Consider the following 57,311-nt stretch of genomic DNA (forward strand, 5'->3'; position numbering starts at 1 on the left):
TGAGCTTAGAAACCTTACCGAGTGAGCATCCGCTGGCGCGTCTACTGCCCTGTGATAATGTGTTTGCGATTGAAAGCCAATGGTATCGTGAAAATCCATTAGTGATCCGCGGACCGGGGGCGGGGCGGGATGTCACCGCTGGGGCGATACAATCTGATCTGAATCGCTTAATTGGGCGTCTTCACTAATGTCCTTTTAGTAAACGTGATCTTCGCAAACGTGAAAGCTGTCTTACTCCACATAAGACAGCTTTTTTTTATCTGAAGATCACGTTATATGACGCGCTTTTGGCTGCTGCTCTCGGTGGCTTCCTGCATGTTGACTATCTTCATAATACTATGAGTTCTTTTCATGGCTGAGATCGTTGACATTTCACCCAAATAACGACAACCTTTAGACATATGGACGTCTAAACGTATAAACCAAAAACGCACATCATCGCGAATAAAACCGGTTGCAGGGAGAGGGTATGAGCTATACGCACGCAGGCCACATTGATGCACTTAATCAGAATATTGCCGACTTAGACGGTGATATTAACGTCTCATTTGAGTTTTTTCCGCCCAGCACGCCCAGTATGGAAGAAACCCTCTGGAATTCCGTGCACCGCCTCAAAGGGCTTAAACCTAAGTTTATGTCAGTGACTTATGGCGCCAATTCTGGTGAGCGTGATCGCACCCATGACATCGTGAAAAGTATTCATGATCAAACGGGGGTCGCGGCGGCGCCCCATCTAACCTGTATCGATGCCACTGAAGATGAGCTGCGCCATATTGCCCGTGACTACTGGCAAAATGGTATTCGTGACATTGTGGCTTTGCGCGGAGACTTACCGTCGCCGGAGAAAAAGCCGACTATGTATGCGGCGGACTTGGTGCGGTTGCTCAAAGAAGAACATGACTTTGATATTTCTGTCGCCGCTTATCCTGAAGTGCACCCGGAAGCGAAAAGTGCGCAAGCGGATCTCATTAATCTGAAACGGAAAGTCGATGCCGGTGCCAGTCGTGCCATTACCCAGTTTTTCTTTGATGTGGAAAGCTACCTACGTTTTCGTGACCGCTGTGTGGCGGCGGGGATTGATGTCGAAATTGTGCCGGGGATTTTGCCCGTCTCCAACTTTAAGCAAGCTTCTCGGTTTGCGCAAATGACGCATGTGCGTGTCCCACAGTGGATGCACAAACAGTATCAAGGTCTTGAGGATGACCCTGTGACCCGGCAGATGGTCGGTGCTTCGATTGCTATCGATATGGTGCGCGTACTCAGCCGTGAAGGGGTAAAAGATTTTCATTTTTATACCCTCAATCGGGCCGAATTGACCTATGCACTTTGCCATACTTTGGGGGTTCGCCCATTGGCTGTCGCACCTTAGCTAAACCGCTAAACCGCTAAACCGCCAAACCGGTTTACCTTTAGCCAAAAAAAGCGCCCCGTTTCGTGGGGCGCCTAGGTTGCGAGTTGTGTTTATTGTTTTGATTAGGCGCTGGCCGCCAGCATCGTAAGCTCATCGCGCACTTCTTGCGCCCAGGCCATCCAAGCGCGACGTTGATGAATGCTGCGTCGTAATGCTAATCGCATGAGGCGTTGCTGTTGCGTTAATGATGTGGATTGACCGTAATCACGCTGCTCAAGCAGAGCATAATGATTAAGTAGTTGTTGTGATTCCGCAATCAAGTTATTGATATGCTCGAGCATCGGCGTGGGATCCAAGACCTCACAGCTGAGTAGGCGTGCGACGTACTCGTCGCGAGGCGGGGCCAGCTTAGGCGCTTGGATAAACCACGCCTCTAACACCTCGGTGCCGACAGGGGTGATGGCATAGACTTTTCTATCTGGTTTGCCGACTTGCGGCTCAAGTCGATAGGTCACAGCACCTCGCTCGGCGAGCTTAGTCAGTTCACGATATACCTGTTGATGGCTGGCTTTCCACACATTACTGATAGTGGTAGAAAACGCCTTGGTAATATCATAACCCGTGGCTTCGCAGTTGCTGAGTACCGTCAGTATGACATGGGGAAGTGACATCTTTTATATCCACATTTATTTATAACAATCGGTTCGCATGAGTCGCCTATCTCGGGCTATTTTACTGCACTCAATGCTTGTTCAAGGTCGGCAATGATGTCATCAATATGCTCAATGCCGACACAAAGACGGATCATTTCTGGGGTCACCCCGGCCTTCGCTTGCTCTTGCGCATTCAGTTGACGATGGGTGGTAGAGGCGGGATGGCAAGCAAGTGACTTAGCATCACCAATATTGACCAGGCGTTTAAATACATTCAGCGCATCATAAAACTGTACCCCCTCATCAAAGCCACCTTTTAAGCCGAAAGACAGCAGTGATGCGGGCAATCCGCCGCGGATAAGCGACTGGGCACGTTGGTAATGAGGATGAGTTTGTTGACCGGCATAGTTCACCCATGCCACCGCTGGATGACTGGCAAGGTAATCCGCCACCGCTTTGGCATTCTCGCAGTGACGCTCCATACGCAGGCTCAAGGTTTCGAGACCTTGCATCAACATAAAGGCGTTCATCGGCGATAAGGCGGCGCCGCTGTTACGCAAAGGCACGGTACGCGCGCGGGCAATAAATGCCGCCGGGCCAAAGGTATCGCTATAGACCACGCCGTGATACGCCGGCTCGGGCTGTGAAAATTGCGGGAAGCGGGCTTGATGTGCCACCCAATCAAAGGTGCCGCCATCAACGATCATACCGCCTAGGGTGGTGCCATGGCCGCCAATGTATTTGGTTAGCGAGTGCACCACGATATCGGCGCCATGTTCAATCGGTTTGCATAGCACGGGCGTGGCCACGGTATTGTCGACCACCAAAGGGACACCGTGCGCGTGGGCAACCTTGGCAAGACCGGGGATATCGGCAATATTGCCGGCCGGATTACCAACTGATTCGCAATACACCGCTTTGGTATTGGCATCAATCAGCGCTTCAATCGCACTGGCGTCGTCACTTTGGGCAAAACGTACTTCAATGCCTTGTTCGGGGAGCATATGAGCAAACAAGGTATAGGTGCCGCCGTAAAGCTGTGGTGTGGCGACGATGTTATCACCGGCCTTGGCTAGGGTTTGGATTGCATAGGTAATCGCGGCGGCGCCAGCACTGACGCATAGGCCTGCGATACCGCCCTCTAATGCCGCCACACGTTGTTCTAATACATCGTTGGTGGGATTCATGATCCGCGAATAGATATTGCCCGGCACATCGAGGTTAAACAGATCAGCACCATGTTGGGCGTTATCAAACTCATAGGCGACGGTTTGATAGATGGGGGTGGCGACTGATTTGGTGGTCGGATCGGTCTGATAACCGTGATGAATCGAGAGGGTTTCGTCTTTCATGGCAATTCCTTTGCGTTTTCCTTTGCGTTGTTAAATCGCGTCACCGCGACCTTCCATAGTAATAATACTATCAATGTAACAGCAAGCCTTAGACGTGGCTATGGATAAAAAATCTCGCGTGTGCGTCGGTTTCTATTCGCTCGCTTGATACAAAAAAAAGCCGCACCCGAGGGTACGGCTTGAGTCGATTAGCCAGTGTTACGCAGGCCTGCGGCAATGCCCGCGATGGAGATCATCAAGGCATCGTCAAGCGACTGATCGTCCTCTTCACATTGCCGTGTACGGTATAACAGCTCAGCTTGCAGCATATTCAGTGGCTCGACGTAAATATTACGTAAGCGAATCGCCTCAGCGCCCCATGGGTTTTGCTCCATCAGGTTATCGCTGTTTTCCACCGCCAAAATCACTTGAATGTCTTGGCGTAATTGATCGCGGAGTGATTCACCCAAAGGCCAGAGGCTTTCATCGACCAAACGCTGATCATAGTATTTGGCAATATCGAGGTTGGTTTTGGTAAACACCATCTCCAGCATGCCAAGCCGGGTGGAGAAGAATGGCCACTCACGACACATTTCTTCTAGCTGGGCTTTATGGCCTTTGGAAATGGCATGATCGATCGCTTGTCCAGCGCCCAGCCAAGCCGGAAGTAAGAGGCGATTTTGACTCCAGGCGAAAATCCAAGGAATTGCCCGTAAGCTTTCCACCCCGCCTTGCGGGTTGCGCTTAGAAGGGCGTGAGCCCAGTGGTAACTTACCGAGCTCAAGCTCTGGTGTGGTGGAGCGGAAGTAAGGCACAAATTGCTCATGGCCGCGAACCACATCGCGATAGGCTTGGCAAGAAATGTCACTCAAGGTATCCATCAGCGCACGCCACTCTTTTTTGGGCTCTGGTGGCGGTAGCAGGTTAGCTTCCAAAATGGCGCTGGTGTAGAGGTTCAAACTGTTGACCGCGACATCGGGCAGCCCCAGTTTAAAGCGGATCATCTCGCCTTGTTCGGTGACACGGAGGCCACCTTTTAAACTACGAGGGGGCTGTGACAACAAGGCGGCATGGGCGGGCGCACCGCCACGGCCTACGGTGCCGCCACGGCCATGGAAGAGGGTTAAATCAACCCCTTGGTCATCGCATAAGTTGACCAGTGCTTCCATGGCGCGATATTGCGCCCAACCGGCTGCCATCACCCCGGCATCTTTAGCTGAGTCCGAATAGCCTATCATCACCATTTGGAAGTTCTGAGTAAAGCCACGGTACCAATCAATCGCCATGAGCTCGCCAATGACTGATTCCGCGTTGTTCAGGTCGTCCAAGGTTTCGAATAACGGGCACACATCCATGCGGAATGGGCAGCCGGCTTCTTGGAGTATCAAATGTACCGCCAGCACGTCCGAGGCGGTCCTCGCCATTGAAATCACATAGGCACCCAGCGCTTCACGCGGCTGCTGGGCAATCACCCGGCAGGTGTCGATCACTTCTTTGACGTCATCCGACGGTGTCCAATCACGGGGTAATAGCGGCCGTTTCGAGGACAATTCACGGATCAAGAAGGCTTGTTTGTCTTGCTCGCTCCATTGCGCGTAATCGCCCATCCCCAAATAGCGGGTCACTTCTGAGAGCACATCGGCATGACGAGTGCTTTCTTGGCGAATATCGAGCTTGATTAAGTGAACGCCAAAACATTGCACGCAGCGAAGCAAATCAAGCAACTTGCCGTCGGCAATAATGCCCATGCCGCATTGGTGGAGTGACTGATAACACGCCAGTAATGGCTGCCACAGCTGCTGGGTGTCGGTCAGAATGCCCTGTGATGACGTGCGTTCGCCTTTCAGCTTGGCATCTAAATAACTTAATGTGTGATTGAGCTGACTGCGCAGCGTTTTCAAGATCGCGCGATACGGTTCGTGCGCCTCGCCGGCCATCTCGCGCACGGTGTCATCACACTGAGTCATCGACAGTTCGCTGATCAGATCTTGCACATCACGCAAATACAGGTCGGCGGCTTTCCAGCGTGAAAGCAGCATCACTTCACGGGTGACCTCGCTGGTGACATACGGGTTGCCGTCGCGATCGCCGCCCATCCACGAGGAGATTTGTACTGGCTTGGCATCAATGGGCAAGTTGATGTCTAAGTGGCTCTCAAGCTGCTGATCGAATTGGCGTAAAAATGCGGGCACTGCTTGCCATAATGAATTTTCAATCACCGCGAAGCCCCACTTGGCCTCGTCGAGCGGTGTCGGGCGCTCTTGGCGAATCACATCGGTATGCCAGGCTTGTGCAATCAACTGTTCAAGGCGTTTCTCGGTTTTGGCTCGCTCGTCGGCGCCTAAATAGTCGCTCAGCTCGAGTTTGGATAAGCATTTATTGATTTGCACCAAGTTATGAATGGTGGTGCGGCGCGCAATTTCAGTGGGGTGCGCGGTCAGGACTAACTCAATTTTTAAATCGGCGATCGCCTTCTGCGCGTCATTGGCATCAATCTCACCTTGGCTGACGCGTCGGAGCAGGTTATCAATCGCATCGGGGCTACACTCATGGGTGTCAGATTGGCGCGACACCGTATGGTATTGCTCAGCAATATTAGTCAGATTCAAAAATTGGCTAAAGGCGCGGGCGACCGGAAGCAGTTGGTCTGCGGGTAAGTTTTGCAGCACGGTTTTCAGCTTAGCATGATCATCCTGATTACCTGCTGCAGCCGATTTTGAGAGCTGACGAATTTCCTCAACTTTTTCTAAAAGTGCGGGGCCATGGGCATCTTCAATGGTGTTGCCCAGCAGATGGCCAAGCATACTGACGTTACTTTTTAAGGCAGAGTACTTTTCGTTCATAGCGTATCCATTCTGTAACAAAGTTACATCCTACTGTGACTGTAAAGACCCAATCTAGCGAATGTTGCGTGATCGGGTCAACTTAACCGCAAGTTAGCGCGAAAACTGGCTACCGGATTTGATGCTTATCATAGAGCCACCTCAAAAGATGAAAAAAAGTTTCAGCTTTCATGTTTGCTAGCTTCTAGAGGGTCTCTCCGCGCTCGTCATCGTGGGATTTTGTCGTAAGTGACGACCGTATTATTTGCATGGTTAGATAGAATTATTGCTCTAATATGAATGAATAGACATTAAAAGTGATTTTTTACGCTTTTTGGGGTTGACGGTTAAACGGGAATGCGATAAAAAAATAACCATTCACTATTTATGAATAAAAATATTTTCTAAGACGAGTCGACCATGATACTAGGTACCGCCAAACATAATATCCTTGCCCTTCGACGACGCTAGCCTGCTTTGCGTGGCTATCCGCTACGCCCTCGACACTCTGCTGCCCCGCAGCACGCCTTAAATATCCATAAAGAGAGACACCCATGACACTTAACACCATTATTGTCGGTGCCAGTGGCTACACAGGAGCCGAGCTTGTCGCCCTTGTCCATCGCCATCCGCAATTGCACTTGGCCGGTTTATATGTCTCGGCAGGCAGTGAAGACGCTAATCGTCCTGTGAGCGCGTTGCACGGGCAACTGCGTGGCGTGGTGGATATGCCACTGATGCCATTGTCCTCGCCACAGGATGTCGCCAAGCAAGCTGATGTGGTGTTTTTAGCCACCGCGCATGCGGTCAGTCATGAATTGGCGCCGGTTTTTCTGGCTCAAGGTTGCGTGGTGTTTGATTTGTCGGGGGCGTATCGGGTCAATCAAGCCGACTTTTATCCCGAACACTACGGTTTTGCGCACCAATCGCCAACATGGCTTGAGCAAGCCGTGTATGGCTTGGCCGAGTGGCAGGGGGAGGCATTGCAAGCAGCGCAGCTGGTCGCCGTACCTGGGTGTTACCCCACCGCCAGTCAATTAGCGCTCAAACCTGTGCTGGATGCAGGCTTGTTGGATAAACAAATGTGGCCGGTGATTAATGCTACCAGCGGCGTGACGGGCGCGGGGCGCAAAGCGAGTCTGACCAACAGTTTTTGCGAAGTGAGCCTGCATGCCTACGGGGTGTTTTCTCATCGTCATCAGCCAGAGATTGCCGCACACCTAGATACGCCGGTGATTTTCACCCCGCACCTTGGCAGCTACAAACGCGGCATTCTTGCCACCATTACCGCCAAATTAGCGCCAGGTGTTAGTGAGGCGGAGGTGGGGCAGGCACTCTCTCACGCCTATCAAAAGGCGCCTTTGGTACGGGTGCTTCCTGCCGGTGAGGTGGCCAAGCTACACGCGGTGCAACATACCAGCTTTTGCGATATTGGCTATCAGGCCGCGCATGGGCATCTGATCCTTACCAGTGCGATTGATAATTTACTGAAAGGCGCGGCCAGCCAAGCCGTGCAGTGTTTAAACCTGAAGTTTGGCTTTGCCGAAACTACTGCGATTGTCTAGGAGAAACGGATGAAAACGCCATTAGTGATTAAATTAGGCGGCGCGGCACTGAGCTGCAGCGAGACCCTCGCCAAGGTTTTCGGCGCGATCAATGCCTATCGCAGTGAGGCGGAGCGCCCGTTAGTGCTGGTGCATGGTGGCGGTTACTTGGTCGATGATCTGCTCAAAAAGCTCGCCCTCACTAGCGTGAAAAAACAAGGCTTACGGGTCACGCCCGCCGACCAGATTGATTATGTCACCGGTGCGTTGGCAGGGACAGCAAACAAGTTGCTGTTAGCCCAAGCACGTAAAGCAAACATTAAAAGCTGTGGCCTGAGCTTGGCCGACGGTGGCCTGTGTCAGGTCAGCCAGTTGGACCTTGAGCTGGGTGCGGTGGGAGAAGCCAGCGCCGGCGATCCTAGCCTGCTGCAGGCGGTACTGGCCGCAGATTGTGTCCCCATTATTAGCTCGATTGGCATCAGTGACCAAGGTGAGCTGATGAACGTTAATGCCGACCAAGCAGCGGTCGCGGTGGCGACCACTCTCGGGGCGGAGCTAGTGCTGCTGTCAGATGTCAGTGGTGTGTTGGATGGTAAAGGCCATCTGCTGCCCTGTTTGACCGAGCTGGATGCGCAACACCTGATAGAAAAAGGCGTGATCACCGATGGCATGGTGGTCAAGGTCAACGCGGCGTTTGCCGCCGCCCGCGAACTGGGTAAACCGGTGGAGATTGCCACTTGGCGTTACCCAGAAAAACTCACCCAATTATTCGATGGCCAGCAAATCGGCACCCGGTTTAGCGCCAGTTAATAAGACGTATAACGACGCTACTCAAACCGTCGCATCATGATTTAAGGAGAGCAAGATGAGCAAAGTCAACAAAGTGGTACTGGCCTATTCGGGTGGATTGGATACCTCGGCCATCATTCCCTGGCTAAAAGAAAACTATGACTGTGAAGTCGTCGCCTTTGTCGCCGACGTCGGTCAAGGCGAACAAGAGCTCGAAGGCATTGAGCAAAAAGCGCTCGCTTCGGGGGCATCACAGTGTTTTATCGCCGATCTAAAACACGAAATGGTAGCGGATTATATTTATCCCAGCCTGAAAACCGGTGCGGTGTATGAAGGCAAGTACCTACTTGGCACCTCGATGGCGCGTCCTATCATTGCCAAAGCGCAGGTCGCGTGCGCCCTCGAGGTCGGCGCGGATGCGCTTTGCCACGGCTGTACCGGAAAGGGGAACGATCAAGTCCGTTTTGAGAGCACCTTCTCCGCGCTGGCGCCGCAGCTGAAAGTGATTGCGCCTTGGCGTGAGTGGGATCTCACCAGTCGTGAAGCCCTGCTCGATTACTTGGCCGCCCGTGATATTCCGTGCACGGCGAGCCTTGAGAAAATCTATTCACGTGATGCCAATGCTTGGCACGTCTCAACCGAAGGCGGCGTGTTAGAAGATACCTGGACGGCGGCCAACCAAGATTGCTGGGTATGGACTGTCGCGCCGGAAGAGGCGCCCAATACGCCCGAGTTTGTCACCTTGGGAGTACAAAGCGGGGAAGTGGTCTCGGTCGATGGTGAATCCATGTCGCCTTATGACGTGCTAACGCTATTGAATGACAAAGGTGCCGAACATGGCGTGGGACGGATTGATATCGTTGAGAACCGTTTGGTGGGGATGAAATCCCGCGGCTGCTACGAAACCCCGGGTGGCACCATCATCATGGAAGCACTGCGCGGCGTTGAACAATTGGTGCTGGATAAAGAGAGTTATCAGTTCCGTGAGGAACTCGGTTTAAAAGCCTCTCACCTGATTTATGATGGGCGTTGGTTTACGCCACTTTGTCAGTCGATTGTTGCCGCGGCCAATTCTCTCGCCGCGCCGGTAACGGGCGAGGTGGTGATCAAACTCTATAAAGGGCAAGCGACGGTGGTACAAAAGCGCTCGACCAATAGCTTGTACTCGGAAGACTTTGCCACTTTTGGTGATGATGACGTCTACGATCACAGCCACGCCGAAGGCTTTATCCGTTTGTATTCGCTGTCGAGCCGGATTCGGACACTGAACAAACAAAAACAATCCTAATTAAAAAAGCATCGTGAGCAGTAAGGAGAGACAGCATGGCATTATGGGGCGGACGCTTTAGTCAAGCAGCAGACAAACGGTTTCAAGCGTTTAATGATTCGCTGCGCTTTGACTATCGCTTAGCAGAGCAAGACATTGTGGGCTCCATTGCTTGGTCGAAAGCCTTGCGTTCAGTGGGCGTGCTGAGTGATGACGAGCAACAGCAATTGGAGCTCGCGCTCAATGAGCTCAAGCTGTCGGTGATGGAAAACCCTGAGCAGATCTTAAACTCAGAGGCCGAAGATATTCACAGCTGGGTCGAGCAGCAACTGATCGATAAAGTCGGGGATTTGGGCAAAAAGCTGCATACCGGACGCTCGCGCAACGATCAGGTGGCCACGGATCTCAAGCTGTGGTGTCGCCAGCAAGGCCAGCAAATCTTGCTGTCTCTCGATAAGCTTCAGCAGCAGCTGGTGGATGTGGCGGGTCAGCACCATGGTACCGTGCTGCCTGGCTACACCCACTTGCAGCGTGCACAACCGGTGACCTTTGCCCATTGGTGTCTGGCCTATCTGGAGATGTTTGAGCGTGATACCACGCGTTTGCAAGATGCGCTTAGTCGCTTGGACACCTGCCCACTCGGATCGGGGGCGCTGGCAGGCACCGCGTACCCGATTGATCGCGATGCCTTGGCACAAAACCTGGGATTTAGACGGGCCACCCGTAATAGTTTGGATTCGGTCTCGGACCGCGATCATGTGATGGAGATGATGTCTGCTGCATCCATGTCGATGCTGCATCTGTCACGGATGGCCGAAGACATGATCTTCTATAACTCGGGCGAGTCCGGGTTTATCGAGCTGGCGGATACTGTCACCTCAGGCTCGTCGCTGATGCCACAAAAGAAAAACCCCGATGCGTTAGAACTGATACGTGGTCGAACGGGTCGGGTGTATGGTTCCTTGTCGGCAATGATGATGACGGTGAAAGCCTTGCCGCTGGCTTACAACAAGGACATGCAAGAAGACAAAGAAGGGCTATTCGATGCCATGGACACCTGGCATGACTGCTTAGACATGGCGGCCCTGTGCTTTGAAGGCATCACCATCCATAAAGACAAAACCTTGCAAGCGGCGCAGCAAGGTCATGCCAATGCGACCGAGCTGGCCGATTATTTGGTGAGCAAAGGGATCCCGTTCCGTGAAGCCCACCATATTGTTGGCGTGGCGGTGGTGTCAGCCATTGAGCAAGGGTGTGCGCTGGAAGCGCTGCCGCTAGAAACCTTGCAGCAATTCTCACCGGTGATTGAAGATGATGTGTATGCCATGCTCACGATTGAATCCTGCCTGGCCCAACGTCGGGCACTGGGAGGGGTGGCACCTGAGCAGGTCAGCTTTGCTATTCAAGAAGCGCAAAAGCGCTTGGATAAGCGCTTTACCCCCAAAGTCACGGTGCGCTCGGCGCGGCTCACCGATTTGGATACCATTGAAGGCATGGTGGTGTATTGGGCGAAATTGGGGGAGAACTTACCGCGCGACCGTCATGAATTAGTGCGTAATATTGGCCTGTTTGCGGTCTCTGAACATCAAGGGGATTTGACCGGCTGCGGATCGCTGTATATTTACGACTCAGGGCTGGCAGAAATTCGCTCCTTAGGGGTTGAAGCGGGCTGGCAGCGCCAAGGACACGGCACGGCGTTGATGATGCACTTGATTAAAAAAGCCAAGCAAATGGCGATYGAGCAAGTCTTTGTCCTCACCCGGGTGCCCGAGTTTTTCACCCARTTGGGCTTTACCTCAGTGTCGAAATCGCAATTGCCAGAGAAAGTGATGAAAGATTGTGAAATCTGTCCGCGCTTCCACGCCTGTGATGAAGTGGCTCTGACCTATAACATTGCGGGGCCGGCGACGATCTCGACCTTCTCACATGCAGAGATTGAGTAAAAAAGTGTGGGGCGGCTTTAGGGCCGCTTTCTGTTGCGCCGAAACGGATAAATCAGCAAATGAAGCAGCAGCAGCGCGCTGGCACTGCCAGCGGCGAACAGTAATGCGATCGATTCAACTTGCCGTGGCGTGTCGGCATAGGCCCACCACCAAAACGGCCACAGTATGGCAGAAATGACAGCAAGTTGGGTCATACAGCGCGTGCAGCGTCCTAACTTCTGCTTCCAAATGCCAGATTGACAATATTTACAAGCCATATGGGCTCTCTTGGTCAGTGAGGGCGATACGCCATTGTGGCGCAGTGAGTCGTTGGATACAAAAAAGCCCTCCGCGAAGGAGGGCAAAAGGTAAGCAAGTGCTTGGGGAAGCAACAGGCATTGCCTGTAAAGCGCCGAGCGTTCGGCGAAAAGGACAGTGAATTAGCAGCCTGGGCCGCAATCCATGCAGTGTTTGATCATCTCTGGCCCGAGTTTGAGTTTGGCGTTGACATCACGCAGTGCGGTACGTACCCCTTCTTCAATCACTGGGTGATAAAAGGGCATATCCAACATTTGCGAAATGGTCATTTGGTTTTGGTGAGCCCAGGCGAGTAAGTGTGCTAAGTGCTCGGCGTTCGGCCCAATCATTTCTGCGCCCAAGAAACGCCCTGTGCCATGCTCGGCATAAACATGCAATAAGCCTTTATTGCGTAGCATGACCCGTGAGCGACCTTGTCCCTCAAAGGAAACCACACCGATTTCAAAACAGCCACATGGGCCGAGACGATCGGTAATTGCTTTATAGCTTTCGCCCACCATCGCAATTTGTGGATCGGAGAAGACCGCGGATAGCTTGCTACGGCGCAGTCCCGCACGGATATCTTTGCCGCGCCCCGCGTTGTCACCGGCAATTCTGGCTTGGTCAGCCGCTTCGTGCAGCAGTGGAATTTGGTTGTTAGCATCACCGGCAATAAAAATGTGCGCTGCGGTGGTTTGCAGGGTGTAGCTATCGGCTACTGGGACACCGCGTGCGTCCACTTTGATGCTGGTCGCGTCAAGGTTAAGTTTGTCGACATTGGGGCGACGACCGGTGGCGGCAACCACGTAATCAACCCAACGCAACTGGCTTTCGCCGTTTTTGTCGCGGTAACGGATTTGGACCTTATCACCTTCACGGATCATCTCTTCAACCTTGGCATCGGCATCGAGATAAAACTCCTCGCTGAAGGTTTTATCCGCATATGCCATGATATCTGGGTCGGTGAGTGGACCCACTTGGCCGCCGACACCAAACATAGTCATTTCGACACCGAGGCGGTGTAACGCTTGGCCCAGTTCAAGGCCAATCACGCCCGGACCAAACACGGCAACCGATTCAGGTAAGTCATTCCATTCGAAAATATCATCGTTAACCACCAAACGATCACCGAGGTGATTCCAGGCCTCGGGCCAGCTCGGACGTGAGCCGGTCGCAATCACAATGCGGTCAGCATGGATAGTGGTGTGATCGTCAACCATCAAGGTATGATCATCGACAAAACGTGCATAGCCATCGATTTTGTCTTGGGTGGGGATGTCGTCGACACTTTCCAATACAAAGCCGACAAAGCGATCGCGCTCGCGTTTAACCCGATCCATTACCTCACGACCATTTATCTCGGTACTTCCGCCTGGGTAGACACCAAAACCGGGTGCTTTGTCGATATGATGCGCCGCTTCAGCCGCCGCAATTAACAGTTTGGATGGCATGCAGCCAACACGTGCACAGGTGGTGCCATAAGGGCCGCCTTCAATCATCACCACGCTATCTGTCTGTGCTTTGGCCGCGCGATAGGCACCGAGCCCGGCGGTCCCGCCACCAATCACAGCCACATCAACCGTTAATGTTTTCATTGCTTTCTCCTGGGAAAATAACGGGCGGCAAGGCTGCCGCCCAAACAGCGGATTACTGGTTTAGGTAAGTGTCGAGCTCTTCGCTGCCACCGATGTGACGGCCACCGATAAATACTTGTGGCACCGTGGCACGGCCGGTGACAGCGCGCAAAGAGACCGTGGTGGCATCTTTACCGAGGATAATTTCTTCGAACTGAAGTCCTTCATCGATCAGTGCTTGTTTTGCTTTGGCACAGAATGGGCAGCCTGGCTTGCTAAACACGGTGATCGAATCTTGCAGTTTATGCTCAGGAGCAATATAGCCCAGCATGGTGTCGGCATCAGAGACCTTGAACGGGTCACCTGGTTCGTTTGGCTCAACAAACATTTTTTCGACCACGCCGTTTTTTACCAGCATGCTGTAGCGCCATGAGCGTTTGCCAAAGCCAAGATCATTTTTGTCGACCAGCATGTCCATGCCATCGGTGAATTCACCGTTACCATCAGGTAGTACATGGATGTTGTCAGCATCTTGGTCGGCTTTCCAGGCGTTCATTACAAAGGTGTCATTGACCGAGACACAAACGATGTCATCAACGCCGTGTTGTTGAAAGACAGGGTACAGCTCGTTATAGCGTGGCAGATGCGAAGAAGAACACGTCGGGGTGAACGCGCCTGGCAGGCTGAACACAATGACGGTTTTGTTGGCAAAGATGTCATCGCTGGTCACGTCTTTCCACTGATCGCCTTCGCGAGTGCGGAAGGTTACTTGTGGTACTGGCTGGCCTTCTTTGGTTGCTGTCATGAATTGTTCCTTTTGTTTTCAATTAAAGTTGTTAAGCGAGAAGTGACTCGCTGTGTTTTGATGGGTCTAGTATTGCTAAATAAGATTGATAGCTCTAATCGCTTGATGCTATGGTTTTGATAGTTATCCCCTATAGAAGAGACAACGATGAACATTCGTGACTTGGAGTATTTGGTTGCGTTGGCTGAACACCGACATTTTCGTAAAGCCGCTGAGGCTTGCTTTGTCAGCCAGCCGACCTTGAGTGGCCAAATTCGTAAACTGGAGGATGAACTCGGCGTCAGTTTACTTGAGCGTACCAGTCGTCGGGTTCTGTTCACCGATGCCGGTATGAGGTTAGTACAGCAAGCACGTAACGTATTGCGGGAAGTCACAATTTTAACCGAATTGGCCAGTGAGCAAGGTGAAAGTATGACCGGCCCCCTACATATTGGCTTTATTCCCACCGTGGGGCCGTATCTATTACCCAAAATCATTCCGATGCTGCGAGATTGTTTCCCAGATTTAGAGCTGTTTATTCATGAGGGACAAACCCAGCAACTGGTTCAGCAGCTGGAAGAAGGCAAGCTCGATTGCGTTATCCTGGCCTCTGTCGAAGAAACACAGCACCTTAAAGAACTGCCACTCTATGATGAGCCGATGTTGCTTGCGGTCAACGAAAAGCATCGGTTGGCGGAATGTGCTGAAGTTGCGCTTGATGTGTTAGACGGGGAAACCTTGTTGATGCTGGGCGATGGCCACTGTTTACGCGATCAAGCCATGGGCTTTTGTTTTAAAGTTGGTGCGCAAGAGGATCAACGTTTTCGCGCGACCAGCCTAGAAACGTTACGCAACATGGTGGCCGCAGGAAGTGGGATTACCTTATTGCCTCAGCTGTCCGTGCCTGCCGATAAACGCGATGGTGTGGTGTATATCCCCATTACGTCACCGACGCCGTCGCGACAAATCACGCTCGATTATCGCCCTGGATCACCGTTACGAGGACGATATGAACAGCTTGCGGACGCCATTGGTGGCCAGATGACCGCGATAAGGAGCGGCTTAAATCACCGCTAACACAAGATACTGGCACTGAGGTGACAACGCCCACGGATGTGGGCGTTGTGGTTTAAGCGTTTATCGAGTTAAAACAAGGATTCCGTGTTGGACTCGTAAATGTTGCCATCAGGCTGAGCCGATACATATTCTGTCGGCTCGGTGCCTTTGATAAAGTACTCAAACATCGAGGTATGATCGGTTTTTCTTGTCAGCAGTCCGGTCTCGCGATCGATCCGTACTTTGACGATGCCGGACGGCACCACTTTATTTTGCTCTGGCACGTCAGCGAGAGCTTGTTGCATAAAGTCAATCCAAGCAGGTTCTGCGGTTTTCGCGCCAGATTCCGCCCCATAAATTGGTTGACGCTCGTCGCCTAAATTAGCATTACGAGTGGTACGACCGAGTTCACGCGAATGATCATCAAAGCCAACCCAAACCGTGGTGACGATACCTGGGCCATAACCAGTGTACCAAGTGTCTTTGGAGTCATTAGTGGTCCCGGTTTTACCGCCGATATCGCGACGTTTGAGCGCTTGAGCGCGCCAGCCCGTGCCGTTCCAACCGGTGCCATAACGCCAATCGCCGCCGCCCCAAATGTTGCTTTGCATCATTTCGCGCACCAAGAACGCATTTTGTTCATCAATCACTTGCTTAGCATTGCGCGGTGTTGGTTGGTCACTACCATTGTCCGTCAATAAGTTTTGCTCATTAAACGGGTCAGCCTTTTCTGGTTTGCGCTCACAGTGGTCGCATATAACCGGTGGGTTTGCGCGATAAATCTCTGCTCCAAAGGGGGTTTCGACCCGATCAATGATAAAGGGCTCCATAAAATAGCCGCCATTGGCAAACACGCTAAAGCCTTGTGCCATTTCGACGGGGGTTAAGCTGCCTGCCCCCAGAGCAATCGCTTCAGCGCGCGGTAGGTCGTCACGTTGGAAACCAAAACGCGTGAGGAAGTCCAGCGTATCGTCGAGCCCCACTCGGCGAAGCACTCGCACCGCCATGACGTTTTTAGACTGGGCTAATCCCAACCGTGCGCGCGTCGGGCCGGCATAGCGTGGCGGTGAGTTTTTAGGACGCCATGCTACCCCTTGGCTGCGATCCCAACGGTTAATGGGCGCGTCATTGATAAGGCTGGCTAGCGTCATTCCCTTATTGACTGCGGCGGAGTAAATAAATGGCTTGATACTTGAGCCCACTTGGCGAACTGACTGTGTGGCACGGTTAAACTTGGAGTGGACAAAGTTAAACCCACCGACTAAGGCTTTGATTGCCCCCGTTGACGGAGACATAGAAACTAAGGCCGTATTGGTGGTAGGCACTTGCGCCAAATGCCAGCTGTCATTGACGCGACGAATAAACACTTGCTGGCCACTGGCGAGGAACTCGTCAGCACGTTTGGGCGCTGGGCCTTGGCGACTATCAGTAATATAAGGTCGCGCCCAGTCTAGCCCTTTCCAAGGCAGTTCGATTTCACGGCCATTGGGCCCAATAACTTGTGCCGATTGCGCTTGGGCATCGATCACGACCGCAGGCTCCAAGGGGCCGTAACTGGGTTGCTTGGCAAGGTGATCAACAATACGTTGATGTTGCCAGCGTTCGCTAGGCGCCTGCCAAAGCGTGGCTACTGGGCCACGAAAACCATGGCGTTGGTCATAGGCGAGGATATTCTCTATGGCGGCGTTATTGGCCGCGCGCTGCATATCCGCATCCACACTGGTGAAAATACGTACCCCTGAGGTATAGGCGTCTTCGCCAAACTGCTCAATCGCCCAAGCCCTAGCCATTTCAGCAACATAGGGTGCTGAGAGTTCTATTTCGGCGCCATGGTAGCTGGCGACAATAGGCTCGTTTTTCGCTTGCTGGTATTCCGCATTAGAAATGTAGCCCTCATTCAACATCCGGCCGAGCACGACGTTCCGTCGCTCGGTTGAGCGTGAAAGCGAGTAAAGTGGGTTCATGGTGGAGGGCGCTTTGGGTAACCCCACGATCACGGCCATTTCGCTTAAGGTCAGTTGATCTAAGGTTTTGCCAAAATACACGTGTGCCGCTGCCCCTACGCCATAAGAGCGATACCCCAAGAAGACTTTGTTGAAATAGAGCTCAAGGATCTCTTCTTTACTGAGCAATTGTTCGATATGCACCGCGATAAAAATTTCTTTTATCTTGCGCATAATTCGCTTTTCGTTGGTCAGGAAGAAGTTTCGTGCCAGCTGTTGGGTGATGGTGCTGGCCCCTTGCTTGGCACTGCCAGACATGGCGACGACCGCCGCGGCACGAACAATACCAATAGGATCAATGCCTGGGTGTTGATAAAAGCGGCTATCTTCGGTGGCAATTAAGGCATCAATCATAGGTTGAGGTATATCCTCGAGTTTGACTGGAATACGCCGTTTTTCGCCGAATTGCGAGATTAACTCACCATCTGCGCTATAGACCTGCATCGGAGTTTGTAGCTCAACATCTTGCAATGTCGCCACATCGGGGAGGTCGGGTTTCACATAAAGGTAAAACCCAAAGATTGTTGTGACTCCAAGCACTGTGCAAACCAGTGCAAAGATAAGCAAACGCTTTATGAACTTCACCTGAGATTTCCCGTTTCGTTGCCGTTTAGCCGTTTAATAATCATACGTGAGTAGTATAAAGGCACCAGCATAAAAAATAACCCGTGATGAGGGCAGTTTTGTAAATACTGACCTTACTCTGACGTTGGAGCCTAACACGAAATGATTCCAAGTTCGGCAGTTTTAGGTATCGCTTTGGGCCAAACGGAAAGCCACGCGATTGCGCTATGCCCGTCCTCTTCATCCTTCAAGGTTTCCGGGCATCATATCTTGACCGCTGGTGATGAAGACACCCTGACAACCACAATGAAAACGCTCAAAGACACACTATTGAGCCGAGTATCCTGGTATCAACGTTTGTCACCGAGTGTGGTGGTAGGCGTTGAGGATGACACCGTGATCAGTAAGGCCCTTATGGCAGCCGATGTAGATGATCCTCTCGAGCAGGAAGCCGTGGTCGGACAAGCATTGGGCATGGCGCTCAATATGGAAATTAGTGGTCTTTTCTTCGATTTCACCAAACAGCATGCGTTGAACCATCAGCCAGGACAGGCGCAGTACCAGGTAGTAGCCTGTCGCCAACAGACACTCACGCCAATACTTTCGGCGTTGAAAGACGTGGGATTAAAGGTAAGTGTCGTCGATACGCAGCTGCATGGGCTGCAAGGAGTTTATGATGCGTTGATAGGTCACTACCAACCACAGACTTCACCGCTATGGCTACATCTTGATGCCGGCAAGTTGACGGCGATGCGCGCGTTATCCGATGGCGGGCTGTACCAACAATCTTTGACCGTCGCAATGCCGTTAAGAGGAGCTGGGGCAGAGGGCGAGGCAACGGCATCCTCTCGCGTTCTACAACAACATTTGGATCATGCCTATCAACGCGTGGAGAGCGAACACGCGGTGCCTGTCTCAACCCTATGGCTAAGCGGTCACTGGCCCAGCGACATTCTCTGCCCCTCATCTGCCCAACGTGTGTTTATTCAACCTGGCGAACCCTTTGGCGCGCCCTCTCTAAGCCCTCATGCTTGCTCGGCGCTGGGGCTTGCGCTCCGAGGAGCGAGCGGTTCATGAGGATTAACTTACTCCCCTGGCGCGCGCAAGTGCAACGTCGACAGGCACGCTATTTTATCCTGCAAACCCTTGCGGTTGCGGGGAGCGCACTGATCATCGGGATGGGATTCATCCAGTGGCAGCATTATCAGATAGCGGGGCAGCAACACCGTAATCAACAACTTGAACAAGGCATCACGCAGTTTAAACAAACCTTAATGCGCTTTGAGCAACAAGACACTAAACGTCGCGCCTTGCAATCACGGCTCGGGTTGGTCAATCAACTGCAAAGACAGCGTAATAATGTCACTGAGGTACTCAACTTTATACCGACGGTGATGCCTGCTGGTGCCTATTTAACCCGGTTGGCTCAACAAAAAGGCCATATCCGTTTAGAGGGGTGGGTGAATTCAAACGCAGAGCTCGCGCGTTTGCTGGCCGCGTTGGAAGCGCAGCAAGCGGTAGAGGCGCTCGATATCGATACCGTAGTGACGGGTGATCACACCGTCGGGCCCAATAAACGGTTTCGACTGAGCTTTTCACTGACACACTATGTTTCCCCCCAATTACCGGAGCGCGAGGAGGACGCACAGTGATGGATTCGATGGTATGGGAGTGGCGACGGCTACCGTTTGCGCCTTGGTCGGTAAAGCTGAGTTTATGGGGTGCTTTACTGATAGTAATGGGGTATGTCGGCTGGTTAGGCGCTGGACAGCCAAATCAAGCGACCTTGCTTGATGCTCACCGGCAAGAGTCTCACCTGAAAGCACGTTATCGACAGTTAGCGCATGAGGTGGCTGCGTTACCCAATGTCCAGGCGCAAATAGAGACGCTTAATCAACGCTACGCAAGACTGATTCAGCAATTGCCTGAGGAAGAAGAGCTCGCGGGCCTGTTGGCTGGTGTGAACGAGGTGGGGATGCGTCACCAGTTGCAGTTTGAAACGCTCGCATGGCAGCCGAGAAAGCAAGGAAGCTGGCTAGACGCCATTCCAATCAACATTGTGCTTGAAGGCCAGTATCGAGATATTGGCGCGTTCAGTGCCGATATTGCCGCGATGACTCGCTTAGTGTCATTGCAGGACTTTGTCCTCGCACGCGAGGCCGAACAGTCGCCGTCTGCAGCGCCATTGCAATTTTCGGTGTCTGCGACGACGTATCGCTATACCGGCCGCCCCGCGCTCAATCAACCCACAAACTAGGACGCGTCATGTTAAGAGCCAGTGTATTTTTGTTGATCGTGATCTTGAGTGGTTGTCAAAAAACGGATGATGACATGCATCAGTTTATGCGCCAGGTGCAAGCGCAAGCGACGGTTACCGCGACACGCATGCCACCGCCTAGTGTTTATCAACCTGTCCCCTTTGCAAAAGAAGCGCGCGATCCATTTGTTCTATCGATCGCATCGGACCCACAACGGATGTCTCCTGGTGATTGCTGGCAACCGGCCTTGCATTGGCGTGACAGTCCGCTTTCAACCTTACCTTTAGCACAACTTGAAATGAAAGGAAGCCTCACTAAAGGGGGGCAAAAACAGGCACTCATTGCTTTGCCGAATGGGATGGTCAAGCAAGTCGCACGTGGCGACCGGCTTGGTAAACACCACGGCCGAGTGATGGCGGTGACGCGTGATCATGTCGCGATAAACCAGGCACTACCTGATGGTTTAGGATGCTGGCAGCAACGGACCGTGACGCTTTCAATCGAACCTAACCTGTCGTAAAGGATAACTGTTATGATGATTTTCGCGGCGTATAACGCCCGATATACCCTTATACCGTGGTCGCTTGTGCGCGTGGCGCTGATCCTGGTGTGTTTTATGGGCGCGTCCGCTCAGGCTGCGGAGATGACAACCTTGAGCCAGTTGCAGTTAACCCGCTCTGGTCAGGGAGAGGCGCAACTGATTTTGGGCTTCGACAGCCCTGCGATCATGGCGGATTTTCGTCAGCCCAGCGCCGAACAACTCCATATCCGATTACCGCAGGTAACGATTAAACCGTCATTAATGAAGCGGATCGATACCCAAGACAGGGATTCGACAATTACGGCGATCGATGTGTCGCAATCCTCTGGACATGCAAAAATTCATCTGCAAGCGGCGCAAGCAATCGCCTTTGATTACCATCAACAAAAACAACAGTTAGTGGTAACCATACAAGCCACCGAACCGACGACACCTGCATCCTTTGATCCGAATGCACCGATATCGATCAACTTCCAAGACATTCCAGTTCGCGCTGTGCTTCAACTGATTGCCGAGCAAAATCAGTTTAATTTAGTCACCTCAGACAGTGTTCAGGGTAATATCACCATGCGGATTGACGGTGTGCCTTGGCAAGACGTGTTAGAGGTTATCTTAAGAGTGAAAGGGTTGGACAAGCGTCAACGTGGCGAGGTGATGCTTGTTGCCCCTCGTCGAGAGCTGATGGCGCAAGAAAAACAGGATTTGGAAATGGCACAGCAAGCAGAAACCTTGTTGCCGCTATCGTCGGCGGTTATCACGGTGAATTATGCCAAAGCCAGCGAGGTAGCCGCGTTAATTCGCGGTCAAACGCAAGGCGTGAGCTTGTTATCTCCAAGGGGGGCGGTGTCGCTGGATGAGCGGACCAATGCGATCATCATTCGCGATATTGATAAGAACATTGATCGTATCCGCACCTTGGTTCAGCACCTCGATGTGCCGGTTAAGCAGGTGGAAATCGAAGCGCGTATTGTCACGGTAGAGCAAGGTTCGGTCGACGAGCTTGGCGTACGTTGGGGGCTTTTGAATCGCAACGGCTCAACCACGGTGGGATCGTCGGTCGAAGGGAATATCATGTGGGATAGCGATTTGGCGCAGCAAGGCCCTGACAGCCTAAATGAAGCCGCCGGTGAGGGGAGCAGTATTGGTGATTTCCTCAATGTTAATTTAGCTGCAATCAATCCTTCTGCCTCGAGCATGGCCTTTCAAGTGGCTAAGTTAGGCAACGATTTACTGCTCGATTTGGAGCTTTCTGCGCTCGAGAGCGAACGAAAAGCCGAGGTGGTCTCGAGCCCAAGATTAATCACCACCAATAAAAAAGCCGCCTATATTGAACAAGGGACGGAGCTGCCCTATTTAGAAGCTTCTTCCAGTGGGGCGGTGGCCGTCTCTTTTAAGAAAGCGGTGTTGAGTTTGTCGGTCACGCCTCAGATCACGCCGGATAATACCTTGGTGCTGGATTTAAAGCTGACCCAAGATATGCCGGAAAAGTCGGTCGTGGCCGGAAAAGGTGAGGCGATGTCGATCAGTACCAAACGGATTAATACCCAAGTCTTGGCGCGAAATGGCGAAACCGTGGTCTTAGGTGGCATTTTTCAGCACACGATGATCAACAAAGAAACCAAAGTGCCTCTCCTTGGGGATATTCCCTTGCTCGGAGGTTTGTTTCGGCATCAGTTAAAAGACCACGCAAAACGCGAACTTCTGATCTTTGTGACCCCTAAAATCGTCACAGGGTAGGTTAGGTGTTGCCAAAGGGGTCACTGTCCTGAGATAATTTTTAATCTGATCACGAAATATCTGTGAGGAATTGGCGCCTCGGGCTTTTTACATTAAGCCTGCGGGCGGTGTTGTCTTATTTAACCGCGCGTAAAATTGCTTAAAATGGCTGAAAAACGAAACATCTTTTTGGTAGGCCCTATGGGGGCTGGTAAAAGCACAATTGGTCGTCATCTCGCTCAGCAACTTCACATGGAATTCTATGATTCTGATTCAGTGATTGAAGATCGTACTGGAGCAGACATTGCATGGGTCTTTGACGTTGAGGGTGAAGAAGGTTTCCGTAAACGCGAAGAAAACGTGATAAACGACCTCACTGAAGAGCAAGGTATCGTTCTCGCGACTGGCGGTGGCTCGATTATGAGCAAAGAAAGCCGTAATCGCCTCTCTGCTCGTGGGGTGGTGGTGTATTTGGAAACCACCATCGAAAAGCAGCTCGCACGTACCCAACGCGATAAGAAACGACCATTGTTGCAAACTGACCAACCACGTGAAGTGCTGGAGTCATTGGCAGAAGAGCGTAATCCTTTGTATCAAGAAATTGCGGATTACGTTGTACGAACTGATGATCAAAGCGCTAAAGTGGTGGCAAATCAAATCATGGCGCTCTTAGAGCAGCAATAACCGACCACAGGACCCGACCATGGAACGGATAGACGTTAACTTAGGGGCACGTAGCTACCCTATCTCGATTGGTGAAGGGCTTTTAGCCGATGCGAGCCTGTTTGAGGGCGTCCATTCCCGTCGGGTTGCTGTCATTAGCAATGAGACAGTGATGCCGCTTTATGGCGCCACTCTGGTCTCAACCCTTCAGCGGGCAGGCGCAACTGATGTAGCCTGCCTTAGCTTGCCTGATGGTGAAGCGTATAAATCGCTCGAAACGTTTAACACCATCAACACCTTTCTTTTAGAAAATAATTATAACCGTGATGTCGTGCTCGTCGCCCTCGGGGGCGGCGTGATTGGCGATATTGTTGGATTTGCCAGTGCTTGTTACCAGCGCGGCGTTGATTTTATTCAAGTTCCCACGACATTACTGTCGCAAGTCGATTCGTCCGTCGGTGGGAAAACAGCAATTAATCATCCTCTTGGCAAAAACATGATTGGCGCATTTTATCAACCCAAAGCGGTGGTGATTGATACGCAGGTGCTAAGCACCTTGCCCGGTCGTGAGTTTGCTGCGGGGATGGCCGAAGTGATCAAGTATGGTGTGATTGCCGATGCCCCTTTCTTTGATTGGCTTGACAGTGAAATGGTGGCGCTGACCGCGCTCTCTCCTGATGCATTGATTTACGCGATAAGGCGTTGTTGTCAAATCAAAGCCGATGTGGTGGCCGAAGATGAAACCGAAACAGGCGTACGCGCGCTGTTGAATTTGGGGCACACGTTTGGTCATGCGATTGAAGCCGAAATGGGCTATGGCAATTGGCTTCATGGTGAAGCGGTCTCGGCTGGAACCGTGTTGGCGGCAAAAACGGCGTGCCAGCATGGCTTGATTGATGAAAAAACGGTTACTCGCATCACGGTCCTGTTACAAAGTGCACATCTTCCCGTGCAGGCTCCCCGTGAAATGGACTACGATGCTTTTATTAAGCACATGATGCGTGATAAAAAAGTGCTTTCAGGACAGTTGCGTCTGGTTTTACCAACGGCGATAGGCCAGGCTCAAGTGGTTGCAGATGTTCCACACCAGCTAATCGCTGATGTGATTGATGCCGGTTAACCATTGAATGCATGACAGACACGTTTGATACGCTAGCTCTGGATCTGGAAAGCCAAACCCAGCTCCTTTCTCGACTGCAATTTATCACTCGATTTAGCGCGAATCTGATCCAAGTCACCGGGCCTGATGGGGCGGGTAAAACCTGGTTAAGTGAGCGCTACATGGAGCAGTGGGCGGATGCCCATGTTCATGCCTTACTCGCGTGCCATACGGCACAAAGCGATGACCAACGTCGCGCTATCTTGCTGCGACAAATTGTCAAAGACGGTGTTTTTAATCAAGCGGATCCGCTGTTAGATAGCTTGACGATGATGCTTGACGGGGCTGGGTGTGATGCACTCATTGTGATTGATGATGCGCATCGGCTGACTCCTGGATTACTGTCTGAGCTATGGGCGTTGGTGCAATATGCACAGCATCAAGCACACTGGCGGATTAATGTTGTACTCTTTGCCTTGCCAGGAAAGTTGAACAAGTGGCTACGTCAGGTGTCTTACGGGCACGACCAAAAGCCGCTGGAGCTCGAGATTTCGCCGCTTAATGACGGTGAAGAAGAGATGTTCATCGATGTGTTAGCCGTCACGCAACGTATTGATGCAGCGGGTAAAAAACAGTGGTTAGCTAAGCTTGCTAATCAAACCGTTTACCCCGGCACCATCATGGGAAAGGACAATCAGGAGATAGGCGCTGTGAGTAAAGACAATAAAAAGCCCGCGAAAAATAATAAACCCTTTTTAATGCTGCTGTTGGCCGTGGTGCTGATGATTGTAGGTGCCGGTGCGATCTGGTGGGCTTTTCCGAGTCAAGATGACGCCTCGTCGGCTGAGACAATGCTCCCTGACGGGTTAAAAAATTTGGATGATTTGCTCAACGAGCAGCAAGCGACCACTGACCCACAAACCCTTGATGGGCAAGTGACGGGCCAAGATAGCAACTCGGCAGTGGATCAAACCGACACCGTAGCGGGATCGAACGCAGCGGTGACCGATGATCAGGCGAATTTACCGCAGGAAGTCAACGGTGAGGGGTTAACCGTCGGTCGCAATGATGCGGGCCAGAGAGTGGTTTTACCTGATGATGTTGTCGACGCCATTATTAACGAACAAGATGCCGGTGGCGATGGCACCCAGGCGGTTGAGGAAGCACTTGCTAGCGAGATTAACCAAGCGATTCCTGCGCCCGCGACACCGGATAAGCCCTCAGATGTGGCGCAATCGCAAAATACCGCCGCCTCGTCGTCTACAGAGGCAGCATCTACAGAGACAGCGTCGACAGCGGACGCGGCCAGTGATGATCGCTTATCTTTTGACGCGCAAGCTTTGCTTGATGTTCCTGCCCAACGTTATGCCCTGCAGCTCGCAGCGTTGCGTTCGCGTCAAGATGCGACAGACTTTATCGCTAACTACCAACTGAGTGATCGGGTTCAGGTGTATCAAACCCAACGCAACAATGCTGACTGGTACATGGTGTTACTGGGTGATTATGCCAGCGTCACGGATGCGCGTCGTGCGGAACTGACATTGGCGGATAATCTACGGGCGCTGCAGCCGTTTGTGAAGTCTTTTAGTCAGGTTCACCGTGAAATCAACCGCGCAAATGGGCAGTAAAATCCGCTGATTGATGAGCCAAAATAGGGTACAATCCGCCCCTTTTCACACCGCAGAGATAGATCAGGGGCAATGAGAAAGCATCGCGCGTTTCTAAAGTGGGCTGGTGGTAAATACTCGCTAGTCGATGACATTCGTCGTCATCTTCCCGAAGGGAACACGCTTATCGAGCCCTTCGTCGGTGCTGGATCGGTATTTCTAAACACCGATTACGAACATTACATTCTGGCTGACATCAACCCAGATCTTATCAATCTATACAATATTATTAAGCAAACGCCGTTGCGTTTTGTGGCGGATGCGCGCGTCTTCTTTTGCCAAGAGTACAACCAAAAAGAGCGCTATCTAGATGTCCGCCGGGAGTTTAACCTTACCACAGACCCTTATTTACGTTCGCTGTACTTTTTGTATATGAATCGTCACGGCTTTAATGGCTTGTGTCGGTACAATAAAAAAGGCGGTTTCAATGTCCCATTTGGGTCGTACAAAAAGCCATATTTTCCGGAAAAAGAGCTCGCGATCTTTGCAGAAAAGGCCCAGCGTGCGGAATTTGTATGTGAAGGGTATGGGGAGAGTTTTGCTCGGGCGACGAAAGGGACAGTGATTTATTGCGACCCTCCTTACGCGCCTTTAACTGCTACGGCGAATTTTACCACCTACGCCACCAATGGTTTTACGCTGGATGATCAAGCCTTGCTGGCTGAGCATGCTGAGCAAGCGTCGTTGGCCCAAGGGGTGCCGGTATTAATCTCCAATCACGATACGCCCTATACACGCCGTTTATATCGTGGTGCGAGTTTTAATGTGGTGAAAGTTAAGCGTACCATCAGCCGTAATGGCAATGGTCGTAATAAGGTGGATGAGCTATTGGCACTTTTTTCCCCTCAGCCATCCACGCCTTAAGCGCTGTTGCCTCAAAGCGCTCACGTCAACCAGCTCACGATCACCAGCAGCGCGCCAATGACGAGTCCGATCATGATAACGCCGGTAATGATATAAATTGCCGGTGAATCATAGCCGAAATCTCGCTCGCGATTGCGTTGTGATTGCACCCCAAACAAAGCAGCGATGACACTTGTTACTACCTGTTTCAGTCTAGGTTTTTCGCCCATCCTGCCTCCATTTTCAGCCTCTGTTTTTACTCTAGTTAATTCTCTGGCACTTGCCAGTGTTCGCTAAGATTAAGCATGGTTAAGGTAAGACTTCATGGCCGATATCGGGTAGAATTACGGCGACTTTTTGGCAATTGAGGCGACCGCACTATGAAGGATTTTTTGATTGCGCCATCGATTTTATCTGCAGACTTTGCCCGATTGGGCGAAGAAGTTGAAAACGTATTGGCGGCGGGTGCAGATGTGATTCACTTTGATGTGATGGATAACCATTACGTTCCGAACCTGACATTTGGTGCCCCGGTTTGTCAGGCTTTACGTGACTATGGGATCACCGCACCGATTGATGTTCACTTGATGGTTAAGCCGGTCGACCGCATTATTCCTGATTTTGCTAAAGCGGGCGCGAACATGGTGACGTTTCATGCTGAAGCCAGTGAGCATATTGACCGCACGTTGCAGTTGATCAAAGAGCACGGCATGCAAGCGGGTTTGGTCTTTAACCCGGCAACGCCGCTCCACCACTTAGATTATGTGATGGATAAGCTCGATATAATCCTGCTGATGTCGGTCAATCCTGGTTTTGGCGGCCAGTCTTTTATTCCCACCACCTTAGATAAACTGCGTGAGGTCCGTCAGCGTATTGATGCCAGCGGGCGATATATTCGTCTGGAAATTGACGGCGGTGTAAAGGCCAATAACATTGCAGACGTTGCCCAAGCGGGCGCGGATATGTTTGTCGCAGGGTCGGCCATTTTTGGTCAACCGGATTATAAAGCCGCAATTGAAGAAATGCGTGCCGAACTGGCAAAAGTAGAAAGGTAATGAAGTCGTATGAGCCTGCGTTATATTGCATTTGATTTAGATGGCACCTTAGTTGATAGCGTGCCCGATTTGACCCAAGCGCTGCAGATGATGCTGGCGGATTTGGACCGGCCAACAGTGAGTGTAGCCGAGGTGACCGGTTGGATAGGGAATGGTGCGGATATTATGATTCGTCGCGCATTGTCCCGTGCGCATGATCATGATCCAGCGCTTGACCCTGAGCTGGTCGCAACTGCACGCACGCGTTTTAATTACCATTATGAGCACAATGGTCACGAAAAAACCGTGCTGTACCCTGGCGTGAAAGAGACCCTAACCGCATTGCACCAGCAGGGATATCAGCTGGGCGTCGTCACGAATAAACCGATCGCTTTCGTGCCCGCTATTTTAGAGGATTTAGGTTTAGCGCCCTTGTTCAGTGATGTGATTGGTGGTGATAGTCTGTCAACCAGCAAACCTGACCCAGAAGGCTTGCACCTGTTGCGCGATAAGCATGGGTTAACCAATGCCCAGATGTTGATGGTCGGTGACTCAAAAAATGATATCTTAGCAGCACACAATGCGGGAATGGCCTCCGTCGGCCTCACTTATGGCTACAACTACGGTGAGCCAATCAGTGACAGCCAACCCAGCTATGTGCTGGACCATTTTAGCCAACTAGAGGCAGTGGTGGCTAATTACTCCGCGTAACGCTTTCAACCAGCAAATAAGACCGCCCACACGGGCAACATGTAAAGGAACCGAATCATCATGAGTCAATCTTCGAAACCCATTGTATTGAGTGGTGTGCAGCCCTCAGGCGAGCTGAGTATTGGTAATTATCTGGGCGCGTTGCGTCAGTGGGAACAGATGCAAGATGATTATGATTGTCAGTACTGTGTGGTGGATTTGCATGCCATTACGGTTCACCAAGAGGCGGATGCCCTGCGCGAAGCGACTTTAGATGCGCTGGCGCTGTGTCTCGCGGTGGGAGTCAGTCCAGAAAAAAGCAACTTGTTTGTCCAGTCCCACGTGCCTGAGCATGCTCAACTCAGCTGGGTATTAAACTGCTACACCCAAATGGGTGAGTTGAATCGGATGACCCAGTTTAAAGATAAGTCGCAGCGCCATGCAGAGAACATTAACGCGGGATTGTTTAGTTATCCGGTATTGATGGCGGCAGACATTCTTTTGTATCAAACCAACCAAGTGCCGGTGGGTAACGATCAAAAGCAGCACCTTGAACTGGCGCGTGACGTGGCGACCCGTTTTAATAATCGCTATGGCGATGTGTTTGCTCTGCCTGAGCCTTACACGCCTGATGTCAATGCGCGGGTCATGAGCTTGCAAGATCCGACCAAAAAAATGTCGAAATCCGATGATAACCGTAACAATGTGATCGGGCTGCTCGAAGATCCAAAAGTGATTGCGAAAAAAATCAAACGTGCGGTCACGGACTCAGAAGAGCCGCCGCGTGTCCGTTTTGATAGTGCACAAAAACCGGGTGTTTCCAACTTGCTTGGGTTATTGTCTGGGGCGACGGGTGAGCCAATTGATACGCTAGAAAAAGCCTATGAAGGCAAGATGTATGGCCACCTGAAAAAAGACACGGCAGACGCCGTCGTCGCGATGCTAGAGCCGTTGCAAGCGCGCTATCATGCGTTTCGAGCTGATCGCGCAATGCTCGATAGTGTGATGCAAAAAGGGGCGGCGCATGCCTCTGCACGGGCACAAGACACCTTACGCAAAGTCTATGATGCGGTTGGTTTTGTGCCACGTGTGTAGCGCGAGTTTGTAATAGTACAAACCTGGTATAATCACAAAATAAGTAAGCAGCGGGCCAGCTTCGCTGCTTTTTTGAACACACCGGAACCCAACTCTCACTTCTTATAAGTCTGTCAATAGTAACTGTTTCTGATGCGATTCATATCACGTCATATTCTGTATCTATCATGAATAATGTCCCCAATTTTCGAGTAAACACTCAATTTACGTGAAGGAACAGGTATGAAAAAGCCATTGATGTGGTCGCCCCTTGCTTTGGTGCTGGCCGGCGTTGCACTGCCCGCGGCGGCAAAAGCCCCACCGACTGAAACTTATCAATGTGGTGTGACAGCCCCAACCCCCATCTACGTGATTCAAGGTGACGGCGCGCGTAGCCCATTGCTTCCAGACGGGCAGTACCGCTCAGACAAAACTTATGCGGTACAAGGCGTCGTCACTGCCGTTACCCAAGGCTTGTTTAAAGGAGTCTGGATACAAGATCCGCAAGGCGATGGTAATAGTGCCACTTCCGATGGCTTATTTGTTTACTTGCGAGGCGCTGATGACCTCAACTTGCAGCCCGGTGACACCTTATGTGCCAGTGGTTACATCAACGAGCATTACGGCCATACCCAGCTGAGTGTTACCGATGAACAAGTGGCTAAGGGGACACCTCAGAGGAAGATTGCACCGACGGCACTCCGTGTTCAACCCGATGAGACTTTGCACGAGGCACTTGAGCGCTACGAAGGGATGTACGTCACCATGGACGCGGATAGCGATCTGGTGATCACGCGTAACTTTGGCTTTGACTACGACGCCTTCCGTAACAACATGGTGTTATCGCATCAGGCTCCTTTGTATAAACCGACACAATTGTATCCAGCATTAACACCAGGCGTTGAGGCGTTGGCAGAGAAAAATGCCCAAAACCAGCTTTATATTGAAACCGACCAGAAAGCGAAAGATGGCGAGATTCCGTACTTCCCTGGCCTCGATGCTGAGCAAGGCTATTTGCGGATTGGCGATCGGGTCGAGCGTTTGAGCGGTGTTATGGGTTATAGCTACGACCAATACCGACTTGTTGCAACAAACACCATCTCTGCCGGTGATATTGTGCACCAGAATGATCGTCAACCGGCACCGAATAACGTGCCTGGCGCGGACATTAAGGTGGCGAGTTTTAACGTACTTAACTATTTCACCAGCGCCAGCGCGGTCGGTGGCCCACTCAACGTGACCTGTGATGATCGTGCCGATGCCGATGCGAATCGTGGCTGTAACCGTGGGGCGAAAACCGCGGCTGAGTTTGGGTTGCAACGCACTAAAATTGTCAATGCACTCACCGCGATGGACGCTGACATTGTCGGTTTGATGGAGATTGAGAATAATGGCTTTGAGGCTGGCAGTGCCATTGCTGATCTGGTGACCCATTTAAATGCGCAATTTGCTGACTCGCGTGATCATTACCAATTTGTCGAACCCAGTGACCAAGAGAAAAATCAGGGCGCCTATTTTGGCTCAGATGCGATTATGGTGGGCATGATTTATCGCCCCGCGAAGGTCAATCTCGCAGGTGAGGCGCAAGCGGTTCCCATGCCAGAGCAGCATATCAGCGGCGAAAGCCCAGACGGAGATACGAAAACACTAAATAAATATCAGCGTGATAGCCTAATTCAACGCTTTATGGTTAACGACCAGCCGCTCAGTGTGGTGGTGAACCACTTTAAATCGAAAGGCTCAGGCTGCTATGAAGACTGGATTGCGGGTGAGTTTGATACTGATACCGCGGATATGCAGGGACACTGCAATGCGTTTCGCGTATCTGCCGCAGTTGCATTACGTGACCATCTCAAAGCGATCGACGGTGACGTATTAATTTTGGGGGATCTCAATGCTTACGCGCAAGAAGATCCGGTGCGGGTGCTAACAGATTATCAGCGTACTGAGGGCCAGCGCGATATTATCACCGCGGCGGGCACTGAAATTCGTGGTGTGCCTATGCACCTAACGCCAAGCGTCGTTGAGCAAGGTCTTGGTTATATCAATCTCGCAACGCAGTGGTTAGGGGATAAAGCCTACTCTTACTCATTTTCTGGGGAACTGGGCGCGTTAGATCATGCACTCGCCAACGCCAGTTTGGCGAGCAAAGTGGTTGGGGTGGAAGAGTGGCATATTAACTCGGTAGAGAGCACCCTGTTTGAGTACAGCCGACAATATAGCGGAGAATTGGTGAAATCGAGTAATCCATTCTCGTCATCCGATCACGATCCGGTGCTGATCTCACTCGATTATCCTGAACCCGTGGTCCCCGTCTCGGTGACGATCAATAATCGCAGTTTCTTGCCTATTATCCCCTTACTTAATGGACAAAAAAGTCCGGATCATGCGTGGATGAAATGGCGCGCGACGCGCACCTTTGAGCAGGCTAGCCCTTTAGTTCAATCCTTGGCGCTGCAGCCGGATGACTCGATAAGGGTATCCGTGAAAGCGCTAGGGCTGATCCCTGTTTACTGCGGCCGTGCACCTGCAGATAGCGCGATGACGGTCAAATACACCGGATTTCGCTGTCAGCTCACCCAGCCGTAATCTTGTGGCGGGCAGCGAAGGTTGCTCGCACCTGGATGACGCCTATTCAGCACTGTGGTAGCATCATGCCGGTTTTCCATCGCATGGCGTAGCACAGTGCTTCTTATCATCGATAATTACGATTCCTTTACCTATAACCTTTATCAGTACTTTTGTGAGCTGGGCGCATCGGTCCATGTTGCGCGAAATGACGCCATTAGTGTGGCGGATATTGAGGTGATGGCTCCCTCGCACATCGTGATCTCTCCTGGCCCTTGTACCCCGGATGAAGCGGGGATTTCCTTAGCGGTGATTGCACACTTTGCTGGGAAAATTCCAATTTTAGGGGTCTGTCTTGGCTATCAGGCGCTGGCACAAGTATTTGGCGCGAACGTCGTGAGAGCTCGTACGGTAATGCATGGCAAAACGTCCCAAGTTACCCACCAAGGAGAAGGGGTCTTCGCTGGCCTGCCTAGCCCTGTCACTGTCACGCGTTATCATTCTTTATTAGTTGAACCTCAAAGCCTACCTCACTGTTTGGCCGTCACAGCGACCGCTATCGATAACGATGGCAGTGAGATTATAATGGGGCTCAAACATCGGCAGCTGGCGATTGAAGGAGTGCAATTTCATCCGGAAAGTATTCTGACGGAGCAGGGCCATGCCTTGTTAGCCAATTTTCTTCAACAATCTTAGGTAGCGGGGCGGGCAGATTAATATGTTCGGCTTTTGACGCTCTATCTGTGGCGGCCTCTATCGTGCAGCCTTTACCGTATGTCTTCCTTTCTTGAGTCTTTTTTTTCAGCAATGGTTGCAAAAAATAGCGATCTTTATCACTAATTTTACATTTCGCTGTTTTTAATCACTTTGTCAACGGCTGCAACCTTATGCAACTGTCGGTCTCTAGTCCGTTAATCTTGCCTTCTTAGCATCATAGCCTTACTCACTTTCATCTTCTCTTTGCTCACAGTTTATGCATAACTATCTCTTTAAACTGCATGAGCTTTGTTACCATGCTGAAAACAAAACATAATCTGCTATTGCTGCGGTTAAAATAATGTAAATACTATGCCTCATAGATAAAACATAGAAGGATTGAGTGATGACAATGGAGCACAAAGTAGAACGTAAACTCTTCGATGAAGTCATGGTGCCATGTTACAACCCAATGCCGATGATTCCTGATTACGGTAAAGGGTCGCGCATTTGGGACCAAGAAGGCCGAGAGTATATCGATTTTGCCGGTGGTATCGCGGTGAGCTGTTTAGGCCATTGTCATCCGGTCATGGTTGATGCGTTAACCGAGCAAGCCCAGAAACTGTGGCATTTGAGTAATGTCATGACCAATGCGCCCGCGTTGCGTCTGGCTAAACGCCTCACCGAACTCTCATTTGCCGACCGCGTGTTTTACGCTAACTCGGGCGCTGAAGCGAACGAAGCGGCCCTGAAACTGGCACGTCGTTGGGCAAAAGAAGAACATGGTGAGCATAAAAGTGAAATCATTGCCTTTACCAAAGGCTTCCATGGTCGCACCTTCTTTACTGTCACCGTAGGTGGTCAGCCCGCGTATTCCGATGGCTTTGGACCTAAACCCGGCGATGTCACACACCTTCCTTACAATGACATTGCCGCATTGGCCGATCATATTTCGGACCGAACCTGCGCGGTGATGATGGAGCCTTTACAAGGTGAAGGTGGGATTGTGCCGCCAGAGCCAGGTTTTCTCCAAGCCGTGCGTGAACTGTGTGATAAACACAATGCGCTTTTAGTGTTTGATGAAGTACAAACAGGGAACGGGCGCACCGGTACTTTTTATGCTTATCAAGAGTCTGGGGTCGAGCCCGATATATTGGCCACCGCAAAATCACTGGGTGGCGGGATCCCAATTGGTGCCATGTTAACGACCGACGCCTTGGCTGCGCATATGAAGCCGGGGGTTCATGGCTCTACTTATGGCGGTAATCCACTGGCCTGTGCGGTGGCAGAAGCGGTGGTTAATGAAGTGACCAAACCCGACGTGCTTGCCGGTGTCATAGAGCGTGAGCAATGGTTCCGTGACGGGTTAGAAGCGATCAATGATAAATATGGCATCTTCAGTGAAGTGCGTGGCAAAGGCTTGTTACTCGGTGCGGCACTGAACCAAGACTGGGAAGGCCGAGCACGCGATATCTTGGTTGCGGCAGGCGAAGAAGGCTTATTGGTTCTCGTTGCCGGGCCTAATGTGGTGCGTTTTACTCCCTCACTGGTCATTACCAAAGCGGATATTGAAGAAGGAATGGCACGCCTAGAACGTGCGATTGCCAAGGTCGTCGCAGGATAAGCGACCTGACTCACTCGGAGGGATTTGAGATGTTAGTTATTCGGCCGATCCGTGCATCAGATTTTGATGCACTGATGTTGTGTGCGGAAGCGTCCGGGCATGGATTTACCTCCTTGCCGGTCGATGCCGATTTGCTACAGGGGCGGATTAATAATTCGCTTGAGAGTTTTGCCAAACAGGTGACAGAGCCGGGGCCAGAGGGATATCTGATGGTCGCCGAAGATTTAGAAACCGGTGAAATCGCAGGGACCACGGGCATCGAAGCCGCCATTGGTCTTGATAACCCGTTTTATAGTTACCATCTGACCAAGGTGGTTCATTCATCACGCAAACTGAACGTGCACAACATTGTTGAAGTGTTGACCTTTGGCAACAACTACACGGGGGCGACAGAAATCTGCACCCTGTTTATGCGTCCAGAGTTTCGTGGCGGGTTAAACGGTAAGTTATTGTCTAAATGCCGTTTCCTAATGCTGGCGCAATTTCCAGAGCGCTTCGCTGACGTGGTGTTTGCCGAAATGCGCGGTGTGTCGGATGACGAGGGCAACTCGCCGTTTTGGCAGTGGCTAAAAGACAACTTTTTTAACATTGACTTTACCTTGGCGGATTATCTCACCGGGATTGGTGCCAAAGGGTTTATTGCCGACTTAATGCCTAAATTGCCGATTTATGTGAGCCTACTGAGTGAGGAAGCTCGTGCAGTTATCGGTCAAGTGCACCCGAATACCCGTCCAGCATTACGCTTGTTGGAAAAAGAGGGCTTTTCTTGCCGTGGTTATGTCGACATCTTTGATGCGGGCCCAACGGTAGAATGCTTACGCCCCAATATTGAGTCTGTACGTCACTCTTTCACCGCCTCAGCGCGCGTACGAGAGCACAGTAGCGCGCAGGATTATTTAATATCGAATACCGATTTTGCTGGCTTCCGTGCCACCGCGGCGAAAGCTGCGATCGATCACGAAACCAATCACGTTGTGATTAGCCCAGCGGTTGCCGATGCATTGAATGTAAAAAACGGCGATCAACTGCGTTTGATTGCCATGGGGGGATAAAATGACAAAGCAATCAGCAGGCCATTTGATTCATGGCGAGTGGGTGAAAGGCGAGGGCGAGATCATGACCTCGCAAAACCCCTTTGATAGTCAATGTATTTGGCAAGGTGCAGAAGCGAGTCGTTCGCAAGTGGAGCAAGCGGTCAGCGCCGCACGCGACGCGTTTTTGCGTTGGCGTAATACCGATTTTTCTGAGCGCCAAGCGCTGGTGGAACGCTTTGCCGAGATAGTGAAAGCCAATACCGATGAACTGGCTCGGGTCATTGCCGAAGAAACGGGCAAACCCTTGTGGGAAACCAAAACCGAAGTCGGGGCCATGGTAGGCAAAGTGGCGATCTCCTTGCGCGCGTACCACGAAAGAACAGGCTCACGTGAAAAAGACGTCAATGGCACCCAAGCGGTATTACGCCATCGTCCACTTGGCGTTATGGCGGTATTCGGGCCTTACAACTTCCCTGGGCATCTACCTAATGGCCACATTGTTCCAGCTTTATTGGCGGGCAACAGCGTAGTATTTAAACCCTCTGAGCTGACGCCAAAAGTCGCAGAGAAGACCTTGGGCTATTGGCTCGAAGCGGGATTACCGCAAGGACTGATCAGCCTGGTACAAGGTGGGCGCAATACCGGCGAGGCGCTGGCCCAAGCTCGCGGTATTGACGGTTTATTGTTTACCGGTAGCGCCAATACGGGGCATATTCTTCATCGTCAGTTTGCTGGCCAGCCCGATAAAATGCTGGCGCTGGAAATGGGGGGCAATAACCCCTTGGTGGTGAGTGATCAGTTCGGTGATTTAGACGCCACGGTATACACCATTATTCAATCGGCCTACCTCAGTGCCGGTCAGCGGTGTACGTGTGCACGCCGCCTACTGCTGCCTGAGGGAGAAGTGGGTGACAAGATCTTGACTCGCCTAGCACAATGGACCAAAACCGTGCGAGTGGGCGGCCAGTTTGATGATCCCGCGCCTTTCATGGGCGCCCAAATTTCAATGGCTGCCGCCGAGGGGATTTTGGCCACACAGCAGAAATTGATCGATCTGGGAGCTACTCCCGTCATAGAGTGCGAGCATTTACACGATGCGGTGATTTCTCCAGGGATTTTAGATGTGAGTGGCATTCAAGCGTTACCCGACGAAGAGTATTTCGGTCCGCTACTACAAGTGCAGCGCTATCAGGATATGGCTGATGCGATCACGAAGGCGAATGATACCCGCTATGGTTTGTCGGCAGGCCTTATCAGTGAAGACGAGGGCGAATGGCAATACTTTCTCGATCATATTCGCGCAGGGATTGTGAATCGTAATCGTCAGTTGACAGGGGCAAGCGGTGATGCGCCATTTGGCGGGCCAGGTGCGTCGGGTAATTTACGTCCAAGCGCTTACTATGCCGCCGATTATTGCGCTTATCCCATGGCATCAATGGAAGGGGATCAGGTGGTACTGCCTGAGACGTTCGCCCCCGGTATTCCGACTCAACAAGATTAAGGAGACCAACATGGACAGTGGCCAAGCGTTATTCGATAAATTATGGCAAGACTATATTAACCGTCTTTGCCCATCGGCACATCAGGTACATGCCTTGCTCGAAGAAGGGCAGCCTTTAATCAATGATCATATTGCCTTGCGGACATTTGGTTTGCCCAAGGTTGGGCTTGAGGTCTTGGCGCGCCCTTTCCTGGCGCTAGGCTATCAGCAAAAAGGGGACTATACCTTTGAAGCGAAAAAGCTTAACGCTTGCCATTTCGAGCACCCCGATCCTTTGATGCCGAAAGTGTTTATCAGTGAATTGATGGTCGAGCAATGCTCGCCTGCGCTGCAAGCCATTGTTCACAAGCTGGTGGCACAAGTCGATGCGTCGTCACTAACAGGGAGCGATTTTCTTCATCAGGGGCGGCTTTGGGACATCGATAGCGCTACCTATCAAGCGCTTGCTGAGGAGAGTGAATACGCATCCTGGGTAGCCGCGCACGGTTATGGCGCGAATCATTTCACGGTGAGTGTCAATCAGTTAAAGGCTCATGATCATTGCCAATCGGTTAATCAAAAGCTGCGAGACAATGGCTTTGCAATTAACGAAGCGGGTGGTGAAGTAAAAGGGGACGCATCCGTTTATCTGGAGCAATCCTCCACAATGGCTGACCGTGTCCCTGTTGTTTTCTCTGATGGCACGCAAACCATTCCAGGTGGTTTTTATGAGTTTGCTAAGCGCTATGTCCTTCCTAATGGCGAATTATATCAGGGGTTTGTCGCCGCTTCAGCGGATAAAATTTTTGAGAGCACACACTAATAAATAGTGGATCTAACGAGGCCTAAACGGTTAAGGAAGAGTTCGCTCTTCCTTTTTTATTGTTTTAAAAAGAAAAACCGACGCCAGGGCGTCGGTTTGGAATACAGAGAGCGCTGTGATTAGCGGGTACCGTATACCACGATGGTTTTACCATGGGCTGAAATAAGGTTTTGCTCTTCCAGCATTTTAAGAATACGGCCCACGGTTTCACGCGAGCAGCCAACGATTTGGCCAATTTCCTGACGCGTGATTTTAATTTGCATGCCATCAGGGTGCGTCATGGCATCGGGTTGCTTCGCTAAATTCAACAAGGTTTGCGCAATACGGCCCGTGACGTCCAGGAAGGCAAGATCCCCCACTTTTTGGCTAGTCACTTGCAAACGGCGCGCCATTTGTGAGGACAAACGCATCAATATATCAGGGTTAACCTGGATCAGTTGGCGGAACTTTTTGAATGAGATTTCTGCCACTTCACAAGGAGACTTAGCCCGAACCCAAGCGGTACGCTCCTGATCATCTTCGAAAAGGCCTAGCTCACCGATGAAATCACCTTGGTTAAGATAAGACAGGATCATTTCCTTGCCTTCTTCATCTTTGATTAGAACGGCGACAGACCCTTTCACGATGTAATACAAGGTCTCCGCTTTTTCGCCTGCATGAATCAGCGTGCTTTTAGACGGATACTTGTGGATGTGACAATGTGAAAGGAACCACTCGAGTGTAGGGTCTGTTTGAGGTTTTCCTGGAACCATATAACTTATTTCCTCTGCATGTGTTGCCCGGCAACAACGTCCTATCTTTGTCTGAGGGGTAACCCACCAGATCTATGCACAGAATACGAAGTCTGGGCGCGGGCTACAAGCTCGCTGTATGTTAACAAGAGTGTATCTTTTTTTGTTAGCAATTTCTTGATTTTGATCTAGGCCAACCGCCTAAAAAACTGGCAAAAACGTGGCTAAGATCACGGCTTGAGAAGTAATACACGATAGATGCGCTACGCCCTAGCCAATTTTGCCTTTTTCGATTAACTGCTGAATCAATGGACGGATGATAAGTTCCATCGCAAAGCCCATCTTACCGCCTGGCACGACGAGTGTATTATGCCGTGACATAAAAGACCCCGTGATCATTTGCAGCAGATAAGGAAAGTCGACGTTTTTCATCCCTCGAAAGCGGATCACCACAAAGCTCTCATCCAACGAAGGAATGCCTTTGGCGTTCAGTGGGTTGGAGGTATCGACCGTCGGCACCCGTTGAAAGTTAATGTGAGTGCGTGAGAATTGCGGCGTAATATAATGCAAATAATCGTCCATCGACCGCACAATCGAGTCGGTGACCGCTTCGCGTGAGTGGCCCCTATCGCGGGTATCGCGGACAAACTTCTGAATCCACTCAAGGTTGACGATCGGGACCATACCAATCAATAGGTCGACATGTTGGGCGACATTGACCTCACCATCAACCACACCGCCGTGCAAGCCTTCGTAAAATAGTACGTTGGTATTGTCGGGTAAATCCTGCCATGGTGTGAAGGTCCCTGGCATTTGATTGTAGGGCACCGCTTCGTCAAAGGTATGCAAGTAGCGGCGATATTTACCTGTGCCGAGTTCACCGTACTCACGGAAAAACTGCTCGAGTCGCGGAAAATCATTGGCGGTGGGGCCAAAGTAACTAATGTGCCGTCCTTGCTCACGTGCTTTACGGATCTCGACGTCCATTTCCGGTCGCGTAAAGCGATGGAAACTGTCCCCTTCTAGCCACGCCGCTTTGATGTTCATCATCTGGAACATCTTACGGAATGCTTCGGACGTGGTGGTGGTCCCTGCTCCTGAAGAGCCGGTGACCGCGATGATTGGATGTTTAGCCGACATGACGCGCCCTGTCATTCAGTCTGAATGTGTATCGCTGTTTATTGCGTACAGCGATGCTAAGATCTGAGTGCTTCTTTACGACGAATATCCACTGTCTCGTGCAACTCAGAATACACAATCACGGCGTCGCCGGATTGCAGTTGTTGGCGAACATCCGCCACTTTTTGTGCAAAGCTGACTTCCCGCTCACCATAATCGGTTCCTTCCCGTAACACAAAGTGCTCGATTAAACGAGTCAGTGTTTCCTCAGGGACCGATTGCCAAGGAACCATCATACTACATCACCTTTTGTTGATTTATGGCTGAGACGTTAGGGTGCTTGGTGCTGATATTGTGAATCAGCTCGCATTTTACCCAATCATTTAACACAATGCAGTAGATCAATGTGCGTCGGTCTTTTTTGCTTTGTGTGGCGTCCCTTTTTAACGGGACGAGCAAAGGCGTAAGGCTAACCAGTGAGGCACCGACTGCTCCAGCCAGAACTGTGGCTGGCGCCAACTGCCGGTAACAAAACCAACATGCCCACCATGTTCGCTCAGTTGATAGTCAATATTCGCGGGCAGAGGCGAGGTTGGGATCACTGCGTCGGTCATAAAGGGATCGTCTTTCGCATGGATAATCGCAAGTGGGACCGTAATAGCGTCAAGGACAGATAAACCACTACAGCTTTGATAGTAGTGTTGAGCATCGTCAAAGCCATGCAGCGGTGCGGTGACCGTTTGATCGAACTCGAACAGGGTTTTAATCTTTGGCCGCTCCCCAGCATGCCACCGACCCACTTTTTGGTGTCGGGTAAGTTTTTCCGATAAGGTTTGTCGCATCGACCGTAGCAAATACGCTTGATAAACACGGGAAAACCCTTGTTGAATACGGGTCGAGCACGCCGCTAAATCGAGCGGGGGAGAAATAGCACAACCACAACTGACAATCGGATCATGCTGATAGTCGGCCAGGTAGCGCACCAACATGTTTCCTCCCAAAGAGACTCCCACAGCGGCAATCTCATTGTTCGGGTAGGTCTGGCGTAAATAGGTCAAAAATGCCCGAGCATCCTCCGTTTCGCCGGAATGATAAGTCCGCGGCGCGCGATTAAGACGGCCACTGCAACCGCGAAAATGCATCACCACACCGCACCAGCCTTGCTGTTTAAAAGCGGCCAATAATCCATTGGCATAAGGGCTATCAAAGCTTCCTGCCAGGCCATGAAACAAGACAATAATAGGCTGTCCTACCTCGGGATGATGCGTCCATGCAAGATCGACAAAGTCACCGTCAGGCAGATCAAACGCTTGCCAAATAGGCGCAAAAAGCGGTTGCCGGCGCAGCAGGCGTGGCAGTAAGGTTTGCAGATGCGCATTACGGGCAGTTGGAATGGGATTAAAGGGTGTCATCATCGTCTGCTCCATCCTCTTTTGTAGGCCGGTCTACCCGTAGTGGTGTATAGAGATTTCGGGCAGAGGGGGATAGCTGGCGGCAATAATAGGCCAAGGGAGACGCGGCTTGTGTGAGCCAGGATTGACGATTAAGCACTTCAATCAAGTCTTGTTGCTGGAACTTTTCTAAACTGAGTTCAAAGTTGAGCATTTTTTTATATTGGCCGGTGCCCACGCGTGGCTTGAGATCGCGTCTTAGATGGCGATAAGCGATCAGCAAATGTTCAGACCGGCTCAAGGCGTGCTTAAGCTGGGTGAGGCTCTCGGGGCTAAGCCCGTAACCATGGCTTTCAATCCAAGCGAGCAACAAAGCAAGGTTCACATTGCCTTGGTGCTCGTCTTGTAATTTAAGGCAGGCTTGTTTGACCTCTTGCTTAGCATAGTGGTGCAAACAAAACTGCCAAAGATCGGCGGCGTTTGCCATCCCAGGCGTTAGTGTTGGTTGAATGTCGCCTCCAGGGCTTCTAGCGCTTCTTGTTGCTCCATCCATTCTTGTTCCACCTCTTCGAGCGTCGACTTTGCATCGGCTTGGCGTTGCAATTGCTCCGTTAAACGGGCTTTGTTGTCACTCTGGTAAATAGCGGGATCCGCTAATTGGTTTTCTGCTTCTGCGATAATGGCAGAAAGTTGTTCGATCTTTGTGTCTAAACGGTCAATTTTTTTTCGTAGTGGCGCCGTTTGTTTTCGGCATTCGGCTTCACGACGCTTTTGTACTTTTCGATCTAACTGCGTTTGCTGTGGGGCAAGTTTTTCGTCTGCGGCTTGCTTTTTGTTTTCCGCACGATCAGCGCGTTGTTGTTCGGTCAGCCAGCGGTGATAGTCGTCTAAGTCGCCATCAAAGGGCAGCACTGCGCCATTGTCCACCAAATACAAGTCATCGGCTGTCGCACGCAATAAAAAGCGATCGTGGCTGACGATCACCATCGCGCCCTCATAGGATTGCAATGCGAGCGTTAACGCTTGGCGCATGTCGAGATCCAAATGGTTAGTCGGTTCATCTAACAATAACAAGTTCGGTTTTTGCCAAACTAACAATGCAAGGACTAAACGTGCTTTTTCGCCGCCAGAGAAAGGGCCAATGTTTTCCAACGCTTTGTCACCTTGAAAGCCAAACCGTCCGAGGAAATCACGCAGGGTTTGCTCGGCAGTGGTCGGTGCTAAGCGATTTAGATGCTGGAGCGGCGTTTCATCGATGCGTAAGGTATCGAGTTGATGCTGGGCAAAATAACCTATTTTCACCCCTTGAGAGTAGCTTAGCTCGCCAGCCATCGCCGGCAAATCGCCCGACAATAACTTGATCAGCGTTGATTTGCCTGCGCCGTTACGCCCTAACAGGCCAATGCGTGCCCCAGGCACTAAGTTAAGGCGAATGTTCTCGATAATTGGCGTTTTGTTATAGCCAGCGGCCACCTTATCCATCATAAGAATAGGAGTGGGCAATGCATCAGGGGGTAAAAAGGTAAAGCTAAACGGGTTATCGTATTGAGCCGGTAGCACCTTTTCCATGCGTTCCAGCGCTTTTATCCGACTTTGCGCTTGGCGGGCTTTGCTGGCTTTGTATCGGAAACGGTCAATGTAAGATTGCATGTGAGCAACTTGCTTTTGTTGTTTCTCATATTGCGCTTGCTGTTGTGCTAACTTTTGCGCGCGCATGCCTTCAAAATCCGAGTAGTTACCGGTGTATTCATTCAGCTTGGCGTGCTCAATATGAATGATACGATTGACCACAGGATCAAGAAAATCACGGTCGTGTGAGATCAAGACCAAGGTTCCCGGGTACTGCTGCAACCATTTTTCTAGCCACATCACTGCGTCTAAATCGAGGTGGTTGGTGGGCTCGTCGAGTAGCAGTAAATCTGAGCGACATAACAAAGCTTGTGCCAAGTTAAGTCGCATGCGCCAGCCCCCAGAGAACTGCGTTAATGACCAATGGATTTGCGTCTGACTGAATCCCAATCCATCCAGCAAGCTTGCGGCGCGCGCCTCTATGGTATAGCCGCCAATCGCATCGAGCTTATCGTGTAACAACGCCACTGCATTGCCATCATCGTTGGCTTCGGCGTTACGCAGCGCGTCTTGCAGCTCACGATATTCGGTATCGCCATCAATCACATATTCTAGCGCACTTTTATCCAATGCGGGGGTTTCTTGTGCCACCCAAGCCACTTGCCATTGACTGGGGTAATCATAGTGCCCTGCATCAAGCGAAAGTTGGTGGCGTAGCAAGGCAAACAGGCTGGACTTGCCACAGCCATTTTTACCCACCAAGCCGACTTTGTCGCCGGGTGCGATGATGGCAGAGGTGTGGTCAAGCAGGGGCTTACCACCACGAAGCAATTGAATGTCGGAGAAGCGAATCATGATTACTCAGTCTGTCTTGGGTTGATGGATGCACGTTGCGCGGTCGTTATACCAGCTTGATGCGGAGATTGCCAAATTCCACCGGTGGCGCGAGTGGTTAGACAGGGGGTTAGCCTTTTTGTATGTTAAAGTTAAAAACATGGCATAAAGAACAGATTGTGTGCTTGGCCAATCATAACGACAAGGAAGCGTATGCCTCAAGATAAGAAGGATAACCCACTCCCTCCCAAGGTGCTTGTTATCGTGGCGCATCCTGATCCGGATGGATCGGTCGCCAATCGCCGATTACTCGAATCGATACGCCCGCTGGCGAATGTCACTGTGCATGATATTTACGCCGCTTATCCGGATTTTGTGGTGGATATCCATCACGAGCGTGCGTTGGTGACTGACGCCGATGTGTTGGTGTTTCAACACCCCCTACAGATGTACTCATGCCCGGCGTTATTGAAAGAGTGGATTGATGTGGTACTCGGAAAAGGCTTTGCTCATGGGCAAGGGGGGGATGCATTAGCGGGAAAAACATGTCGTTTTGTGGTCACCACAGGTGGAGCAGCAGAAGCGTTCAGTAAAATCGGCTACAACAAATATTCCATGGAGGAGTTATTGCAACCTTTTGAACTGACGGCGGCGTTATGCCGCATGCACTGGGTCTCACCTTTAGTTCTTCACTGGGCGCGCCGCGTCACCGATGCTGATCGCAATGCCTTTGCTGAACTCTATGCGGACTGGTTGGCTAACCCTTTAGCGAAGCAGGAGGCACATCGTGGATCATAGCTTTCTGCTCATTGCGTTTATCTTTTTATTGGCAGCCGTGATTGCGGTGCCTTTGGCGCAGCGTTTGGGGATGGGCTCAGTGCTTGGCTACTTGGTAGCAGGCATTGTGATTGGCCCTTGGGGGCTGGGTTTAATCGATGATGTCGACTCAACCCTGCATTTTGCTGAATTTGGTGTGGTGTTGCTGCTGTTTTTGATTGGCTTGGAGCTTAACCCTAAAAAGCTATTGAAAATGTGGCGCCCCATTATCGGCCTGGGTGGTAGCCAAGTGGTGCTGACCGGAGTCGTGATAGGGACATTAAGTGTCTTCGCTGGGCTCACGTTGCCACAAGGCGTGGTGATCGGGGCGGGGCTGGCACTTTCTTCTACCGCGATTGCGATGAAAATCATCGAAGACCAACGCTTAATGCGCAGCGAAACCGGACAATCTGGATTTGCCGTTTTATTATTTCAAGATATCGCTGTGATCCCGATACTGGCTGTGATCCCAGCGTTGGTCGGTGGCAGTGCAGGCAGTTGGTTTGATGTCCTCTGGATGTTTTTAGGCATTGGCGCTCTCTTGGCCGGCGGTCACTTTTTCTTGCGCCCTATTTTTCGTCTGATTGCCATGAGTGGCGTCACCGAGTTATTTACTGTCACCGCACTTGCCTTGGTCATCGGGATTGCATTAGCCATGCAAAGCCTTGGTCTATCGATGGCGCTGGGGGCGTTTTTAGCCGGGATGTTGTTGGCTGAGAGTGAATATCGCCATGAGCTTGAGACGGCAATTGAGCCCTTTAAAGGGTTATTACTCGGGCTGTTCTTTATAGCGGTTGGGATGACGGTCGACTTAGGACTTTTACTGGAGTATCCATGGGCGATCATCGGTGCCGTGGCTGCGTTAGTCGGTGGTAAAGCCTGCTTACTGTATGGACTGGCACGAGCGTTTGGTGTCGCGCCCAAGGCGCGCAGTCAAATGGCGGTATTGCTCAGTCAGGGGGGCGAGTTTGCCTTTGTGATTTTCACTGCCGCGCATAGCCAAGGGCTACTGGATAAAGAATTAAATGCCTTTTTGCTTGTGGTCGTGAGCTTGTCGATGATGACTACACCGTTAATTCTCTCGCTCCAGCAGCGTTGGTTTGCGCGTACTTTTAACGAGCCTGAATCCTTGCCTCCGCAAGCGCCATTTACTGAGACTGACTCGCGAGTCATCATTGCCGGATTTGGTCGGTTTGGTCAGGTCGTCGGTCGCTTGATGTTTGCCAATAAAATTGGGGTGACCATCCTGGAACGTGATCCGACTCAAATCAAGTTACTACGCCGCTATGGCTACGAAGTGTATTATGGTGATGCTACGCAGCTCGATTTATTACGTGCCGCTGGTGCAAAGACGGCTGAAGCGATCGTGATTTGTACCGATTCGCCAGACGAAGTGATGGAGATTGTTGATCTTTGTGCCCATCACTTCCCTAATCTAAAAGTAATGGCGCGTGCGCGCAGTCGTGTCGAGGCGTATCAGTTGATGGCGCACGGTGTCGAGCAGTTTTCTCGGGAAACCTTTTTGGGCGCGCTGGATCTTGGGCGGCAAACGTTAGAGTCCCTAGGTATGCACCCGTACAAAGCGAAACGCGCAGAAATATTGTTCCGTAAACTCGACATGCGGGTGCTGGAAGATTTATTGCCTCAGCACAGTCAAGATGTCGCGACTGCATCACGAGTTAAAGAAGCGCGCAAAGAGCTGGAAGAAATTTTTGACCGAGAAATGCGCGGTGATAGTGAGCGGCATCAAAGTTGGAATCGAGACGAATAAGGTGTTGATGTGAAAAAACGTTTTATCGCAGGCGCTGCCTGTCCGTCGTGCCAACAACGCGATACATTGCGAGTGTGGCGTGAGAATAACATTGACAAAGTGGAATGTGTCAGCTGCGATTACCATGATAGTCGATTACCGGAATCGGCACAGCAGTCACACTCTGACGCCGAGTCGGCAGAGAATGTCATTGGGATCTTTAAACCGGAGTAGGGGATCCGTTATCATCAGCAGTTCATTTACATTCCGGTCTCGGAGCGAGCATGAAAATTGCAAAAGATGTGGTAGTCAGCCTGGCTTACCAAGTAAAAAATGAAGACGGTGCACTTGTTGATGAATCAACAGCACAAGAGCCTCTCCAATACCTGCACGGTCATCGTAACTTGATCGTCGGACTTGAGAGCGCGCTGGAAGGCCGTGAAAAAGGCGAGAACTTTGAAGTGACTGTAGGCCCAGACGAAGCTTACGGTGATTACCAAGAAGCCATGGTACAACGTGTACCGGCTAACGTGTTCCAAGGCGTCGATCAAGTTGAAGTTGGTATGCGTTTTATGGCTGAAACCGACCAAGGCCAGATCCCAGTCGAAGTGACTGAGGTTGAAGGTGATGAAGTTGTTGTTGATGCCAACCACATGCTTGCAGGCCAAACCCTGTCCTTCTCAGTGGAAATCGTTGATGTGCGTGAAGCCACTGAAGAAGAGCTTTCACACGGGCACATTCACCAAGACGGTGAAGAATGTGGCCACGACCACTAATCACGACGATAGATAAGTGGTAATGAATACCATCGAATAAAAGGCGCCGTTTGGCGCCTTTTTTTATTTGGCCGTCGTGACCGCGCGCTAATCGTCACGCATACGGTGTGGTTTCAATAATGCGGGGGGGGTGTTTCTTCAGCTTGGCTAGCAATATTCTCTGGCTCAACATGTTGGAGTTTGCTGATAAGGTACTGGATTTGGAGCGTCATGCGCTCAATATCACCTTGTTGTCGTGTCAATGCGGTATTGAGCTGGTCGATCGTGTCTTCTTGAAACGCCACTTTGTACTCAAGATCATCAATTTGCTGTTGTAACTTATCTATCTCGCTCATATTGCTCTCTCGTTATTGCGCGTCGGTTAACCAAGCTTGGGCAATCCCGGCCGAGGTACCTGAAATAACACGTCCAGTTGGATCAATCGCTACATCATACACCACTGCGCTGGGTGGGCGAGTATCCGGCTGGGCCAATGCTTGCCAACGACCTATATTTTCACCCGTTTTCACATCCCACAATTCGACCCGTTGTGACGGTGAGCCGGTGGCTAGCAAGGTACCATCATCGGAAAACCGGGCACTGACATAAATGGCTTGGCGGGCAAAGATATCCAACTCACTGACTTTCTCGCCACTGGGTAGGGCCCAAATCACAGCGCGGTTGCCACCGTCAGAGACAAATGCGTACTTCCCCTCACGGTGCAAGGCGACTTGTTTCACTCGCCGGTCATAAGCAAAGTCATTGATGATCTGGCCAGACTGGGTATCCCATAAGTAGGCATGATGGTCATTGCCACCTGAGAGCACATAGGCGCCGTTGGGAGAAATCGAGACTGCATTGATTTTATCGCGGTGGGCGAGGAACTCTAAGCGCCTTCCCGTGCCTAAGTCGATAAATAGTGCTTTTCCATTCGACAACGCTAGTACCAATTTTTCACCGTTATTACTGATCGCGGCATCGCGTATGATGCCTTCAGAAATGGACCATAGCCCTTGAGCTTGGCTCCAGGCCAGGTCCCAGACGGCAAAGTTTTGTGCTGTTGTGGTAATGGCATAGCGCTTATTATCGGAAATATGACTAACAACGACCGGATTGGCGTCCGGATCTTGCGCACCGAGTTCGGCCAGCTGCTGATTAGTGACCAGATCCCACAGGACAATATCCGTTTCTTCAGACGCGATCAGGGCAAAACGGCCGTCACGACTGAGGCTAAAACTGGTCGCCCCTTCCGGATGGATTGACCAGCGCTGGGCTTCTTTGCCAGACTGCCAACAACCGGTTAAGCTGTTAATAACTATAAAAATGCAAATAATGTGGCGGATTTTGGGCATCATGCTTGAGTTCCAGTGTTTGCAGCCATATAACCACGAGTATATTGATAGAATCAGGCTTTCGCATTGTTGATGCGTCAGTAACAACCATACGAGGATTTATCCTTGTCATCAACGGAGTACCCAATGAAATCAGTAATGAAGATGTCGCTACTCGCGGCAACCGTTGCCTTTGCCGTCGGCTGTCAGCAAGACGACGCTAAAGTAGAGCAAACCAATCAAGCTGCCGAACAAGCGGAAGCAGCGTTTGCCAACGATGACGACAAAGCAGCCTACGCGATCGGTGCGTCTTTAGCCCAATACCTCAACGCTAACTTAGATCAACAGGCAGACATCGGCTTAGAGCTTGATAAAGAGGTGGTACTGCAAGGGGTACAAGATGTCTTTCAAGGGCAATCAAAACTGACCGATGAGCAAGCGCAAGCGGCGCTGCAATCGCTTGATCAGCGCGTGACTAAACTGGCGCAACAGCAAGCCAAAGAGAAAGCAGAAGCCGCGATTTCGGAAGGTGAAAAATACCGTGCTGACTTTGCCCAGCAAGACGGCGTTAAAGAAACGGACTCTGGCTTACTTTACAAAGTGGATAGCATGGGTGAGGGCGATAAGCCAGTCGCAGAAGATACCGTGGTTGTGCATTACAAAGGCACATTGACTGATGGTACCCAGTTCGATAGCTCTTACGACCGTGGTGAGCCAGCTACCTTCCCGCTTAACCGCGTGATTCCAGGCTGGACTGAAGGTGTGCAGCTAATGCCTGTTGGCTCTAAATTTACTTTTGTTGTGCCACCTGAGTTGGCTTACGGTGATCAAGATACCGCATCGATTCCTGCCAACTCAACCCTAGTGTTTGATGTTGAACTGCTTGAAATAAAAGACGATACCAAAAAAGACGCGGCGAGCGAAGGCTAAACGACAGCCTCGTCTGACTGTGTAATATCCGCCCCGGCATCGCCGGGGCTTTTTGCATTTTTAGGCTTAAATTCTGTTAAACTGTGCGCAGAGACATTTACATTGACGGTCGAATAAGGATAGGCGTACGTGGTACCGACAGAAGGCTTTGGCGCGAACGTGATGACGGAAAATGAGCTCATTGAGTCTAATCCATTGAATCAACAAGACAGTGTTATTCTGCGGTCTTATGCGGCGGTAGTGGATGGGCTTGCGGCGCTGATCGGTGAACATTGTGAAATCGTGCTGCACGCATTAGACGATTTAAATAAATCAGCGATCAAGATCGCGAATGGTGAAAACACGGGTAGAAAAGTGGGATCGCCAATCACCGATCTTGCGCTGCGGATGTTGCGCGATATTGAAGGCTCAGAGCGTAATTTTTCACGGGCTTATTTTACCCGAGCGAAAAGTGGCACCTTGATGAAGTCGATCACGGTAGCGATTCGCAATGGGGATAATCGTATCATCGGGCTATTGTGTATCAACATTAATTTAGATGCGCCTTTTTCACAGGTACTACAAGCCTTCATTCCGGATGATCTCGCCAAACAAGCGGCCTCGTCGGTAAACTTTGCCAGTGACGTGGAAGAGCTGGTGGATCAAACCGTTGAACGGACAGTTGAAGAAGTCAATGCCGACAAAACGGTGTCTAATAACACTAAAAACCGTCAGATAGTCATGGCGCTCTATGACAAAGGGATTTTTGATATTAAAGATGCCATTCATCGTGTGGCGTCTCGTCTCAATATCTCGAAACATACGGTCTATCTTTACGTTAGACAGCGCAAAACAGAAGAGATCGAATCATGAGTCTGCGTTATGTGTTAGTCGTGACTGAGCCAGCGTATGGATCACAGTTGGCACGCACCGCCTATCAGTTTGCCTGTGCAGCAATAAAGGCGGGGCACCAGGTGAGTAAAGTCTTCTTCTATCAAGAAGGTGTGCTGAATGGCGCCGCAACCACAGTGCCCGCAAATGATGAATTTGATTTGGTGGAAGCGTGGCAGCGGTTGGCGTTCTATCACGGTGTTGTGCTGGAAACTTGTGTTGCCGCGGCATTACGACGCGGGATTATCAGTGAGCAAGAAGCGACGCAGCATCAATTATCGACGGCGACCTTGGCAGAAGGATTCTCTCAGGCAGGCTTAGGCGCATTGGCTGACGCTTTGTTAACCGCTGACCGAGTGATGCAATTTTAAGAGGGCTTTATGCAAATAGGGTTTGTATTTTCTACATCGCCCCACGGGTCGGCGAGCGGTCGAGAAGGGCTAGATGCGCTACTCGCTACCTCGGCGTTTTGCGACACCTTATCGGTTTTTTTTATTGGTGATGGGGTTCTACAACTTATAGCGGGCCAGCAACCGCAACAGATTCTGAGCCGCGATTACATTGCCAGCTTTAAAATGCTACCGCTGTGTGACGTCGAAGACATCTATGTATGCCGCGCTTCATTGGCATCTCGTGGGCTGGAGCACGCCGAGACCGTCTTACCCACTCAAGTCCTGGCGCTTGAACAAGTCAAAAAGCGGTTGTCAGAGTGCGACCGTATACTACATTTTTAAGGAATCAACGTGCTGCACATCGTGAAATCGTCTCCCTATCGTGACCAAGCGCTAACGCTGTGCTTAAACTACATCGATCAGGACAGTGTGATTGTACTAATCGGTGATGCGGTACTGGCGGGAGTAGATAACAGCGAGTGGGCGACGCGCTTATTTACCGGGAATCATGTTGTTTATTTGCTCAGTGATGATGTTCACGCTCGAGGACTCGGCGATAAGCTTCATCCCAGCGCGGTGATGATTGAGATGAACAAATTAGTAAGCTTGAGCGTCGAGCATGTCACGCAAATGACATGGTAATACCTTAGCCTGTATAGCGTAAAAACGCCCCCTGCGCGCTGCTTGAAAAACAAACAATGCAAAGATCTCTGTATAAATCTTGACACCCTATACCCCGACGCCTAAAATTTCGCGTCCCTGTTGTATTGGGGCTAGATTTTTCACACTTATACGTTAAGTAATATCAGGAGCTATTTAATGGCAACTATTAACCAGCTGGTCCGCAAACCACGCTTGAAGCAAGTTGCGAAAAGCAACGTGCCTGCGCTGGAAGCGTGTCCACAAAAACGTGGTGTATGTACTCGTGTTTACACTACTACTCCAAAGAAACCAAACTCCGCACTGCGTAAAGTATGCCGTGTACGTTTGACTAACGGCTTTGAAGTCACCTCATACATTGGTGGTGAAGGTCACAACCTGCAAGAGCACAGTGTTGTTCTGATCCGCGGCGGTCGTGTTAAAGACTTGCCGGGTGTGCGTTACCACACTGTTCGTGGCGCACTTGACTGTGCAGGCGTTAACGGCCGTAAACAAGGTCGTTCTAAGTACGGTGTGAAACGTCCTAAGTCTTAATGGATTCCGTTAAGTAAGGCCAAACACTCAAACAATTGAATTTTGAAAAAACTGAAAAGTTTTGGATAAAACCTGAAGAAGACAACGGAGATAATCCATGCCACGTCGTCGCGTAATTGGTCAGCGTAAAATTCTTCCAGATCCTAAGTTCGGATCCGAATTGCTGGCAAAATTTGTAAACATCCTGATGGTTGACGGTAAGAAGTCAACTGCTGAAAAAATCGTTTATGGTGCTCTAGACATCATGGCTGAGCGTTCTGGTAAAGACCACTTGGCTGTATTCGAACAAGCTCTTGAAAACGTGCGCCCAGCGGTCGAGGTGAAATCTCGCCGTGTAGGTGGTTCAACTTACCAAGTACCAGTCGAAGTACGTCCAGTACGTCGTAATGCACTGGCTATGCGTTGGTTGGTTGAAGCCGCTCGTAAGCGTGGTGAAAAATCTATGGCTCAGCGCCTGGCAAGCGAGATGCTAGACGCGTCAGAAAACAAAGGTACTGCTGTTAAGAAACGTGAAGACGTTCACCGTATGGCAGACGCGAACAAAGCGTTCGCACATTACCGCTGGTAATGCCTTCATGGCGTGTTCCGTTCGGAGCACGCCAAACCCATTTTCTAAGGTTAACCTTAGCAAGAGGATACTATTGTGGCTCGTAAAACCCCTATCGAGCGCTACCGTAACATCGGTATTTGTGCTCACGTAGACGCCGGTAAAACCACGACTACCGAGCGGATCTTGTTCTACACAGGCGTTAATCATAAAGTTGGTGAAACGCATGATGGCGCATCAACAATGGATTGGATGGCGCAGGAGCAAGAGCGTGGTATTACTATCACCTCCGCAGCGACCACGACATTCTGGCACGGGTCTGATCACCAATTTGAACAACACCGTGTTAACATCATCGACACCCCAGGACACGTTGACTTCACCATCGAAGTAGAGCGTTCTTTGCGTGTGCTTGATGGTGCAGTGGTTGTGTTCTGTGGTTCATCAGGTGTTGAGCCTCAGTCTGAGACCGTATGGCGTCAGGCTGATAAGTACGAAGTACCGCGTATGGTATTCGTCAACAAGATGGACCGTGCGGGCGCTGACTTCCTGCGCGTTGTTGATCAAATCAAAAACCGTCTTGGCGCAACCCCTGTGCCAATTCACTTGAATATCGGCGCAGAAGACGAATTCAAGGGCGTTATCGACCTGATCAAAATGAAAGCGATCAACTGGAACGAAGAAGACTTAGGTATGACATATACCTATGAAGAAATTCCAGACGATCTGAAAGAGCAAGCAGAAGAGTGGCACAACTTCCTGGTTGAGTCTGCTGCTGAAGCGTCTGAAGAACTGATGGACAAATACCTTGAAGAAGGCGAATTGTCCGAAGAAGAAATCAAGAAAGCGTTACGTCAGCGCACCCTTGATAACGAAATCGTTCTAGCAACCTGTGGTTCGGCGTTTAAAAACAAAGGCGTTCAGGCGGTATTGGATGCGGTTATCGAGTTCTTGCCATCACCGATTGATGTGAAGTCAATCAAAGGTGAAGACGAAGACGGTAACCCAATCGCACGTCACGCTGACGACAAAGAACCGTTTGCAGCATTGGCATTTAAAGTCGCGACTGACCCATTCGTAGGTACGTTGACCTTTATGCGTGTTTACTCTGGTGTGGTTAACTCTGGCGACACTGTCTATAACTCAGTGAAGCAAAAGCGTGAGCGTTTGGGTCGTATCGTACAGATGCACTCCAACAAGCGTGAAGAGATCAAAGAAATCCGTGCCGGCGACATCGCTGCTGCGGTTGGTCTGAAAGACGTGACCACGGGTGATACCCTATGTTCAATGGATTCAAAAGTCATCCTAGAGCGCATGGAATTCCCTGATCCTGTTATCCAGATCGCGGTTGAGCCTAAGTCTAAAGCTGACCAAGAGAAAATGGGTATCGCGCTAGGTAAACTGGCGGCAGAAGATCCATCTTTCCGCGTTGAGTCTGACGAAGAGTCTGGCCAGACCCTGATTTCAGGTATGGGTGAGCTTCACCTAGACGTGATCGTTGACCGTATGCGTCGCGAATTCAACGTTGAGTGTAACGTTGGTAAGCCTCAGGTTGCTTATCGCGAAACCATCCGTGGTAGCACCGAAGTTGAAGGTAAATTCGTGAAGCAGTCTGGTGGTCGTGGTCAATTCGGTCACGTATGGCTGAAAATCGAACCTTCAGAGCCAAACGAAGGCTTCGTCTTTGTTGACGAAATCGTCGGTGGTGTGGTTCCACGCGAATACATCGGTGCGGTATCAAAAGGTATCGAAGAGCAAATGAAAAACGGTGTACTCGCCGGTTATCCAGTGCTCGACGTTAAAGCGACCTTGTTCGATGGTTCTTACCACGATGTTGACTCCAACGAAATGGCGTTTAAGATCGCTGCATCAATGGCATTCAAGAAAGGTGCACACGACGCGCAACCTGTTATGCTTGAACCAATGATGAAGGTTGAAGTAACCACGCCAGAAGAGTGGATGGGTGACGTTGTCGGTGACTTGAACCGTCGTCGTGGCCTGATTGGCGGTATGGACGAAGGCCCGGCGGGTCTGAAGATCGTACGTGCCCAAGTGCCACTGTCTGAAATGTTCGGTTACGCTACAGACCTACGTAGTGCAACACAAGGCCGTGCGTCATACTCGATGGAATTCAGCGAGTATGGTGAAGTGCCGAAGAACATTGCTGATGCTCTAATTGCTGAGCGTAGCTAATTATTTTGGTCCTGATGCCGGTGCGATCACCGGCATCAAACACTGACTTCTGAGTTATTAGGCAAAGCCCCTTAACTCACAACTAGGAAGGAAGACGATCGTGTCTAAAGAAAAATTTGAACGTACGAAAACGCACGTTAACGTTGGTACTATCGGCCACGTTGATCATGGTAAAACTACGCTGACTGCAGCTATCTGTACTGTACTTGCAAAAGTATACGGCGGTGCTGCGCGTGATTTCGCGTCAATCGATAACGCACCAGAAGAGCGTGATCGTGGTATCACCATCGCAACGTCTCACGTTGAGTACGATACGCCAAACCGTCACTACGCACACGTTGACTGCCCAGGACACGCTGACTATNCATGGTAAAACTACGCTGACTGCAGCTATCTGTACTGTACTTGCAAAAGTATACGGCGGTGCTGCGCGTGATTTCGCGTCAATCGATAACGCACCAGAAGAGCGTGATCGTGGTATCACCATCGCAACGTCTCACGTTGAGTACGATACGCCAAACCGTCACTACGCACACGTTGACTGCCCAGGACACGCTGACTATGTGAAAAACATGATCACCGGTGCGGCGCAAATGGACGGTGGTATCCTGGTTGTTGCGGCAACTGATGGCCCAATGCCACAGACCCGTGAGCACATCCTRCTAGGTCGTCAGGTTGGTATTCCAAACATCCTCGTGTTCATGAACAAATGTGACATGGTTGATGACGAAGAGCTGCTTGAGCTGGTTGAAATGGAAGTCCGTGAGCTACTWTCAGAGTATGACTTCCCAGGTGACGACTGCCCAGTAATTCAAGGTTCTGCACTKGGTGCATTGAACGGTGAAGAGCAGTGGGAGCAGAAGATTGTTGAACTTGCTGAAGCCCTGGATTCTTACATCCCAGAGCCAGARCGTGCGATCGACAAGCCGTTCATCCTACCAATCGAAGACGTATTCTCAATCCAAGGCCGTGGTACGGTTGTAACTGGTCGTGTTGAGCAAGGCATCATCACCGTGGGTGACGACGTTGAAATCGTAGGCATGAAAGACACCACCAAGACCACTTGTACTGGTGTTGAAATGTTCCGTAAGCTTCTAGACGAAGGCCGTGCGGGTGAGAACGTTGGTGTTCTTCTGCGTGGTACTAAGCGTGACGAAGTTGAGCGTGGTCAAGTACTGGCGAAGCCTGGTTCAATCACTCCGCACACCAAGTTCGAATCAGAAGTATACGTACTAGGTAAAGACGAAGGCGGCCGTCATACGCCGTTCTTCAAAGGTTATCGTCCACAGTTCTACTTCCGTACAACTGACGTGACCGGTACTATCGAACTGCCAGAAGGCGTTGAGATGGTTATGCCTGGTGACAAACACTAGTAAAAAGGGCATCATTTGATGCCCTTTTTCTGCGTTTGACACTCCTATTGGCGTAATTTTCGCCACTAGTGGTCGGTCAGCGCGGACTTTAGTGATCGTATCACCCTCTAACGAGAGATAAGATCACCACGTGCCTTGCAGAATACTGACCGTATGCTGTTATAGGCACTGCCGTCTATGTAGACTTGTTACAGGTAGAATGTATGAAAGCGAACGCTGAGACCCAATCCGGTTCGATGGACATCCTCAAGTGGGGTGTTGTTTTTGTCCTATTGGCCGCAGCCGTGGTAGGGAATAGCCTGTACAGTGATGTGTCTGTAGTAGTGCGAGCTGCTGCTGTAGTGGTGCTGGTTGCCGCTGCTGGCGGTGTGGCTGCACTCACGATGAAAGGAAAAGCTGCGATCACGTTTGCACGCGAATCGCGTATGGAAGTGCGTAAAGTCATTTGGCCTACGCGCCAGGAGACGTTGCAAACCTCTCTCATCGTTCTGGCTGTTACTGTCGTTATGGCGCTCATCTTGTGGGGCGTTGACGGAATCATGGTCCGTCTAGTCCGCCTAATCACTGGCGTGTGAGGTAAAAGTACATGAGCGAAGCTCCCAAAAAACGTTGGTATGTGGTTCAGGCTTTCTCTGGTTTTGAAAGCCGTGTGGCGCAATCATTGCGCGAACATATCAAGATGCACGAAATGGAAGACTATTTCGGGGAAGTATTGGTGCCAACCGAAGAAGTGGTTGAAATGCGCCAAGGTCAACGTCGTAAAAGCGAACGTAAATTCTTCCCAGGTTATGTGCTCGTCCAAATGGTGATGAACGATGAGTCGTGGCACCTAGTACGTGGTGTGCCACGTGTGATGGGCTTTATCGGCGGCACCTCTGATCGCCCAGCTCCAATTTCTGATAAAGAAGCGGACTCTATCCTCAATCGCCTTGAAAAAGCGAGCGAGTCTCCGGTGCATAAAACCGTATTTGAAGCAGGTGAAGTGGTACGCGTTACTGAAGGCCCATTTGCAGACTTTAACGGCGTGGTTGAACAAGTCGACTACGATAAAAACCGCCTTAAAGTTTCAGTGTCTATCTTCGGCCGTGCAACACCGGTAGAGCTTGAATTTGGCCAGGTAGAAAAAACCTGATCAAAAAAGCACCGCCAACGGTTGGCAAGGGCGCGAAATTTGACTATAATTTCGCGCCCTTTTGTTAAACGGGAAGTCTGTCGCAAGATAGACGTTAGTACCCAAAATTAGGTAATTGAATAATGGCTAAGAAAGTACAAGCTTACATCAAGCTGCAGGTTGCAGCGGGTGCAGCTAACCCATCGCCACCGGTTGGTCCTGCTCTAGGTCAACACGGTGTAAACATCATGGAGTTCTGTAAAGCGTTTAACGCGAAGACTGAATCTATCGAGAAAGGTCTACCAACTCCTGTTGTTATCACTGTATATAGTGACCGTTCTTTCACCTTCGTAACCAAGACCCCACCAGCGGCGATTCTGCTTAAGAAAGCAGCCGGTGTTAAGTCTGGTTCAGGTCGTCCGAACACTGAAAAAGTGGGTACCGTTACTGACGCTCAGATCCAAGAGATCGCAGAAACCAAAGCGGCAGACATGACGGGTGCGGACGTCGAAGCGATGAAACGCTCCATTGCGGGTACTGCCCGTTCAATGGGCCTGAACGTAGAGGGTTAAGACAATGGCTAAAATGACTAAGCGCATGCGCGTAATCCGCGAAAAAGTTGATGTGACCAAAGAGTA

Annotated in this window: 58 protein-coding genes and 1 pseudogene (1 of these 59 running past the window's edge); 43 read left to right on the forward strand and 16 right to left on the reverse strand. The window is 50.9% G+C overall.

The features are described 5' to 3' along the window. The coding region (locus BZG77_RS08185; RefSeq protein WP_131826145.1) for a hypothetical protein at nucleotides 1-188 on the forward strand (188 nt) is incomplete at its 5' end. 281 nt (nucleotides 189-469) lie between these two features. Next, a complete protein-coding gene (metF, locus tag BZG77_RS08190) occupies nucleotides 470-1,369 on the forward strand; it encodes a methylenetetrahydrofolate reductase (protein WP_025744244.1) in 900 nt (299 codons plus the stop codon). 104 nt (nucleotides 1,370-1,473) lie between these two features. Here metF and BZG77_RS08195 read toward each other — a convergent pair whose 3' ends face one another. From BZG77_RS08195 to ppc, 3 genes are all read right to left on the reverse strand, one after another. Next, a complete protein-coding gene (locus BZG77_RS08195) occupies nucleotides 1,474-2,022 on the reverse strand; it encodes a PadR family transcriptional regulator (RefSeq protein ID WP_077646886.1) in 549 nt (182 codons plus the stop codon). Nucleotides 2,023-2,078: 56 nt separating this feature from the next. Then, a complete protein-coding gene (locus tag BZG77_RS08200; protein ID WP_077461539.1) occupies nucleotides 2,079-3,356 on the reverse strand; it encodes an O-acetylhomoserine aminocarboxypropyltransferase/cysteine synthase family protein in 1,278 nt (425 codons plus the stop codon). A 188-nt stretch (nucleotides 3,357-3,544) separates the two neighbouring features. After that, entirely contained in the window at nucleotides 3,545-6,178 is a 2,634-nt protein-coding gene (gene ppc / locus BZG77_RS08205) for a phosphoenolpyruvate carboxylase (protein WP_077646887.1), read from the reverse strand. Nucleotides 6,179-6,711: 533 nt separating this feature from the next. Here ppc and argC point away from each other — a divergent pair. Genes argC through argH form a run of 4 tightly spaced genes read left to right on the forward strand, consistent with a single transcriptional unit; the run spans nucleotide 6,712 to nucleotide 11,700 of the window. After that, on the forward strand, nucleotides 6,712-7,722 hold the full coding sequence (gene argC, locus BZG77_RS08210; protein ID WP_077646888.1) for an N-acetyl-gamma-glutamyl-phosphate reductase: 1,011 nt from the start codon (nucleotides 6,712-6,714) through the stop codon (nucleotides 7,720-7,722). Between the two features lie 9 nt (nucleotides 7,723-7,731). After that, nucleotides 7,732-8,511: an acetylglutamate kinase gene (gene argB, locus BZG77_RS08215; RefSeq protein ID WP_077646889.1), complete on the forward strand. Its 780-nt coding sequence runs from the start codon at nucleotides 7,732-7,734 to the stop codon at nucleotides 8,509-8,511. A 55-nt stretch (nucleotides 8,512-8,566) separates the two neighbouring features. Beyond that, on the forward strand, nucleotides 8,567-9,778 hold the full coding sequence (locus BZG77_RS08220; RefSeq protein WP_069361869.1) for an argininosuccinate synthase: 1,212 nt from the start codon (nucleotides 8,567-8,569) through the stop codon (nucleotides 9,776-9,778). Nucleotides 9,779-9,813: 35 nt separating this feature from the next. After that, nucleotides 9,814-11,700 (forward strand): argininosuccinate lyase, encoded by a 1,887-nt coding sequence (gene argH, locus BZG77_RS08225; RefSeq protein WP_077646890.1) that lies wholly within the window; start codon nucleotides 9,814-9,816, stop codon nucleotides 11,698-11,700. 17 nt (nucleotides 11,701-11,717) lie between these two features. On the opposite strand, the gene BZG77_RS08230 is transcribed toward argH, so the two are convergent. From BZG77_RS08230 to BZG77_RS08240, 3 genes are all read right to left on the reverse strand, one after another. Beyond that, the gene (locus BZG77_RS08230) at nucleotides 11,718-11,957 is read right to left on the reverse strand and encodes a DUF3624 domain-containing protein (protein WP_025744249.1); all 240 of its coding nucleotides are present in this window, start codon (nucleotides 11,955-11,957) and stop codon (nucleotides 11,718-11,720) included. Nucleotides 11,958-12,119: 162 nt separating this feature from the next. Beyond that, nucleotides 12,120-13,571, reverse strand: a complete 1,452-nt coding sequence (locus BZG77_RS08235; protein WP_077646891.1) for a dihydrolipoyl dehydrogenase — start codon at nucleotides 13,569-13,571, stop codon at nucleotides 12,120-12,122. Between the two features lie 52 nt (nucleotides 13,572-13,623). Next, on the reverse strand, nucleotides 13,624-14,355 hold the full coding sequence (locus BZG77_RS08240) for a glutathione peroxidase (RefSeq protein ID WP_025744251.1): 732 nt from the start codon (nucleotides 14,353-14,355) through the stop codon (nucleotides 13,624-13,626). A gap of 147 nt (nucleotides 14,356-14,502) precedes the next feature. On the opposite strand from BZG77_RS08240, the gene oxyR reads away from it, so the two are divergent. After that, on the forward strand, nucleotides 14,503-15,411 hold the full coding sequence (gene oxyR / locus BZG77_RS08245; protein ID WP_077461548.1) for a DNA-binding transcriptional regulator OxyR: 909 nt from the start codon (nucleotides 14,503-14,505) through the stop codon (nucleotides 15,409-15,411). A 68-nt stretch (nucleotides 15,412-15,479) separates the two neighbouring features. On the opposite strand, the gene BZG77_RS08250 is transcribed toward oxyR, so the two are convergent. Further along, entirely contained in the window at nucleotides 15,480-17,978 is a 2,499-nt protein-coding gene (locus BZG77_RS08250; RefSeq protein WP_077646892.1) for a penicillin-binding protein 1A, read from the reverse strand. 141 nt (nucleotides 17,979-18,119) lie between these two features. On the opposite strand from BZG77_RS08250, the gene pilM reads away from it, so the two are divergent. From pilM to BZG77_RS08290, 9 genes are all read left to right on the forward strand, one after another. Further along, entirely contained in the window at nucleotides 18,120-19,034 is a 915-nt protein-coding gene (gene pilM / locus BZG77_RS14715) for a pilus assembly protein PilM (protein WP_108743966.1), read from the forward strand. Continuing rightward, nucleotides 19,031-19,609: a PilN domain-containing protein gene (locus BZG77_RS08255; RefSeq protein ID WP_158011427.1), complete on the forward strand. Its 579-nt coding sequence runs from the start codon at nucleotides 19,031-19,033 to the stop codon at nucleotides 19,607-19,609. The genes pilM and BZG77_RS08255 overlap by 4 nt, the downstream gene beginning before the upstream one ends. After that, nucleotides 19,609-20,214, forward strand: a complete 606-nt coding sequence (locus BZG77_RS08260) for a type 4a pilus biogenesis protein PilO (RefSeq protein WP_077646894.1) — start codon at nucleotides 19,609-19,611, stop codon at nucleotides 20,212-20,214. The genes BZG77_RS08255 and BZG77_RS08260 overlap by 1 nt, the downstream gene beginning before the upstream one ends. Before the next feature lie 8 nt (nucleotides 20,215-20,222). Continuing rightward, nucleotides 20,223-20,735: a pilus assembly protein PilP gene (locus BZG77_RS08265; RefSeq protein WP_077646895.1), complete on the forward strand. Its 513-nt coding sequence runs from the start codon at nucleotides 20,223-20,225 to the stop codon at nucleotides 20,733-20,735. A 12-nt stretch (nucleotides 20,736-20,747) separates the two neighbouring features. Continuing rightward, complete coding sequence (locus tag BZG77_RS08270) at nucleotides 20,748-22,493, forward strand: type IV pilus secretin PilQ (RefSeq protein ID WP_077646896.1); 1,746 nt, start codon at nucleotides 20,748-20,750, stop codon at nucleotides 22,491-22,493. Between the two features lie 144 nt (nucleotides 22,494-22,637). Further along, nucleotides 22,638-23,156: a shikimate kinase AroK gene (gene aroK / locus BZG77_RS08275; protein ID WP_025739049.1), complete on the forward strand. Its 519-nt coding sequence runs from the start codon at nucleotides 22,638-22,640 to the stop codon at nucleotides 23,154-23,156. 19 nt (nucleotides 23,157-23,175) lie between these two features. Beyond that, nucleotides 23,176-24,255, forward strand: coding sequence for a 3-dehydroquinate synthase (gene aroB / locus BZG77_RS08280; RefSeq protein ID WP_077646897.1), 1,080 nt, complete (start codon nucleotides 23,176-23,178; stop codon nucleotides 24,253-24,255). Between the two features lie 11 nt (nucleotides 24,256-24,266). Further along, on the forward strand, nucleotides 24,267-25,862 hold the full coding sequence (locus BZG77_RS08285; RefSeq protein WP_077646898.1) for an AAA family ATPase: 1,596 nt from the start codon (nucleotides 24,267-24,269) through the stop codon (nucleotides 25,860-25,862). Nucleotides 25,863-25,934: 72 nt separating this feature from the next. Continuing rightward, nucleotides 25,935-26,765: a Dam family site-specific DNA-(adenine-N6)-methyltransferase gene (locus BZG77_RS08290; RefSeq protein ID WP_077461556.1), complete on the forward strand. Its 831-nt coding sequence runs from the start codon at nucleotides 25,935-25,937 to the stop codon at nucleotides 26,763-26,765. Nucleotides 26,766-26,785: 20 nt separating this feature from the next. On the opposite strand, the gene BZG77_RS08295 is transcribed toward BZG77_RS08290, so the two are convergent. Continuing rightward, on the reverse strand, nucleotides 26,786-26,974 hold the full coding sequence (locus tag BZG77_RS08295; protein WP_037367268.1) for a DUF2970 domain-containing protein: 189 nt from the start codon (nucleotides 26,972-26,974) through the stop codon (nucleotides 26,786-26,788). Nucleotides 26,975-27,124: 150 nt separating this feature from the next. Between BZG77_RS08295 and rpe the strand changes: the two genes are divergently transcribed. From rpe to BZG77_RS08340, 9 genes are all read left to right on the forward strand, one after another. Further along, a complete protein-coding gene (rpe, locus tag BZG77_RS08300) occupies nucleotides 27,125-27,799 on the forward strand; it encodes a ribulose-phosphate 3-epimerase (protein ID WP_077646899.1) in 675 nt (224 codons plus the stop codon). A 9-nt stretch (nucleotides 27,800-27,808) separates the two neighbouring features. Beyond that, on the forward strand, nucleotides 27,809-28,489 hold the full coding sequence (locus BZG77_RS08305; protein ID WP_025744260.1) for a phosphoglycolate phosphatase: 681 nt from the start codon (nucleotides 27,809-27,811) through the stop codon (nucleotides 28,487-28,489). Nucleotides 28,490-28,549: 60 nt separating this feature from the next. Further along, a complete protein-coding gene (gene trpS / locus BZG77_RS08310; RefSeq protein ID WP_198532404.1) occupies nucleotides 28,550-29,563 on the forward strand; it encodes a tryptophan--tRNA ligase in 1,014 nt (337 codons plus the stop codon). A gap of 222 nt (nucleotides 29,564-29,785) precedes the next feature. Beyond that, nucleotides 29,786-32,131 (forward strand): ExeM/NucH family extracellular endonuclease, encoded by a 2,346-nt coding sequence (locus BZG77_RS08315; protein ID WP_077646901.1) that lies wholly within the window; start codon nucleotides 29,786-29,788, stop codon nucleotides 32,129-32,131. A 96-nt stretch (nucleotides 32,132-32,227) separates the two neighbouring features. Next, nucleotides 32,228-32,806, forward strand: coding sequence for an anthranilate synthase component II (locus tag BZG77_RS08320; RefSeq protein ID WP_077646902.1), 579 nt, complete (start codon nucleotides 32,228-32,230; stop codon nucleotides 32,804-32,806). A 406-nt stretch (nucleotides 32,807-33,212) separates the two neighbouring features. Further along, a complete protein-coding gene (locus BZG77_RS08325; RefSeq protein ID WP_077646903.1) occupies nucleotides 33,213-34,430 on the forward strand; it encodes an aspartate aminotransferase family protein in 1,218 nt (405 codons plus the stop codon). Between the two features lie 29 nt (nucleotides 34,431-34,459). Next, the gene (astA, locus tag BZG77_RS08330; protein WP_077646904.1) at nucleotides 34,460-35,482 is read left to right on the forward strand and encodes an arginine N-succinyltransferase; all 1,023 of its coding nucleotides are present in this window, start codon (nucleotides 34,460-34,462) and stop codon (nucleotides 35,480-35,482) included. Between the two features lies 1 nt (nucleotide 35,483). Continuing rightward, on the forward strand, nucleotides 35,484-36,965 hold the full coding sequence (gene astD, locus BZG77_RS08335) for a succinylglutamate-semialdehyde dehydrogenase (RefSeq protein WP_077646905.1): 1,482 nt from the start codon (nucleotides 35,484-35,486) through the stop codon (nucleotides 36,963-36,965). 10 nt (nucleotides 36,966-36,975) lie between these two features. Next, complete coding sequence (locus BZG77_RS08340; RefSeq protein ID WP_077646906.1) at nucleotides 36,976-37,767, forward strand: DUF1338 domain-containing protein; 792 nt, start codon at nucleotides 36,976-36,978, stop codon at nucleotides 37,765-37,767. Between the two features lie 119 nt (nucleotides 37,768-37,886). Here BZG77_RS08340 and crp read toward each other — a convergent pair whose 3' ends face one another. The 6 genes from crp to BZG77_RS08370 form a co-directional block, all read right to left on the reverse strand. Then, entirely contained in the window at nucleotides 37,887-38,519 is a 633-nt protein-coding gene (crp, locus tag BZG77_RS08345; RefSeq protein WP_025673251.1) for a cAMP-activated global transcriptional regulator CRP, read from the reverse strand. A 249-nt stretch (nucleotides 38,520-38,768) separates the two neighbouring features. Beyond that, nucleotides 38,769-39,638, reverse strand: a complete 870-nt coding sequence (locus BZG77_RS08350; RefSeq protein WP_025744265.1) for a phosphoribulokinase — start codon at nucleotides 39,636-39,638, stop codon at nucleotides 38,769-38,771. A gap of 56 nt (nucleotides 39,639-39,694) precedes the next feature. Further along, complete coding sequence (locus tag BZG77_RS08355; RefSeq protein ID WP_077646907.1) at nucleotides 39,695-39,913, reverse strand: YheU family protein; 219 nt, start codon at nucleotides 39,911-39,913, stop codon at nucleotides 39,695-39,697. A 147-nt stretch (nucleotides 39,914-40,060) separates the two neighbouring features. Further along, nucleotides 40,061-41,032 carry a hydrolase gene (locus tag BZG77_RS08360; RefSeq protein ID WP_077646908.1) on the reverse strand — a complete coding sequence of 324 codons (972 nt, stop codon included), beginning with the start codon at nucleotides 41,030-41,032 and terminating at the stop codon, nucleotides 40,061-40,063. After that, entirely contained in the window at nucleotides 41,016-41,495 is a 480-nt protein-coding gene (locus tag BZG77_RS08365; RefSeq protein ID WP_101494532.1) for a TIGR02444 family protein, read from the reverse strand. Before BZG77_RS08365 ends, BZG77_RS08360 begins: the two co-directional genes overlap by 17 nt. Nucleotides 41,496-41,503: 8 nt before the next feature. Next, nucleotides 41,504-43,432 (reverse strand): ABC transporter ATP-binding protein, encoded by a 1,929-nt coding sequence (locus BZG77_RS08370; protein WP_077646909.1) that lies wholly within the window; start codon nucleotides 43,430-43,432, stop codon nucleotides 41,504-41,506. 192 nt (nucleotides 43,433-43,624) lie between these two features. On the opposite strand from BZG77_RS08370, the gene kefG reads away from it, so the two are divergent. From kefG to slyD, 4 genes are read left to right on the forward strand one after another with little or no spacing between them, the layout of a single operon-like run. After that, nucleotides 43,625-44,209, forward strand: coding sequence for a glutathione-regulated potassium-efflux system ancillary protein KefG (gene kefG, locus BZG77_RS08375; RefSeq protein WP_077646910.1), 585 nt, complete (start codon nucleotides 43,625-43,627; stop codon nucleotides 44,207-44,209). Continuing rightward, the gene (kefB, locus tag BZG77_RS08380) at nucleotides 44,199-45,998 is read left to right on the forward strand and encodes a glutathione-regulated potassium-efflux system protein KefB (protein WP_077646911.1); all 1,800 of its coding nucleotides are present in this window, start codon (nucleotides 44,199-44,201) and stop codon (nucleotides 45,996-45,998) included. The genes kefG and kefB overlap by 11 nt, the downstream gene beginning before the upstream one ends. 9 nt (nucleotides 45,999-46,007) lie before the next feature. Continuing rightward, a complete protein-coding gene (locus BZG77_RS08385) occupies nucleotides 46,008-46,211 on the forward strand; it encodes a YheV family putative zinc ribbon protein (RefSeq protein ID WP_077646912.1) in 204 nt (67 codons plus the stop codon). Between the two features lie 50 nt (nucleotides 46,212-46,261). Continuing rightward, nucleotides 46,262-46,753, forward strand: a complete 492-nt coding sequence (gene slyD, locus BZG77_RS08390; RefSeq protein WP_077646913.1) for a peptidylprolyl isomerase — start codon at nucleotides 46,262-46,264, stop codon at nucleotides 46,751-46,753. A gap of 113 nt (nucleotides 46,754-46,866) precedes the next feature. On the opposite strand, the gene BZG77_RS08395 is transcribed toward slyD, so the two are convergent. Beyond that, nucleotides 46,867-47,088, reverse strand: coding sequence for a SlyX family protein (locus BZG77_RS08395; protein ID WP_077646914.1), 222 nt, complete (start codon nucleotides 47,086-47,088; stop codon nucleotides 46,867-46,869). 12 nt (nucleotides 47,089-47,100) lie between these two features. After that, entirely contained in the window at nucleotides 47,101-48,084 is a 984-nt protein-coding gene (locus tag BZG77_RS08400) for a WD40 repeat domain-containing protein (protein WP_077646951.1), read from the reverse strand. Nucleotides 48,085-48,210: 126 nt separating this feature from the next. On the opposite strand from BZG77_RS08400, the gene fkpA reads away from it, so the two are divergent. The 14 genes and pseudogenes from fkpA to rplA all read left to right on the forward strand — a co-directional run. After that, the gene (gene fkpA, locus BZG77_RS08405; RefSeq protein ID WP_077646915.1) at nucleotides 48,211-48,993 is read left to right on the forward strand and encodes an FKBP-type peptidyl-prolyl cis-trans isomerase; all 783 of its coding nucleotides are present in this window, start codon (nucleotides 48,211-48,213) and stop codon (nucleotides 48,991-48,993) included. Between the two features lie 162 nt (nucleotides 48,994-49,155). Then, complete coding sequence (locus BZG77_RS08410; RefSeq protein WP_174566330.1) at nucleotides 49,156-49,845, forward strand: helix-turn-helix transcriptional regulator; 690 nt, start codon at nucleotides 49,156-49,158, stop codon at nucleotides 49,843-49,845. Further along, on the forward strand, nucleotides 49,842-50,234 hold the full coding sequence (tusD, locus tag BZG77_RS08415) for a sulfurtransferase complex subunit TusD (protein WP_077646916.1): 393 nt from the start codon (nucleotides 49,842-49,844) through the stop codon (nucleotides 50,232-50,234). Before BZG77_RS08410 ends, tusD begins: the two co-directional genes overlap by 4 nt. A 9-nt stretch (nucleotides 50,235-50,243) precedes the next feature. Continuing rightward, on the forward strand, nucleotides 50,244-50,597 hold the full coding sequence (gene tusC / locus BZG77_RS08420) for a sulfurtransferase complex subunit TusC (protein WP_025744274.1): 354 nt from the start codon (nucleotides 50,244-50,246) through the stop codon (nucleotides 50,595-50,597). Between the two features lie 9 nt (nucleotides 50,598-50,606). Next, the gene (gene tusB / locus BZG77_RS08425; protein WP_158011428.1) at nucleotides 50,607-50,897 is read left to right on the forward strand and encodes a sulfurtransferase complex subunit TusB; all 291 of its coding nucleotides are present in this window, start codon (nucleotides 50,607-50,609) and stop codon (nucleotides 50,895-50,897) included. Between the two features lie 177 nt (nucleotides 50,898-51,074). Beyond that, a complete protein-coding gene (gene rpsL / locus BZG77_RS08430) occupies nucleotides 51,075-51,449 on the forward strand; it encodes a 30S ribosomal protein S12 (RefSeq protein ID WP_025673238.1) in 375 nt (124 codons plus the stop codon). Nucleotides 51,450-51,546: 97 nt separating this feature from the next. Further along, complete coding sequence (gene rpsG, locus BZG77_RS08435; protein ID WP_025744277.1) at nucleotides 51,547-52,017, forward strand: 30S ribosomal protein S7; 471 nt, start codon at nucleotides 51,547-51,549, stop codon at nucleotides 52,015-52,017. Between the two features lie 75 nt (nucleotides 52,018-52,092). Beyond that, complete coding sequence (fusA, locus tag BZG77_RS08440) at nucleotides 52,093-54,189, forward strand: elongation factor G (RefSeq protein ID WP_077646918.1); 2,097 nt, start codon at nucleotides 52,093-52,095, stop codon at nucleotides 54,187-54,189. Nucleotides 54,190-54,370: 181 nt separating this feature from the next. Continuing rightward, complete coding sequence (locus tag BZG77_RS08445; protein ID WP_443216236.1) at nucleotides 54,371-54,562, forward strand: GTP-binding protein; 192 nt, start codon at nucleotides 54,371-54,373, stop codon at nucleotides 54,560-54,562. Continuing rightward, nucleotides 54,555-55,553 (forward strand): annotated as a pseudogene (gene tuf, locus BZG77_RS08450) (elongation factor Tu); the annotation flags it as partial. The gene BZG77_RS08445 and the pseudogene tuf, both read left to right, overlap by 8 nt. Before the next feature lie 212 nt (nucleotides 55,554-55,765). Beyond that, nucleotides 55,766-56,137 (forward strand): preprotein translocase subunit SecE, encoded by a 372-nt coding sequence (gene secE, locus BZG77_RS08455; protein WP_025744448.1) that lies wholly within the window; start codon nucleotides 55,766-55,768, stop codon nucleotides 56,135-56,137. A gap of 11 nt (nucleotides 56,138-56,148) precedes the next feature. Next, the gene (gene nusG, locus BZG77_RS08460; protein ID WP_025744447.1) at nucleotides 56,149-56,694 is read left to right on the forward strand and encodes a transcription termination/antitermination protein NusG; all 546 of its coding nucleotides are present in this window, start codon (nucleotides 56,149-56,151) and stop codon (nucleotides 56,692-56,694) included. A 122-nt stretch (nucleotides 56,695-56,816) separates the two neighbouring features. Next, nucleotides 56,817-57,245: a 50S ribosomal protein L11 gene (gene rplK / locus BZG77_RS08465; RefSeq protein WP_025674743.1), complete on the forward strand. Its 429-nt coding sequence runs from the start codon at nucleotides 56,817-56,819 to the stop codon at nucleotides 57,243-57,245. A gap of 4 nt (nucleotides 57,246-57,249) precedes the next feature. Beyond that, on the forward strand, nucleotides 57,250-57,311 hold the start of the coding sequence (gene rplA / locus BZG77_RS08470) for a 50S ribosomal protein L1 (protein WP_025744446.1). Its footprint extends 643 nt past the window's final position; the window shows 62 of its 705 coding nt (coding positions 1-62); the start codon lies at nucleotides 57,250-57,252; its stop codon lies off the right edge, out of view.

The organism is Salinivibrio sp. IB643, from assembly GCF_001996105.1.
Taxonomy (GTDB): domain Bacteria; phylum Pseudomonadota; class Gammaproteobacteria; order Enterobacterales; family Vibrionaceae; genus Salinivibrio; species Salinivibrio costicola.

Excerpts from the sequence above, each read along its gene's own strand:
- metF (WP_025744244.1), top strand. The coding sequence starts at position 470 with ATGAGCTATACGCACGCAGGCCACATTGATGCACTTAATCAGAATATT.
- BZG77_RS08195 (WP_077646886.1), bottom strand. The coding sequence starts at position 2,022 with ATGTCACTTCCCCATGTCATACTGACGGTACTCAGCAACTGCGAAGCC.
- BZG77_RS08200 (WP_077461539.1), bottom strand. The coding sequence starts at position 3,356 with ATGAAAGACGAAACCCTCTCGATTCATCACGGTTATCAGACCGATCCG.
- ppc (WP_077646887.1), bottom strand. The coding sequence starts at position 6,178 with ATGAACGAAAAGTACTCTGCCTTAAAAAGTAACGTCAGTATGCTTGGC.
- argC (WP_077646888.1), top strand. The coding sequence starts at position 6,712 with ATGACACTTAACACCATTATTGTCGGTGCCAGTGGCTACACAGGAGCC.
- argB (WP_077646889.1), top strand. The coding sequence starts at position 7,732 with ATGAAAACGCCATTAGTGATTAAATTAGGCGGCGCGGCACTGAGCTGC.
- BZG77_RS08220 (WP_069361869.1), top strand. The coding sequence starts at position 8,567 with ATGAGCAAAGTCAACAAAGTGGTACTGGCCTATTCGGGTGGATTGGAT.
- BZG77_RS08230 (WP_025744249.1), bottom strand. The coding sequence starts at position 11,957 with ATGGCTTGTAAATATTGTCAATCTGGCATTTGGAAGCAGAAGTTAGGA.
- BZG77_RS08235 (WP_077646891.1), bottom strand. The coding sequence starts at position 13,571 with ATGAAAACATTAACGGTTGATGTGGCTGTGATTGGTGGCGGGACCGCC.
- BZG77_RS08240 (WP_025744251.1), bottom strand. The coding sequence starts at position 14,355 with ATGACAGCAACCAAAGAAGGCCAGCCAGTACCACAAGTAACCTTCCGC.
- oxyR (WP_077461548.1), top strand. The coding sequence starts at position 14,503 with ATGAACATTCGTGACTTGGAGTATTTGGTTGCGTTGGCTGAACACCGA.
- pilM (WP_108743966.1), top strand. The coding sequence starts at position 18,120 with ATGATTCCAAGTTCGGCAGTTTTAGGTATCGCTTTGGGCCAAACGGAA.
- BZG77_RS08255 (WP_158011427.1), top strand. The coding sequence starts at position 19,031 with ATGAGGATTAACTTACTCCCCTGGCGCGCGCAAGTGCAACGTCGACAG.
- BZG77_RS08260 (WP_077646894.1), top strand. The coding sequence starts at position 19,609 with ATGGATTCGATGGTATGGGAGTGGCGACGGCTACCGTTTGCGCCTTGG.
- BZG77_RS08265 (WP_077646895.1), top strand. The coding sequence starts at position 20,223 with ATGTTAAGAGCCAGTGTATTTTTGTTGATCGTGATCTTGAGTGGTTGT.
- BZG77_RS08270 (WP_077646896.1), top strand. The coding sequence starts at position 20,748 with ATGATGATTTTCGCGGCGTATAACGCCCGATATACCCTTATACCGTGG.
- aroK (WP_025739049.1), top strand. The coding sequence starts at position 22,638 with ATGGCTGAAAAACGAAACATCTTTTTGGTAGGCCCTATGGGGGCTGGT.
- aroB (WP_077646897.1), top strand. The coding sequence starts at position 23,176 with ATGGAACGGATAGACGTTAACTTAGGGGCACGTAGCTACCCTATCTCG.
- BZG77_RS08285 (WP_077646898.1), top strand. The coding sequence starts at position 24,267 with ATGACAGACACGTTTGATACGCTAGCTCTGGATCTGGAAAGCCAAACC.
- BZG77_RS08290 (WP_077461556.1), top strand. The coding sequence starts at position 25,935 with ATGAGAAAGCATCGCGCGTTTCTAAAGTGGGCTGGTGGTAAATACTCG.
- BZG77_RS08295 (WP_037367268.1), bottom strand. The coding sequence starts at position 26,974 with ATGGGCGAAAAACCTAGACTGAAACAGGTAGTAACAAGTGTCATCGCT.
- rpe (WP_077646899.1), top strand. The coding sequence starts at position 27,125 with ATGAAGGATTTTTTGATTGCGCCATCGATTTTATCTGCAGACTTTGCC.
- BZG77_RS08305 (WP_025744260.1), top strand. The coding sequence starts at position 27,809 with ATGAGCCTGCGTTATATTGCATTTGATTTAGATGGCACCTTAGTTGAT.
- trpS (WP_198532404.1), top strand. The coding sequence starts at position 28,550 with ATGAGTCAATCTTCGAAACCCATTGTATTGAGTGGTGTGCAGCCCTCA.
- BZG77_RS08315 (WP_077646901.1), top strand. The coding sequence starts at position 29,786 with ATGAAAAAGCCATTGATGTGGTCGCCCCTTGCTTTGGTGCTGGCCGGC.
- BZG77_RS08325 (WP_077646903.1), top strand. The coding sequence starts at position 33,213 with ATGACAATGGAGCACAAAGTAGAACGTAAACTCTTCGATGAAGTCATG.
- astA (WP_077646904.1), top strand. The coding sequence starts at position 34,460 with ATGTTAGTTATTCGGCCGATCCGTGCATCAGATTTTGATGCACTGATG.
- astD (WP_077646905.1), top strand. The coding sequence starts at position 35,484 with ATGACAAAGCAATCAGCAGGCCATTTGATTCATGGCGAGTGGGTGAAA.
- BZG77_RS08340 (WP_077646906.1), top strand. The coding sequence starts at position 36,976 with ATGGACAGTGGCCAAGCGTTATTCGATAAATTATGGCAAGACTATATT.
- crp (WP_025673251.1), bottom strand. The coding sequence starts at position 38,519 with ATGGTTCCAGGAAAACCTCAAACAGACCCTACACTCGAGTGGTTCCTT.
- BZG77_RS08350 (WP_025744265.1), bottom strand. The coding sequence starts at position 39,638 with ATGTCGGCTAAACATCCAATCATCGCGGTCACCGGCTCTTCAGGAGCA.
- BZG77_RS08355 (WP_077646907.1), bottom strand. The coding sequence starts at position 39,913 with ATGATGGTTCCTTGGCAATCGGTCCCTGAGGAAACACTGACTCGTTTA.
- BZG77_RS08360 (WP_077646908.1), bottom strand. The coding sequence starts at position 41,032 with ATGATGACACCCTTTAATCCCATTCCAACTGCCCGTAATGCGCATCTG.
- BZG77_RS08365 (WP_101494532.1), bottom strand. The coding sequence starts at position 41,495 with ATGGCAAACGCCGCCGATCTTTGGCAGTTTTGTTTGCACCACTATGCT.
- BZG77_RS08370 (WP_077646909.1), bottom strand. The coding sequence starts at position 43,432 with ATGATTCGCTTCTCCGACATTCAATTGCTTCGTGGTGGTAAGCCCCTG.
- kefG (WP_077646910.1), top strand. The coding sequence starts at position 43,625 with ATGCCTCAAGATAAGAAGGATAACCCACTCCCTCCCAAGGTGCTTGTT.
- slyD (WP_077646913.1), top strand. The coding sequence starts at position 46,262 with ATGAAAATTGCAAAAGATGTGGTAGTCAGCCTGGCTTACCAAGTAAAA.
- BZG77_RS08395 (WP_077646914.1), bottom strand. The coding sequence starts at position 47,088 with ATGAGCGAGATAGATAAGTTACAACAGCAAATTGATGATCTTGAGTAC.
- BZG77_RS08400 (WP_077646951.1), bottom strand. The coding sequence starts at position 48,084 with ATGCCCAAAATCCGCCACATTATTTGCATTTTTATAGTTATTAACAGC.
- fkpA (WP_077646915.1), top strand. The coding sequence starts at position 48,211 with ATGAAATCAGTAATGAAGATGTCGCTACTCGCGGCAACCGTTGCCTTT.
- BZG77_RS08410 (WP_174566330.1), top strand. The coding sequence starts at position 49,156 with ATGACGGAAAATGAGCTCATTGAGTCTAATCCATTGAATCAACAAGAC.
- tusD (WP_077646916.1), top strand. The coding sequence starts at position 49,842 with ATGAGTCTGCGTTATGTGTTAGTCGTGACTGAGCCAGCGTATGGATCA.
- tusC (WP_025744274.1), top strand. The coding sequence starts at position 50,244 with ATGCAAATAGGGTTTGTATTTTCTACATCGCCCCACGGGTCGGCGAGC.
- rpsL (WP_025673238.1), top strand. The coding sequence starts at position 51,075 with ATGGCAACTATTAACCAGCTGGTCCGCAAACCACGCTTGAAGCAAGTT.
- rpsG (WP_025744277.1), top strand. The coding sequence starts at position 51,547 with ATGCCACGTCGTCGCGTAATTGGTCAGCGTAAAATTCTTCCAGATCCT.
- secE (WP_025744448.1), top strand. The coding sequence starts at position 55,766 with ATGAAAGCGAACGCTGAGACCCAATCCGGTTCGATGGACATCCTCAAG.
- nusG (WP_025744447.1), top strand. The coding sequence starts at position 56,149 with ATGAGCGAAGCTCCCAAAAAACGTTGGTATGTGGTTCAGGCTTTCTCT.
- rplK (WP_025674743.1), top strand. The coding sequence starts at position 56,817 with ATGGCTAAGAAAGTACAAGCTTACATCAAGCTGCAGGTTGCAGCGGGT.